The sequence below is a fragment of the Simiduia aestuariiviva genome (assembly GCF_014192475.1).
GTDB classification, from domain to species: Bacteria; Pseudomonadota; Gammaproteobacteria; order Pseudomonadales; family Cellvibrionaceae; genus Simiduia; species Simiduia aestuariiviva.
Window position 1 is genome coordinate 344,033 of record NZ_JACHXZ010000004.1, and the last position, 57,671, is coordinate 401,703.

Consider the following 57,671-nt stretch of genomic DNA (forward strand, 5'->3'; position numbering starts at 1 on the left):
CGTGGTACGACATCTTGGCCATGGACTTCGAGCGCAAGATCGACGAGGCGCAGATTCAATCCTCCAGCGACGCCATCGCCGCGCTGATCGAGCGGGAAATTGCGCGCGGTATTGCCAGCGATAAAATCCTGCTGGCGGGCTTTTCCCAGGGCGGCGCAGTGGCCTACCACTGCGGGCTCAGCTTTGCCAAACCCCTAGCCGGCATTTTGGCGCTATCGACCTATTTCGCCACCTGGAAGAGCCTCACCCCCAGCGCCGCCAACGCCCAGATACCCGTGTTTTTATTTCACGGTGATCGCGATGATGTGGTGCCCGAGGCCATGGGCATAGAAGCGCGCCGCCGCCTGCAAGACATGGGCTTGGCGCCGCACTACCAAACCTACCCCATGGCTCACGAAGTGTGCATGGACGAGGTGCAGGACATTGCGGGTGCAATTAAATCGCTGTTGAAATAGCGCGGCCTTACAGCGGCGTTCGTTACAGCGGCGTTAAGGTATCGCCCATTCGAATCACGCCCGAGTGCAGCACCCGTGCGGTGATGCCGCCGTGGCCACGCAGGGCGTTGTAACCGCCTGCACCCAGTACCTCTTCCATGCGCGAGCAGGGGTGCGCCAAGCCGGTGTAGGCCAAGACTGCCGAGCCCAAACGGAATTGACGATCTTTTAGCGCCGTAAGGTTGATACCGGAGATGGCAATATTGCGGCGCAGCCGCGCGGGGTCGAGGGCGCCCAGGCCCAGTAGACTGGCGACCACGGGCAGATGTTCCCACTGAATTAACGTCACTTGGCGCTTGCCGCCTTTGGAGCCATAGCGATCGCCCGTCAAACCCCGATCGGCCAGCGCTTCGACGGCATCCACCACCGCCATGGGCTCGCGCCGCGCCGGTCGCACCGCCAACCATTGCACGCTGCCAGTTTGGTGGTGGTTGCCCATTAACTGTTCGAGTGTCTGCACCCTGCCCCCAACCCTCAAAAACTCATGCGCTAAGCCGCATTGACTGGCTCAAAGGGCAGCGGCCACAGGCCCGCCGTTTTGTAGGCGTCGATTACGCGCACGTGGATGTCGGTAGCAAAACGCCGCTCCAGTCGCACATCCAACACATAGGCTTTGATGGTGATGGTAAGCATCACCTGACCCATGACATTTTCAGTGCCGAGCAATACCGCTACCGGCTTCTTCAAGAAACAGTAGGGTGAGCAGAGCGTGGCCTCGCGCGCCAATTGCATGGCGCGCTGGTGATCAGAGTGCGCAGGCAACTGCAAAGTGACCGCAATTTGCTCATCCAACGCGCCGCTGTTGGAATTGGATACCGCCGTCTTGAGCGCCTCGGCATTGGGCACCATGACGGTATTGTCATCGAAGGTGCGCAGCCAAGTGACACTCCACTCCAGTTTGATCACCTCGCCGTAGTGGCCCGCCAGATTCACCATATCGCCCACCCGGTAGGGCGGATTGATCATGATAATGAGGCCCGACACCATGTTTTTGATGGGCTCTTGGGTGGCCAAACCCAGTGCCAAACCGGCAGACCCCATGATCGCGAAAAGCACGCTGGCGTGGGGTTGAATAATGCCGACCACGGCGTAGAGCACCACGGCGCTCCAAATGATCACCCGCGTGAGCGGGTAGATGCGGTTGATCAGCAAGCGGTGCCGCGGAAACTGTAAGGCCAGCTGCTGCAACAGGTACAACATGAGGGTCAGCAGCAGCCACGCCGCGGCCACCAACAGCGCTATCGCCATCAACTTGCCGGGCGAAAACAGCGTTAAAAACTTTTCAAGCGCTTCACTGGGCATTTCCATAGGTCAATTCTCTGTCCGTCATTCGCCGCGTTTAATAGAGCCGATTGGCGTTTACCAAGTGCTGTACCGTGGCCTGCGCCATGAGCGGTGCCAACCGGTAATTGGATTGATCGCGCACCAACAGGCCCAACTGGCGCAGCTGCTCTAGGCGCACCAAACTTTGATCGGGCGCTAGCCGAAACAGGGTTTCGTGCTCCACCTTGTGGAGCCCGCCGTGGGCGTAAATCTCAGCGAGGCTAAACAATTCATCATCGGCACAGCTCTTGAGGCCGGCGACATCAAGGCGCGGTATATCTTCCAGGGCCAATAGCTGGCCCTGCTCTTCAACTATCAGCGCCTGCAACAACAAAAAGTAACCCAGCTGGGGATGGCCTTCGGCGTGGTCGTGCAAGAGCGAAAAATATGGCGCGAGCGGGTCGCGCTCCCCCTCCTTCAGCCCTACGCGCACTTGCCATTGGTAACCCAAGCCGTACAAGCGCGCCTCTACCGATTGGGTAAGCTCTGGCTCGGTGAAGTATTCAATCTCCACCACGTGCACAAACAGGCGATGACAACCGTACATAAAACACAGCCGCCGCCACGCTTGTTTGGCGCACGCCAATACCCAGCAGTGGCGCTCCTGGGTCGCCAGCAACACCGCCCCCAAGGTTTGCAAGGCTGCGCCATTGCCCATCTTGCGCGCCAACAGCATGTGGCCGTCGTCTAACAGGATAATGCTAGGCGGTAGATTGTTGATCAACTCGATGGCGGCGCTAGTGCTGGTGGGTGCAGTGTCTAGGCTGAACACCGATTGCAGCAGACGCATGACATCGGCATGGGAGCAGGGCCGGTGCGGCAAACTCAAATAGCTGACCCGCTCTGCCTGTTCGCGCAGTTGATTGAGGGTTGACGTCAACCCACAACCCGGTGGCCCCACCAGCACCGCCAGCCGGCCGTTGCCCTCGCGCCATTGCGCCACTACTTTTTCCAGCGCTGCCAAGGCCAACTCACGCCCGACGAAGCGCGGGTCCTGCCACGCCAAGGGATCGGGCGCAAAGGCCTGCAACACTGACTCGGGCAGCGTCTCCAATTGCTGCAGGCGCAATTGGCCGAGTCGCGTCGGGCTCAACAGCGCGCCGGTATCTTCAATGGGCTTTGGGCTGTGCCATTTGTCATACAACGCTTGCCCGCGGGCGCGCAGTGCTTTGAACATGAACATTCCTTGCTAAACGTGGCTGTAACCAAGTGTACCGAGTGGCGCCCATCATACGATCTCTATCCGGTCGGCGCATGGGGCTGGCGGGTTTTTGCCGGGCGTTTTACAGTGGCCGCACTCTTTTTGTGTGTGACATTAGTATGGACCCCGTAACTCAAGGCGTCTTGGGCGCCACCTTGCCGCAGAGCACCGCCAAAGCCAAAACCCTTGTGGGCGCCACCGTTATCGGCGGTATCGCCGGCATGACCCCGGATTTGGATGTGTTGATCCGCTCCAGCACCGACCCCCTGTTGTTTCTGGAATTCCATCGACAATTCACCCACTCGCTGCTGTTTATTCCCATTGGTGGACTGGTGTGCGGCTGGCTATTGCACTGGCTGCTGGGGCGGCGTCTGCGTTTGAGTCTCAAACAGTCGCTGCTGTTTGCCACGCTTGGCTATGCCACCCACGCGCTACTGGATGCCTGTACCACCTACGGCACCCTGCTGTTATGGCCCCTGTCGGACCAGCGCTTCGCGTGGAACACAGTGTCGATCATCGATCCGCTGTTTACTTTACCGCTGTTGGTGTTGCTGCTGTTTGGACTAGTGCGGCGCAATCCTCGCTGCGCCCAACTGGGTGTGGTGTGGGCACTGTGTTACTTAAGTTTGGGCGCGCTGCAGCGCGAGCGCGCCGAGGCCGCCGGTTGGCAGCTGGCGCAGGCGCGGGGCCACGTGCCGGTGCGTCTAGAAGCCAAACCCACCTTCGCCAACCTGTGGCTGTGGAAGCTGGTGTACGAAACCGATCAGCACTTTTATGTGGACGCCGTGCGCGTGCTGGGCCAGCCCAAAGTGTACCCCGGCGATCGCTTGCGCAAGCTCGAGGTAGTGCGCGATTTTCCGTGGCTGGATCAACACAGCCAACAGGCGCGCGACATCGCACGCTTTCACTGGTTTTCCAACGGCTACGTGGCGGTGGATGATCAACACCGCGTGGTGGATGTGCGCTATTCGCTGGTACCCAACCAGATCAAACCGTTGTGGGGCATTGTGCTAAACCCCCGTGCCGATGCCGATGCGCACGTGGCCTATTTTACGGAGCGCGACAACAGCCCGCAGGCCCGCGCCGCCTTCTGGACGCTGCTCACGGGTCAGGACCAAGCGCCAGTAAAGGGCATGACGGATAAATAAAGTATCGCGGCCACCGCCAGGAGCGCCGCGATGAATCGCAGCGGCTGGCGCGCAAAGCGCTGGGCCAAACTCTCCATCCCGGCTTCGGCCAATTGTGCTTGGGCCTCGGCCCGATGCTGGGCTTGGTAGTCGGCCAAAAGGGCGTCAGCGCGAGCTTTGTCGGCCTCGTGGGTAAGCCAAATGGCCGCCAAAGACAAACCCCAATTGCCGGCATCGGTTTCGTAGAAGCTGATATCGGCGTCGTTGAGCAGCGTGCGCACGGCCTCGGCTTCGGGCGCGGGTACATCGTGCAATTTAAAATACAAACAACCCATGGGGAATTTCCGTCAGTTAAAACACATGGCAATGAGTTCGGGAGTCTTGCGCTGATAGGCCTGCCAGCGGCCTACTAGCGGGTCTGGCATGTCGTTTTTTTGCACCTGCTGGAAGCCCGTATGGGTATAGAGTGGCGCCAATTGGGGCTCACAGAACAGGTAGGTGTAGCGGCGGCTGAAATCGACGCGGGCCTCCTCGAGTAGACGCCGCGCAATGCCTCGGCAACGCCACTCGGGGTCTACCAATACACCGGTCACTAGGTGCTCACCCGATGGCAATGGCCGCAGGCGCAAGGCCGCCACTGTCTGACCCTGCCACTGGGCGGTCCACACACGCTCATCCGCTCGGGCCTTTAAGCGCTTGTCGACGCGCTTATAAAACGCATTCGCCAAGGGCAAATCCAGCCCCTGACGGCGAGTAAATTCCAGTGCTTCAAGGTTCATAACGCTGCCTGACGTCCTCCGGCATAAAGCCTTGCATCCGTTCCACCCACAGCGCCTGCAACTGATTGAGGGCGCTGTAGTCCGCCGACTCCACACAGTTTAGCCCATAGGCAATGGCCTCTAGCGTGGACAAGCCACCCGCCCGTGAGGTTTTGCGCAAGCGGTAATCGCCCTCCGGCGCCGCGTCGAAGTGACAGCGCGGCAACGCCTGCAGCCACGGATTGAGCTGCAGTATTTTATAGGCTTTGCGCCATGTGGCATCAATGAATATCAACAGCTCCGGCGGCGCCACCTGCTCGAGGGTGGCACTGGTGTCGTCCGGGTAGCAGAGCAGCGCGCGACGCGAGCCAATCCATTGTGGCAGGTCGGCAAAATCCTGGGGCGACTCCCCCACCCGCACCTGTATTTCGGGTAGGCATAGACGCGCCAAACGCAGGGTGTTTTTCGGGTGGCGCACTTCGTCGGGGTGTTGCAATACCAAGAGCTCGGTAGCCGCACGCAAAGGCACGGCGCTGGCGCACAAGCAGGCCGTGGCAGAAAGTCGGCAGTGGGGACAGAGGGCGCGCATGGCGAAGGTTCACGATTGGGGTGGGCTAGTTTACCCCCCTGCTGGCGCAGACAACAGGGGCCCAATCTTTCGTTATTTCAGCGGGCCAACCCGCGCTAATTGCGGCGCACGCACCAGCGCACGCGCGGCTGATAGCGTGGCCTCTGGGTCGGGCTCGGGCGGCAGCAACGGCAAATTTGCACATTGGTAGGCAGCCAAGGCCAATTCGACGCCATCGACCTCCGGTGCCAAACGCTCTCGCCAGCCGGGTCTGGCGGTTAACCCGCTCAACAGGTGTGCGCGAGCCAACTGCCGCTGGGAGGCGCTCATCTTCAGGCTGGGTTTAGCCTTGTACAATTCCACTGAGCCCGAGAAATCTTCTAAACAAGCCGACAAGAGTCGCGCGTTGACGCCGGTAGCAGTCTGTTCGAACACCATGACTCGATCGCCCCAGCGAGCGATCAATCCCAAGTGCTCGGCGGCGCCACCGTTCAATCGACGCCAGTGCGCCAACCAACCCCGTGGCCGAAACAACAGCACATCGCCATCCAGCAAGTGCGGCCGCAAGGCCATGTAATTGAGGCAACCGGTAACTGGATCCTTGGCGAAGGGATTGATCTTTTTAACCTGCGCCGCTCGGCGTTGACCGGGCGCACGAGACCGAATGAGGGTGGGGTCTGCGCCCGGTACAACTGCCGCGCGCGCAGGTTCGGCTCGCTGCTCCATGGGAATACTTCACTGTGGTCAAAAGACGGACGATGCTAGCACGGCGCTGGTGGCCTAGGCTGTGACCGGCTCCACTTTTGACTCGGCAATGGCGCTAACTGTGACGGGCACACCATTTACAGCGGCGTTGCCCGACACACTGTCGAGCGCCATATGGTCCGTGAGGTCGTTGGCACTCACGCCGGCATGGCGAGACGCCACCTGCGTGCCAATGCCAGCTCGATGGTGGCCAAACCCATGGGGCAAACTGACCACACCCGGCATCAAATCTTCACAGGCCTGCACCTTGGCCTGGACCTTGCCGATGCGACTGGCAATGGCCACTTGCGCACCGTCCACAATGCCGCGCGCGGCCATATCGACGGGGTGCATGAACAGCTGATCGCGGGGCTTGCCCTTTACCAACCGGTGGTAGTTGTGCATCCACGAGTTATTGGAGCGCATGTGGCGACGGCCGATGAGCTGTAGCGCGGAATCGGGCGTTGCCGGGTTGGGGAGTTCGCGCACCGCTTGCAGAAATGGTTCAGGCGCCAATTCGATGGGTTGCTCGGCGCTAAAAAGCTCCGCCATGCGCGGCGCCAAGGGACCGAGATCCACCCCACTCGGCTGGTCGCGCAATTGCGCGAGCGACAGCCCGTAGGCACCGGCTTGGAGCATGTGATCCAACATCTGCGCCGGCGGCACCACTGGTTTAACGGCTTGCCCCTTGCGCGCGCGCAGCGCATTGCCCAGCTCGGCAAAGATTTCCCAATCGTGACGGGCGGTTTCGGGCTTGGCAAACAATGCCTCTGAGTAGCGGGCGGTATTGCGCACCGCCAGCGCCAGAAAAATAAGGTCGTAGTGATCGCGTTCTAGCGGCGAGGCGGGCGGCAAAATCACGTCGGCGTGGCGGGTGGTCTCGTTGAGGTAAAAATCCACTGCCACCATAAAATCCAATTGCGCGAGCGCCTGATCGAGCTGGCCGCCATTGGGAGTAGAAAGCACGGGGTTGCCCGCGATAGTCACCATTGCGCGCACCTGCCCTGCGCCCGGTGTCAGTATTTCATCGGCCAGGGTGGCGGCGGGAAACTCGCCGGCAAACGCCGGCAGACCGCGCACCCGCGAATGGCGCTTACCCAGCTCTTGCGGATTGCTGCCTGGCGCCGCTGGATCGATGGCTGGGCGCGTCAACAATAAACCGCCCTCCACATCCAAATGCCCGGTGACGATGTTGAGCAGTTGAATGGCCCACTGGCACAGACTGCCGTGGGCTTGGGTGGAGACACCCATGCGTCCATACACAGCTGCCTTCGGCTCGCGTGCCAACTGTTCCGCCAAATTTTCGATGGTGCGAGCAGTGATGCCGGTGTGCTGTTCGGCCAACGCAGGCGTGAAGGGCGCGAGGGCATCGGCGAGTGTGTCTATCCCCGCCACATAGGGTTGTAGATGGCCGAGATTCACCAATTGCCGATCAAACAGGTGGTGCAACATGGCTAGCAAAAAGTAGATATCTTTGCCCGGTGGCATGGGCAAGTATTGGTCGGCGAGTTTTGCAGTTTCCGTGCGGCGCGGGTCCACCACAATGAGTTTGCCACCGCGGGCCTGCAACGCCTTGAGGCGACCCGGCATATTGGGTGCTGTCATCACACTGCCGTTAGACGCCAAAGGGTTGGCGCCCAACATCAGCAACCACTGGCTGCGGTCTAAATCTACGATGGGAATGCGCAGCCAATGGCCATACATTAACCGGCCCACTACATGATGCGGCAATTGATCTACCGAGGTCGCCGAAAAGCGGTTGCGGGTATTGAGCACGCGCGTGGTCATACCGGAATAGAGCCAGGTACCCACCGAGTGAATGGCGGGGTTGCCGGCGTAGACCGCCACGCTGTCGTCGCCGTGTTGCGCCTGCACCCGGGTTAAGCGCTCGGCCACATGGTCGATGGCCTCGGCCCAACTCACGGCCCGCCAGCCCTGCTCGGTTTTTATATGCGGCTCGCGCAGGCGATCCGGATCGGTGTGAATATCTTGCAGAGCCACCGCTTTAGGACAAATGTAGCCGCGACTCAAGGGATCGTCCTTGTCGCCTTTAATGCTAAGAATCTGCTCGCCTTCGGATTCAATCTCGAGCCCGCAAATGGCTTCGCAGAGGTGGCACGCGCGGCGGTGAATGTGTGTCATGTTAGCCAGACCTCCTGTCAGACTCTGCATAGTAACCATTATTGTTTGCACAGCCCAATGGCACGCGGTATAACGCGCCATTCGTACCACTAAGCTATAACTGGTTAGCACTTTCGGCTGATTTATGGCGGCCACTCACCCAAGGATCACCGCGTGAAACCATCGCTACTGTTTACAAGTTGCCTTATCGCCAGCATGTCTCACGCCTGGGCAGACAGCGCACAATTCTCTGGCGAATTCGATCAGCTGGAGGCTCGAAGTCAAGGTTTGCTCCTGTGGGATGGCGAATTGTTTTTCGGCAATGCCAGCAATCGCGCGCTCGTCCTTAAAACCGCAGCCGAATTACCCAATCGCCTGCTGGGTTCACACGAGCTTCAACTCTTGGTACAAACCGCCCTAAATAATCGGTGGCAGGTGCGCGCCGGGGTGCGCATGGATACCTATCCGGATCCCACCCGAAGCTGGGGCGTTGTTTCGTTCACTGGGGAAAACGCGCTGGGCACCGCCCTAGAAATTACCGGCTTTGCCCATGGCGAAAATCAGAGCCTGCTGCTGGGCGCAGAACATGTCTTCCAGCTCAAGCCCCGCCTCGAATTGATTCCAAAGGCGGAGGTGGTTTTCAATAGCCACGATGATGTGGCAACGAGCGTGGGTGCAGGGCTAAGCACATTGGAGTTGGGTGCGCGGCTGCGTTATCACTACACAGCCGCGGTCAAACCCTACGTGGGTATTAACTGGATTACCAGTTACGGCAACTCCCGCGATCTGCTCAATGCCGAAGGTGCGCGCGCACAAAACTTTACCCTGCGCGCAGGATTCAGTTGGGCGTTTTAACGCGCCCCTTAATCCAAGCCCCAGCGCGCCTGAGAACCGCGCACATCCACATGCACAAATGGCCCGTGCGCGCTGTTGCTGTTGTAACGGCCCACTCCGCCCACCAAATCTTTTCTGCCAGTACGACGCACAATTCCGTCGGCGCGCTCATACAGGAGCGTGGCATCTTTTAGATCGACTTTACCGTCGCCATTTAGGTCATCCATCACGCCGTCTTTAGGCGATACATCCACATACACATCTGCCGCGCCGCCGTACAAATGCCGACTGGCTGATACATTGCCGATGGCGCGATTGTAGTGGGGCGTGCGATACCCACTCATGACCACCAAGCCATCGGTGGCGATGCCCTGCGCGTTGATATCTTGCAACAACAGCTCAAGTTTTTGCAGCAATCGCGGGCGCAACACTAGGTATTTTGGATAACCGCTCGCCTGCTTGCAAAGAAACTGGCCCAAGGTAAAGTGGGGTGAAACTTTCAGATCCAACATGTTTGGCTGCACTTCAATGTAACCGATGGGCGCTGCGTAACTTTTTAAACCGTGGCGCGCGGGCGGATAATCGCCAATGCGGTAGCCGTTTAATTTACCCTCAACTATTTCGGAGGCTGGCACCATCACAAATATTTGCAGCGCGATTTGCCGGGCGCTGCCCAGCTGCCGAACAATCAATGGGTAATAACCCGCCTTTGATGGCGCTGCCCAATTGATTTTTCCCTGCACACTTTTTACCTGCGTGGTGCCTAGATCCAACTCATAGGTATGATCATCCGCAAACGATAGGGTAATAACTTGGTTGGGCAGCACGGGTTGAAAGGTAATGGCACTATCGATTTTTCGATCATTGATGGCAGCCGAAAATGGTGCCAACTGCGCATCGAAAGCATGAGCTTTTGCGGCAATTATTAGCAACGCAATGGCTGCACTAACACGCACAAAGGCAGATATGAAAGCATTCACTCGATTCATGTAAAAGACGCTCCTAGTGCGCCGCTGGGGGAGAAAGGGGTTGTATCAGCGATTCGTATAAGACCCGGTCGCGCTGATAGATATCGTTTCGAAAGTAGAGTGTATTGCGACTATCGACCCACGCAGTCCAATACTCGATATGCACAGGTACCGGCGTTTTTAGCGGCACCGTTTTAGTTACGCCGGACGCCACTAGCTGATCAATTTGTTCCCGAGTCCAGCCCTCCTCTTTCAACAACAGCTCGGCGAGCAGCAGTGGATCGGCAACCCGAATGCAACCGGAGCTGAAAGCGCGCTGGTGTTTATCAAAGAGCTCTCGCGCCGGGGTGTCGTGCAAGTAGACGTCATGACTATTGGGAAACATAAACTTTACTTGGCCGAGTGCGTTTAATGGACCCGGCGCCTGCACTAATCGAAAGTTAAAATTTTTCGCGTTTACGGTCGCCCAATCCACAGTGCTGGGGTCGACAATGTCCTGACTGCCGCCGCGATACACCGTAAAGCCGTACTCGGCAAGATAATTTGGATTCGCTTTAATCTCCGGTAATTTGTCTTGAATGGCCAGCTTTGCCGGTACTGTCCAGGTGGGATTGAAAACCAAATATCGAATTTTATCGGAGAACACGGGCGTTTTCCGGTAATCACGACCAACGATCACTGGCTGTTGCAAAATGCGATCGTCATTTTCAATTACCCGTAGATCAAAGCCTGCAATATTGACCAACAGAAATTTCTTACCCAAATCACTATCGAGCCAGCGCCAGCGCTCTAAGTTCACCATTATCTGCACAGCGCGCTCAGCGGGCGTCACATTCAACGCTCTAAAGGTTTCCGGGCCGATATCGCCATCTTGTTGCAGTCCGTGACGACGCTGAAAATTTCGCACCGCTTCAATTAAATCGGCATCTAAACTGCTGCCGGACCACTGGACATCCAAATCGCCCAGCAGTTGCAGACGCCGCGCAATATCGGGCAATCTACTGTCGCGACCCTCGCGCTTTATGGAGGGTCGCAGCGAAAATGCCGGCCAGGGCTCAGTTGCAAGTGCGCGCATTTGAGCGAGCGCATCGATCAAGCGCCGATAGCGGGCTTGCTGAGGCCTCGCGCTATCGAGCACCGTTGCCAGCGCTTGCCCTGCCGCCATTTTTTCTAAAAAAACCAAGCCCTGATCACTTACCAAGGGCGCGCGCCATTGTTCAGCCACTTGATTGGGATCGGTTTTACCGGCGCTGAGATGATTCACCAGCGTTAAAAACCGGTCGCTCAGCAGCAGCTCGGCGTCTAGCAATTCAGTGCTCAGCGCTGCTGGTTCGCGCAGCCACTGAACGAACAGCGCTGCCGAATAATCCTCTGGCAGTAACCCTTCATTGCCGATGCTATCGATTTCATGGATCAACTGTTTTGCTTGCTCTGTCAATCCATTTTCGGCAACCCACAACGTTTTAAAACCACGGGCCTGATAAAAGTGAATTAACGCATGGGAGTGGTACAACGGCTGGCCCAGGGCGACGGCAGGAAACCCGGCCTGCCATGCCTCTACACGCTGATAGAGGTCATTACTGGCCCATGTACCGGAGGCAAGCACGCAGAGCCACAGGCACGCGACTAACATTCGCTTCACTAATTTTTCCTTGTCTTTAAACATCATAGAACGTTATGGCCGAGGCTCGATAACGGTATTTGGCGGCTCAATGTGTTCACACAGCAAACCGTTTTTTCCGCTTCGCTTAACGCGGTACATCAATTCATCGGCATATTTAATGAGCGCGCCAACAGGCAGTTCGGGTTTATGGCAGCTGACCGCACCGATGCTCACTGAGGCTGAGCCAGGAAATTGTTTGAGTCGCTTGTTGAGTGCACTCTGTAAATTGGTTAACGCCTTTAACGCGGCCGCTTTGTCCGTTTGCGGCAAAATGACAGCGAACTCATCCCCGCCAAGTCGCGCAATGGTATCTACCCGGCGCAATGTCTTTTGGCTAGTGACCACAATTTCTTTTAATAGCCTATCACCCAAATTGTGTCCACCCAGTTCGTTGACCGCTTTGAAATCATCAACATCCAAGTAACCTAGGCTTAGGGTTTGATCAAATCGGTGATGGCGCGCCAATTCATCCTCGAGCAGGGCATAGAATTGGCGATTGTTGATTGCCCCAGTCAGTCCGTCCGTGCGGGCCAGTTGCTGTTCTTTGACGAGTGCCTCCAAAATCAGACTTTGCATGTGGTTAAACAGCAGAAAGAAGCACAGCCTCACCAAGCCATTCCACAGTGAAATCCAAGGCTCGATTACCGTATGTGAAAGCAACTCAACGCCGTACCACACAGACGCGCAAAGCAAAGCCACCGCCACGCCAATGCGGTAGCCGAGCCAACGACCCGCCAGCATGACCGGCAACAGATAAAACAGGGAAAACGACAGCGCCACGCCCGTGGCGTAGTCGAGTGCACTAACCACTATCAAGCTGGAAACAACCAACAACCAGACCATAGATGGCTTTAAGTCAGTCCAATCTTTGGGTGGCCACACTGTGCCTACTCCTTGCTAAACCAAACTCTCCCCTGTTGACTGCCGCGTAAGCGCCTCAGCGCACCCAAGGGCGGGCTATACCCGTTTAATCTACGCGCGATTTACACAACCCGCCAGAGGATATAGAAAATAAAAAAGCCGGCGAACCGGCTTTTAGTTTGGCAAATGGAGTCTCCTCAGTAGGGCAGGAAGTCAAAGGAGTAATTGAGCGACGTCTGGGTGACATTGCTCGCCGCAAAGCGAATCAACTTCAGGCGCGACAGAATTTTACTCTCTAGCTCTGGATCATTTAAGTCGCTCGACACTAAGGTCGTGCCACTCACAGACCCATTGGGCTCAATGACCATTTTGACCACCACCTTGCCCTGTAGCGTGGGGTTTTTGCGCAGTGCGCGGTTGTATATGGCAAAGATAGCGGCTTTGTTTTTGTCCATGACGCGGCGAATTTCCTCTTCGCTACGGCCCGACACATCGCGATTGTTTTTACTCGCTTTAACTGCCGTGCCGCCCGCGGCCAATTTGGAATCCACCTTGGTGGTTTCCCGACCACTCAGTGCCACACCGCCCGTATCCCGACTGACGGCGGCATTGTTGATGCCACCAGATGTGGACTTGGCGCCACTGGTGATCATCGAGCGATCTAACTGCTCCGCCTGGGCTGCGCCACGGGTGATATTAGCGCTGGCCACGTCCGATGCATCCAAGGCTTCGCGCATGTCCATCAGGTCGTCCTGAAATTGCAGCAAGCCTGAACTGGCGGCTTTTTCGCGCGCTTTTGCAACGTCGGGTTTTGGAGGCTCAACCTCTTTAGGCTTTTCCTTGGGTTTGGGTTCCTCTTTTGGCTTTTCCTTGGGCTCTTCCTTAGGCTTCTCGGGCTCCTTCGGTTTGGGTGCCGGCGCTGGTGCCTTTTTCTCAAGGATGATTTTCGCCAACTGGGGCGGTAGCTCTGCCGCCTTTTCACGCGTGATTTCCGGCACGCTAATGAACGGGATCACAACACCAAAGAGTAAAAAAGCCACGCATAGCACGAGCAATATTTTCTTGTAGCGCTCGTTGTCATGCTCCAGTGAAGACCAGGGCAAGAGCAAACTGGGTGGGATAATGACCTGTCGTTTTGCTAGCATAATCCCCGCCTTAAGTTTCCGTTTCCGCATCTTCACTGGCTGCTTTAGACACAGCCAATGCGATATTGCGGTATTCGTTTTCGGCGCAGGTTGCCATGACTTTTTTCAGCAAGGTGTAGGGTATGTCCTTGTCGCCCATAATCGTTACGGCGCGCCCTTGCAATTGTTCTTCGGGAGTCAATGGCCGCGCATTAGCGCTCAAAAATTTGAGCTCTTGCGCCAGCGCTGGAATATTGTTTCCCGCTTCCGCCATCACCGCGTCAACTTTGGCGATGGGCCGCCCGCCCACCAAGACATCAGTAGCATTCACACGCACCACAACAGTCGTATCGGGCATGGTCTCTGCGGTGGATGTCGGTAGCGTAATGGTTTTATCGGTCTGCAAAACTTCAACGTCAGAGGAATTTACCAACAGAAAGAACACCAAGATGGTGAAAATATCCATCAGCGACACCAAATTCAGTTTGGATTGGTTCTTCGTGCGCTTGTGGTGTTTTGCCATGCGCTTCGCGCGGAGTGATTGCTTCATGGCGCCGTCCCTCCCTCGACAACTGGGGTCGCATCAAAACCGATATTGCTCGGCGCGTCGCCCAGGGAAACATCGGGGAATAATTCAGCATCCACTTCACTGGCGGCCAAGACCGCTTTAAATGAACGCACGGTATCCATCACCGATACCAGTGTTTGATAATCCGTGTCTTTTCGCGATAGCACCACAATGTCTCGCTTTTCCTGCCCCAATTCAGCTAAGCGTGCCTTTACCGCTTGTAGAATTTCCGACAGGGTTTGGTAGTCCTGTTCTCCCGTCGTTAGCGCGGGAATGCTGCGCAACTTGCGGCCAGCCGGCTGATTGACCACAAAGCCCTCCGGGTAGATCACCACCTCCAGTGTGTACTGGTCTGGTGTGTCCGGCGTAGAGGCTGGGTCTGAAGCTAGGTCGGGCAGCTTTAGATCGAGAACGGTAATGTGCGAGAACACCATAGAGAGCAGCAAAACGGGCACCAACACAATCATGAGGTTCATGAACGACGTAATGTCGAGTTCGGCCTCCGGCTTGTGTCTGTGTTTGTGTCTCAACATGAGTAAACCTTTTTGTCAGTGTTCAGTGTGTGCGCGTGGCCGTGCCTGCGCTGATTACTGAGAAGCATCCTGGGTGCGCGTCTTGGTCGCCACAGCCCGAGCACTGGCCATCAGGTTCAAACATTTCACACCGGCCATCTCCAGGCTATCGACGATTTCCGTCGTTTTCGTTTGCAGCATGGCGTGCAGCAGCAGGAGTGGAATTGCGGCAATCAACCCAAAGGCGGTGGTGTTCATCGCCACTGAAATGGATTGCGACAGCAAGGTCGCTTTTTCAGTGGGGTCGGCATTTGCGACTGCGGTAAAGGCGGCAATCAAACCAATAATGGTGCCCAACAAGCCCAATAATGTGGCGATGTTTGCCAGCGTAGCGAGGTAGGGTGTGCGCTTTTCCAAGCGCGGTACCGCTTCCATGACGCCCTCTTCCATCGCAAGCTCAATGTCATCGCGACGCTGGGACTCGGCCATACGTGCGACGCCGGATGCAACCATGCGGGCTACCGGCGCATCTTCACTATTGCCCATGGCAACCACCTTTTTGTACTCCCCCTTAGACAGCATTGGCAGGATGCGATCAAAGGCGCGTCGATTACTGATTTTGGCGTGGGTTAAAAATAACCATCGCTCCAAAGCAATGGCCAAACCCACCACCAGCACGAAGGAAATGGGGTACATAAAAGGTCCACCTTCTTGAAAGAAGCGGACGATGGTGTTGATGAAATCCATGTGATATTCCTCGGTTCTAAAACTCAGTGTTCAACAATGGTTGGACTTTTGGTATTGGGTAATAAGGTTTCTATGGCATCTATTTCGCGCTGCAGCTCGGTGCGATCAACCAACTTGAAGACATCCGATAGGGCTGAATCCATATTACCCTGTAGGGTGTCACTGCGCTGTGCATTCTGCCAAGGAATGATATACAGCACCTTGGGTTGCTCCTGATTGCCGGTCACGGTAGTGCCCAAGGTTACGTCTTGGGCAAATGCGAAATCAGAGCCACAAATGGCCAGTAAAAGAATCGGTAGCCAAGGGTTCATGGGGCCTCCACAGGCGTTGTTTCCAGCTCTGACGACGGCGCTGGCAGTCGGCGTTCCAAATCCACAATCCAGGCCGTAACCAAGCGATCTGGCTGCTCTTGCAACGCCTGATACGCCTGATAACTCGCCAGCGCCTCGTGTAGTCGACCCATGTAGAGATCGTACAGAATGCCTAAATTTCTATGGCTGTCAGCGTGATCGGGCCATATATTCAGCGCTTGTTTATAGAGCGTTTCCGCGCCGCTAAAGTCGCCCTGTTCACGCTTGAGTACCGCCAGCGCATTGTAGGCGTAGATATTTTTGTCGTTGACGGCAATGGCGTTTTGAAATCGCAACATCGCTTCGGCAGGCCGATTGAGCTGATGATAAACGCGCCCTAGATTGTAGTAGATGCCCGAGTATTCCGGCGCCTGCGCAATGGCTTGCAATAATAAGGGTTCCGCCTTACCCCACGCCTGTTCCGCCATGGCTTCATTGGCCTTCAACAGCAGCGCTCGCGCAGCCGGGTCATCGGGCTCGGGCTGCGCCGCATAGGGGTTGGGTGTCACTGGGCGCGGGGCTGCGGGCGTGGCGCTGTCGGGCGTGGCGCTGTCGGGCGCTTCCGTGGGCGCGGCGGTGTCCACCGTTTCGGGCTGCGGCTTTGGCGTCGCACAGGCTGTTAATAGCAGCAACAGGCCGATACCGAGATACTTAGTGCAGGGCATCGCTGTACTCCATCAGGGCTTCCGGTTTGCGGTAGCGCGCGGGCAGTAATCGCTCCAGCTCGCTAAAGCTGTGTTTGACCCATTCATCGTATGTACCGCTCCAGGCGCGCTGCGCGTTGGCCTCGAAAATTTCGATGGCCTGCTCTTCAAATGGAAAGGCCTGTTCTTCCAGCAGAATTTCATACTGCTCTAATTCCAACTCATCCAATCCCCGGGGCCGTTGGGAATCCATGAGGTCGCGGCTGAGTTGCGAATAAATGGCGCCGATGCGGTGACTTGCTTGCGTGGTGTATTCGGCAACGCCGTACTTGAGCAAGGATTGATATAAATTGAGCGTGTCCTGTAGCGCTTTTTTCTTTTTCGCTAAGGATTGCTTTAGTGGCAGTTTTAGCGGAATTTTTTCAAAGGTCCGATAAAAATCGTCTGCCCGCACACTGGTTGCCATGGCCGCCAAATAAATGGATCTGTCGGTGCGATTGTCGCCCGCGGTGCGATCGGTCTCGATGATCTTTCGCAACCAGTAATCTCGATTCTGTTTGTTGCCGTCGACGCGATAGAGTTCACTGAGCTTGTACTGCGCCTCTAGGTTCTGGCTAAACGGTTGCGGGTAATTGTGTGCATATTCGCGATAATAATTTATAGCGTTTTTCGTATTGCCATCGCGCTCGTAGTATTCCGCCGCCACATACAGAGATTGTTGTTGCAACGCCGGGTCTTGACTGTTGCGCGCTTGCTTTAACAGTTCGTCGGCAGCCGCCGACCAATTTTCACTGCGCTCATAAATCAACACCATTTTTGGTGTGATATTTGGCGTCAGTGCGTGATTTGGGTAGCGTCGGCGAAATGCCAACAACAGCTCCTCTGCCTCTTGCCAGCGCTCTAAGTCCATCAAGTAGCTCGCGGCATCGTACTGCGCGCTGATGGCAATATCGCTGTCCGGCGCCAATGCCTGCACGCGTATTAACTGTTCTACAGCAAGTGCGATACTGCCAGCGGCAATCAATTGTTCGGCGCGTTTAAACACGCTGGCGGCGATGCGAGTTTTTATGTCCTCGCGCTGGGGGTCCCGTGCAGGTAGCAAATCCAGCACTTGATTGTAGGCGTATTCCGCCGACTCAAACTGGGTGGTGTCGTAATAACTTTGTGCCAATACCAACCACGCGGTTTTGCGCAGTGCCGCGTCCGGCTGCGGCTGCCACTGAGTCACCTGAATGGCGGCGGCAATGGCGTCATTGGGTTTACCTTGCGCCAACAATTCATTGGCTGCTTGGGTCAATACCGCCGCCGCCCGCGCATCCTTTGGATAAGTCTGGGCAAAACGCAGTGAACTCGATATTTTTAAATCTTGCCACGCTTGCTGATCTGCTACGTCCACAGTAGCGCGCCCAGTCATTTCGGTGGCGGCCAGAATCGCGCTGTAGCCAGCTTCGGCGCCCCGGATGGCATCTTTATATTGATAAGCGACTTGTTCAAATGCCGTAAATGCGGCTTCGAGCTGATCCGCTTCAAACAGCGCCTCGCCCATCAGAAATGCCATTTCAGGCGTTTTTTTATCGTCCGGAAAGGTGCTAATGAATTCCGAATACCAGAGTGCCGCTTGCGCATAATGCTGCGAGCGTTTGGCCTGAAGCGCTGGCGCCAATTTGGCGCGCTCCGACGATTTCAGCTTATCGATATCAATCTGGGCCTGTTGTGCACTGGCGTGTTCGTAACTTGCCAGCTCATCTAGATAACTGTGCAAATGGGTGCGCAGCGGCTGCCGTTCGGCATCCGTCAGCGTGCTCCAGTAGGCACTGGTATACCCATAAATGCGCACATAATCTTCTTTGGCCGGCAATATCAACGAGGGGAAATTGCCCTGGCCATAAACTTCAATCTGGCGCACGGAAAACGCGGGCGAATATTGGTCTAGCGCATTATTCGACACATAGTGTCCATAGGTATCCGCACTATCGCGGTACCGCTCTTTTTCTAAATAGAGTTCACCGAGGGCGCTGTACAGCAAGTGGTGGTAGTGGCGCTTGCCCTTGCTGGCGTAGGTGTTTTCAATTGTGTCAGCGCCGTCTAAATAGGAAAAAGTCACCGCCATAATGCGCAGTGAATCGGTGAGCAAATTGCGATTGCTAGCGGTCAAGCTGGCGGCATCAGCGCCCGGCGGCAGCAAACGATCCAACACCGTGGTAAACGAATCCAACGACTGGGCATACCAGCCACGCTTAAACATACTCCAACCGTGCATGTAGGTCGCGTTAATGTAATAGGGTGTGTGCGGGCCCGCATCCATTACCGCCTGATAGCGATCTGCGGCAGTGACATAGTTACCGGCACTGAAGGCCGCCTCGGCGCGACGAAACTGCGCTTCGGCCACAAAGCTGCCCTCGGGATGATGCTCTGTGAGCTGACCCAATACCGCATTCGAGGCCTCGACATTACCCACTAATGCATGGGCTTTGGCCAGCTGGTATATGGCCTCTTGTCGTTTATTTGGATCGTAGAGTTCGTCCATGGTGATGGCGAGTAACGCCTCGTACTGCACAATCACATCGTTGAAATAGGGCGTAGGGTCCTCGGTTCCGTCTAACAGCTTTTGCTCGGCACGCAACATACTTAATTCGGCTAACCGCTCGTAGATGTCACGCTTGATGCGTTCATCTTCCGCCACCTCTAGCGCCATCTGATAGCGCTGCTGAACCACCGCCAACTCTGTATCTGCCACCAAGGGCTTAACTTCCGGCAAACGCGCTGGCTGCAACGCAGATAACTTTGGGCTGTCATCTATTAGCGCATCTTCGTCGAACATACTGCACGCCGAAACCGTGAGTAGTCCCGCTAAAGACAGCGCCAATGCCAAAGGTCGTTTAATACACGGGATGCGCGCCATTACTGCTTTAACCGCTCGTCATATAGGCGCGCAACACTCAGTCGCGTTCGAGCCAAATAGTTTTTAATACGCACTTGTTGTGCATCCAGTGCGGCGATTACCTGTCCGTGCAAGGCCTGCTCTTCCACTAACATTTGTCGATCAATGGCAACCGTCGCGGCTGCCAAACGCTGGTCTAGCGCCAGCATGCGCTGCTGGTAAGGTAGAATTTCTGGCGCTTCATCAATGGCTTTGCGCAGGGACGTACCTGCGCGATTCAGGTTATCCAATTCGCTATTGAGGCTTGCCACAGCGCGTTTTTGGGCCCATAGATTCGCGCTAAATTGTTCCTGTGCCTGCCACAGTAAAACACCGCGATAAAAATCTAATTGCTGTTGCTCCCACTCAACAGACTCACCCGCTTGCTGCATTTGCGCTAAGGCATTCTGGGCACCCTGAATACGATCTAATTGATCGAGCATGTCCTCATCGGTGACCAAGGCGATATAATCTTGATTCTTCTCTATCTGCATTAACCAGCCATGTATTTCTCGCGCCTGCTCGCGCAATGGCAGTTCTTGATCCATCTTTCCCGACGCTTGCATGGCAGCCACTTTTTCACTGCGAAGTAGCCCGCGCTGTACCAACAAATCCGCGTAAATTTCTTGCTTGCGCTGCCACTGCGCAAGGGTTTCTTGCATAAACAGTAAATCGCGCACTGCTTGCACTCGGGATTGAAAGTCGTTACTTGCAAAAATCTCAGACAAATACGCCAGTTCAGGTTTAAGTGAAACTTCTGTGTCGAGCGCAAACCAGCTTTGGTTTTCCTGGCCGCCATGGGAGCGAATGATTTCCAGCAAGTAGTCGCCGGCCAACTGGTCTCGCAATGCTTGGATTTTTTCTAGCTCGCGAACAAATATTTGTTCAGCGCCTTCATAGGCATCCAGTGCCGCAACGTCGGCGCCAAGTTGCTCGTAGGCGTAGGGCACAGCCAACATGGATTCCAGTACGCTGACCTGCTGCAGAGAGCCTTCATTCAGTTTTTGCCAAGGTGCCAAAGCTAGTTCGAAATTTTCGAGCGCCGCCTGCGCCCAGCCCAAGCCCAGCAGCGCACGATCGGAATAGGGGCCGCTCAACCGCACTTGATTAAACGCGGCGATGGCCTTTTGGTATTGTCCTTGCTGAATATGAACATAACCCATGGCGGTAAAAGCGCGGTCGCGCAGCGCGCGCTGTAATTTTTGCTCGATGGGATTTTCACGCAATGGGGTCGAGGTTGCCGCGCGCAAATAGGTCAATGCATTTATGCTTTCACCTTGCCGACCCAACGCCACGCCCAGGTTGTAGTTGACCAATTCATGCCAATTGCCCATGTCAGGTAATTGGTTGTAGAGAATTTGCGCCGCCTGATAGTCTTCATTGCGAAGATAGATTTGAAGGCGCATGGCGGAAAGTTCGCGCGCCAGGCTGCGGTCTATCTCCGCAGAAATATTGTCAAAACTATCGCGTGCGCCCTGCCAATCGCCTTGCTGATATTGCAGTTTGCCGAGATAAAACCAGGCCGTATCGCGCACATTTAAGGGTTTATTTTCGGTGAGCAGTTCGCTGAAAGCCGTGCCCGCACGCTGCTCCATACCAAAGGCCAAACCGATGGCACCGGCGATGATTTGAGGGTTGTCTTTATGGCCCTGAATACCGCCGCGCGCCTCGGCCACCATCAGCTCACTGAGTGCGGCGAAATAGTTTTGCTGGTAGTACTCAAATAACGTGACACCGTAGCGCAGATCGGCCACAGAAGACGGCAGAGGTTCAGCCTTGTCGGCGGCGGTAACCGTGGCGCAACTGATTATCGCCCACCCCGTTAACGACCGAGCGAGAGATCTAGCCCAACAGATCCTCACAATCAGTTATCCCATTCCTTTATATCGAAGTCCGGTTGCATACGCGCGGTGGAATCGTTGATGCGAATTTCTAACACTTTCGGATCTTCGTCCTTGTCGATGGTGAGCCGCGCTCCACGCTTGTAGTCCCGGCCATCGGGCCCCTGACCAACAAACACGGCACTCACCTCGTGTTCGCCGGCTTTTAGATTGCCCATATATAAGCGCTGAACGCCGCCCCGAAACAGTGCATCAAGCTGCTGCTCCGTGTACAAATGGCTGGCTACGAGCTCGTCATCAATGAGCAATTTGACGGCGTCTAAACGGAAAAATTTGCCCACATCCATGGACAAAAATACGCTTACCTGACTATTGGCGGGATACAGCAATTCCTCTTCCAGAATCAATAGATCGCGGTTGAGTTCCAGTACCCGCTGCTTGAGCGCTTCTACTTCGCTGGCATCTTGAGCAAACACCGAGGCACTTGTGGCCGACATCACCAAGCACAGTGCCGTTGCCAGCCAACCCATCCGATTGAGCATTGGAAAATTCCTTTCAATTTTTGGCGCGTAAATCATTTTGTACAGGTTTTGAGCAAGGCGCTTGAGCACCCTTTTGATCTCGCAAAATGCAGAGACAAAAACAAACCACAGTCTAGGGACTCGCGAGTATAATTTCTTTGCCGCAGGCCACAAAAGCCCGATTCTACGCACCCAACTTCGGGAAAAGAAGCGCGTATCGTCAATTGGAGTCAGGCGCTTGCAAACCGCTGCTGAAATGCACCTGCCCCTTTGCGTCGATAATAATGGCATCAAAATTTGGCAGCCGCTCGATCAACGCCAAACCTTTAGTCACCCCCAACACAAACACCGTCGTGGATAGCGGGTCTGTATCAAAGCCCGAAGGGCCCAAAACTGTCACACTCATGACCCCAGCGGTGGATTGGCCGGTGCGCGGATTGAGAATGTGGTGTACCCGTTGGCCGTGTTCGTCGATGAAAAATCGCTCGTAGTCCCCTGAGGTGGACATGGCCGTGTCGCTCAATGGCAATTTAAGCGCCAACGCATCGGCGTCGCGCGGATTCTTTACCCCGACGATCCACGGCCGGCCACGCTTGTCACCCAGCATTCGACTGTCGCCACCGGCACTCACTGAGGCGTGTGTTACGCCGTGTTCACGCAACCGCGCGACCGCGCGATCCACCGCGTAACCCTTGGCAATGCCGCCCAAGTCGATACGTAAATCTGGGTGGTCAAAGAAAACCGTGCGCGCCTGATGGTCGAGTTTAATTCGCCGATAATTAATGGCGGGCAACAGTCGTTCACGCGCCTCGGCCGCCGGCTGTGTACCCGCCCGATAGTCGTAGTAGAAACCTACGGAGGCGAAGGTAATGTCGAAGGCGCCTCCGCTCAATTCACCGTAGTAGAGCGATTTATCCAACAATTGCAGTAATTCCGGGGACACCGGTACCGGCGACATGGCGGCCTGTGCATTGAGCCGATATAACTCCGAGGTTTCGATCCAGGGGCTCAACCATTGATCGACGCGGCGCATTTCGTCCATGACCGCCGCTGCCGCGCGGGCGGCTTGGGTGGCATCTTCGTGCCAGAGATAGACGCTGATCTCGGTGCCCATGATGGCCGCGCGCTCATAGTGCCACTCGGCATGGGCGGAGACCGACACGCACAGGGCCAACAGCCAACCCACAAAGGCTTTCACGGCAACTGCAGTTCCATGAGGTATTCGTCGCCGCGCGCTTCAAAGCCGAGCAGCGCCAAGCCATTGCCCCACTGCAAGCGGTAGGATTCAGACAAACGCAACCGCGACGATAAGCGGGTCTCTAGCCCCGCCAAACCGAATGCCAGCTGATCGCTTTGGGCCTGCCACTGAATAGCTTGATCATCACTGATTAACGATGCGGTATAAGGCCCGCCAACCGGTCCCGCCAGCAATAGATCCAAATTGCCCAAATGCAACCAATCGCGCTCAACTTGGAGCGCCAACTGCTCGATGCGCCCGCTGCCGGAAATAGTGTCGATGCGATTGCCCGACAGGGTGACCTCATCGAGCGCCAACATGACCTGGCCCGCCGCTTCAATGGGCGCCATCAGGCGCAGAAAACTCGCGGGCATCTGTAAGCGCAGGCCGCTCAGTACTGTAGTGCCCGCTAGACTGTGACACACGCGCCCTTTAAATTGCTGCGCCTTAAGCAGTGCCTGAACCTGTGCACAGGCCTGCAAACTCAGCAGCGATGCGGGCTCCAGTTGCCAGTCCAACTCCCCTAAATCAAAAACCAGCTGCCGACCTTGGTGCGGCGCTAATTGCAGTCGCGCCGATTCCGCGGAGCCCGCCCAAAAACTGCCGCTCAACCCCTGCAATTGCAGACCACCGCCAGCGGCGGCACTGGCGAGCAGGCTGGCCGGCGCCAACCACAATAGCCAACCGAGCAACACACACACGCCGGCCAAGCTCCAGCGCCAATAGCTCACGTTCAATTTCACTGCCGTTGCCATGGGTTAGCGTGCCTGCTCAAGCCGTGCGGTTAACAAAACCCAACCTTCTTTTTCGGTGGGATTGATGGTCAATTCATTGATGGTCACGCCTGCTACCGCCTCCATTTCATAGAGCCAACGCCACACGGCTTGGGTCGGTGATGCCTCTAGGCGCACGAACATTTCGCCTTGCTGCCCCGGCTGAATGCCCCGAATAGATAACCCCTGCGCGCGCAAGCTACTATCGATCAACTCAGTCATGCTGCCACCGCGCGCGCTGCGCTGTTGCGTAGCGTTGCCGCGACTCGCCTCAAGGCGCGCAGCCAATTGATCCACCTCAGCATAGGTGAGTTGGGTGCGCGCCAACGTTTGCCTGGCGTTATCGCGCAACCCATTGATCGGCTGCACTACCACAAGCCACACCAACATGACTGCTATCGCCACTGCGCCGCCCGCCAATAGGGCCTGTTCGCGGCGCGGGCGACCATAGAGGAGTTTCCCAAGAATTTTATCGAGGCTCATTTGCGTGTCACCTTCATGCGCGCCTGATGGACGCCATTGTTTACATTCACTGACAAGACCTCAGCGCCAAAACCCTGAGCCTTAAATTGGCTACTTAGTGCTTCGATGTCCGCCAGCGCCGGCGCTTGGATCGTGAGCCTCAGTTCTTGTGCATCATTGGAGAACTGTAAATTTTTAACTTCGACCCCCGACCTTGCCGTTAACACCGGCACCGCCCGCGAGAGCACGCTCAACGCATTGCTGCCCTGTGCACCCGAGCCAAGGCGATTCACCTGATTGCGCAGCTGTTTGAGCGGGTCGCTGATGGCGCCGCTCGGCACTGCCGCCCGATAGCGTTCCGTGATGGCGGCTTTTAGTGCCTGGGTATGATTGGTTGCAATCTGCCATTCGGTCAGTGCCACTGTGAGGTGCACGCACAAGCCCGCCAAAAGTAACACTGCAGGGAGCTTGATTAAGCCCAACCAACGGCTCAATGGAATGCGCGGGGAAAATTGCTCCACCGCTAGATTTGGGGCACTCGCTGACGCGGCGAGAGGCTCTGTGACCAAGCGCTTGAACAGACTGGCCTGGGCGAGTGACGGGGGCAGTGCGTCTGCAAGTTGAGTCAACAGCGCGTCGCCCGTCGCCAGCAGTTGAATGCGAGCGGGCTTGTGGTCATTGGCTAAACTTGCCAAAAACATTGGCACCAGTGCTGGCTGCACAGCGCCAAACCGGGTCGTGGATAGGCGATAGTAACAGCGCTGATCATCGAGCATTAACACCCATTCATCACCCGCGCTGTCGGGCAACAACGACGCCGCACTGATCACATACGAGACCGGTAGTTCGCGCTCGAAGAAGGGCGCCAACCATTGGTTCAAAAGGTCTGTTCGGCAATAGGCCAAATCCACCCCCTCGTCTCCCAAGGGCCCGTACACAAAATGCAGGTCGGTGACATCATCGATGATGTCTTCTTCCAACTGAAAGGGCGCGAGCTTTTTAAAATAGCGTCGCTCTCCCGGCGCTACCAGCAACGATCGAGTCACTACAGCTTCCGCCGGCACCACCATGATCGCCTGTGCAGGCCACTGAGGCAGGGCGTCGCACAAGGCATTCACATCACCGGTTTGCATTTCGGTCCACTGGCCCGCGCTCAATCGGCGCCAGCGATAGCGTGGCTCGGCGGGCGTGTCAGGTGTGGCCTCGCCCAGCGGCTGAGGATAGAGATAGAGCCCCTCCAACGCCGAGCTGGTAGCGCTCAATTCACTGTCATTTATTGCCGGTTGGGGCAGCGCGTCTGTGGTCATAGCGTTATCGCTTATCATCTGAATTATTGTCGCCTCGACCGTCGCCGCGGTCTCCTCCGCGATCGCCGTCTACACGGCCACCGCCATCGCGCTCGTCGTCCTCGCCATTGGCATCGGCATCGGCATCGCCCTGCAACAGCACTTGCATGGCCGTTTGTTGGCCGGAGGCAAAGCGGGCTAGAACCTTAATATCACCGCCCTTGCGCTGCAATAACATGCGTCGATTGATGACCTTTTCCGCCAGTTGTACATCGACCGTCAGCCAAAAATACTCTGTACTCACACTCAAGCCTGCAACGTCCAGATTGGCGCCGTTGAGCAACGCTTGAAAATCAGGCTGACTGGCGAGGTCCGAGCTGGCGGTAAAGCCTGTCTCGCCTCGCCAACTGCCAAAGGCACCCAGATCCTCGGCCTTAAGCGGCACCAGCTGATCGGCGGCGTTCAGAGTTTGCAATAGTTTAACCTCAGCCACCGTGTTGATGTTAAGGCTAGTGTTAGCTTCAGGCAGAACCGTTATATAAGGCCGAATGGCTTGATAGATTTCCGGCGTAATGTGCTGGACGAGTTTCAATTCCTCAATGGACTCCATGGCCGCATTGGGCGGCACCCAGGTTACGCCCATTTGCTGGTATTGCAGTGATTCCGCCCCGCCGTAACCGGTGGGCTCGTCATCGGCATCGAGCCAATCGGCAATGGCCTCGGTTATCATTATTGCTTGGTTAACATCGATAACCAACGGCGGAGGTGCATTGGGATCAGCCTCTGCTCGGCCGTCTCGATCGGCGCCCGCCTTGCCACCTGCGCCTTGATTGCCATCAAAGGTCTGTAACAACCGAATGAACCGCCGCTGTGCTTCAGAAAATCGCGTGGGGTCTTGAGGGTTCGGTTTGTCGGCGATCGGGCTTTGCAAATTGTTGATATTAAACACTGCTTGCGCGTCGGCTAGCGCGCCGGAAATGGCACCGCCCTCTACGCTGTAGCTGGCGCCACCGGGAAAGGCCCAATCTTCTTGCAAGTGGTCTAATTCACCATTTTCCGCGTCGGTTTTCAGCAGCCGCGCCGCCATGTCGATCATCGAATCGGCATAGACTTCTTGCTGCGCGCCGTACAAGCGATTTTCCGCCCGCGCCTGTACCAGCATCATTTGACTGGCATAATTGACCGCCAAAGTGGCCACCAACGCCACGATGAGTAGCGCCAGTATCAACACGGCCCCCCGCTGACGCGCCTTCAATTTTCAATGCCCAATAACATAACGCGCCGCACTTCGCCCACATTTTGCAATTCAATGACGACTTCCACTGCCTGTGGCAGCGGATTCGCGTTGCTGCCACCGGAACGACTGGCGGCGGGCGGCCAGGTCTCTGACCAACTGCTGTCGTTGGCCGACGCGCTGCCCGCTGCAAGATACCGCATCTGCAAATTATCCACTTGTGTCACCAGCCGCCGCGCGAGCGAAACATCTTCGTAAAACACGGCATCGGACGGCGGATTATCGCCAAAAACTTCGTTATCGATGGGCCGAAAAAAACGCCAGATCGCGCCCTTGTGCCACGCGTAAGTCACATGCTGTAAGTCACTGCGCGGGCGCACACCAAAATTTACCCAATCGCCGCGCACCAGTTGCAGAAAGCGGTGATCAGTATCTATATCCGCCAAAAGATTTTTGCGCTGCTGCTTGATGTCCTGCGTTTCAAAGGCCTCGCCATAGCCTAAAAACGTATCATCGGCAGTGGCGGTCGCGCCGGACAAACTTTGACTCACCGCCTCTGACTGAAAATTAAAGTCGCGCCCTATGCGCACGGTGCGCAAGTCCTGCTCAAGCACGAGAAAAAAACGATCCAGTTCCGCCAATTGATCACTCAGGTTTTTGCCGCGCTCCATCGCCGTGGTCGCCGAGCTGAGTGATTGCACCGCCAATGTCGCAATAATGGCGGCGATAAAAATCGCGATGAGTACTTCAACCAAGGTGAAGCCGCGCACTCGCCTACTCATTGAACACCGCCACAACTGAGCTCAAGGTTTCATCGGGCGACAAACCTACCAACACTTCAATTTGCTGTGCTTGAATATCGGGGAAGCGCGTTGTGGTAGCGCGCCAATACCAGCGCGCGCCCCCCATCTCCACATCACCAGATTCCGAATCGCCGATACTCGCGTTGGGTTCGCGCTTGCGCAGTCGGTATTCAACGATTTTGTTTTGTGCCACGTAGAGCGCCAAGGTTTTGTTGCGCAACAGTGCCTGGCTATCCGTCTGGGCCTGCATTTGCCCCATCAACGCCGGTAGCGCCAAGCCCACTACCATGAGCGCCACCAACACTTCGACCAGACTAAAACCGCGCTCACGGTTCATAGCTGTCTGCCTGCACCAAATCACCGGTCACATCCACGGCAATTAATCCAATGGGCCGATCTTGATGTGCGAATCGCAGCTCAAAATTAGATATTTCTCCACTGCCACTGAACACCACTTGCGGCGTCTGCGCCCTCTTGGCCAGCTGAACGGGTTGATCGTCAATGCGCAGCTCAAGCTGGAGACTACTGGGCAGCTCGCCGTCCACAAAGGGCTCCTCCGCTGGCACCCATGCGCCAGCGCGCAGGCGTCGCCACGTCAAGCCGATATCACCTTCAATGGTGGTTTCCATCTGCAAGCCCAGTAAATCACCTTGCAACGCTGCGCTTTCGTCCGCAAAACGCAATAGTCGATAGGTTTGGTCAACATACTGGCGCGCCTTGCGCTCCTCATTGCCACCGAGATTCAAATCCACCATGCCGATGGCGAGGCCGATTAACATCAGCACCACCATCAATTCGATGAGTGTGAATCCACGCTGATGGCGCACGCTATTAAGACTCGAAATCGCTCATGGATTGCCAGTTGCCGATGTCGGCGTTCTGGCCTTCACCGCCAGCCACGCCATCGGCACCCAGAGTATAGATATCCACCGTGCCGTGCTCGCCGGGGCTAATATACAAATAGGCATTGCCCCACGGATCTTTTGGCAGCGAATCCAAATAGCCATTTGCAGGGTAGCGCTTGGGAATCGGGTCCAGCGATGGCTTGCTTACCAACGCATCCAATCCCTGTTCACTGGTGGGATAGGAAAAATTATCCAATCGATAGGATTTCAGCGATGTCTCTATGGCTTTGAAATCCGCAAACACTTTTTGAACACGCGCGCTATCGGCCCGATCCAGTACGTTGGGCGCAACGATACTGATGAGCAGGCCCAGTATTACCAGCACCACCATAATTTCAATTAAACTGAAACCGCGTTGCGCAGCATTAATCCTATTCATATTGTGTCCCTCGTTTACACCATTGTGTTCATTTCAAATATCGGCAGTAAAATTGCCATGACGATACCGGTGACCAGCACGCCCATTACGACCACCACCAGCGGCTCCATAATGCCGAGCGCGGAAGCCAGTCGCCATTCCAATTCGCGATCCATGTTGCGCGCCGCGTGCTCCAGCTGTTTATCGAGATCGCCACTGGATTCACCGCTGGCTGTCATTTGTACGAGCAACGGTGGAAACAATTTTGTTTTTTCCATGGCGCGCGAAAGTGATGAGCCCTCCTGCACGTCTACCGCTAGCTTTTCGCTGGCGCGCGCCATGACCGCATTGGTCATGACTTGGGTAGATATTTTTATTGCATCGAGCAGTGGTACACCACTGCCGGTCAACAGACTTAAGGTTGATGCAAAGCGCGCGGAGTTAATTTGCGCACTGATCTCGCCGAAGACCGGCATCGACAAAATCATGTTGTGCCAAGCGAGCGTACGCGAAGGTTTTTGCAGCCACTTTTGCACGCCCATTATGGCGAGCAACAGGGCCAACATGGTCCACAATCCCCAGCGACTCAAATAATTGCTCACGCTAATCAATACTTTTGTGAGTGTTGGCAATTCTCTGGAGCTGTGGGCAAACACCTGCGTCAATTCTGGTACCACGAAGGTCATCAGCATACCGATAACACCCACGCTCACCACCAACAACACCACCGGATAAATCATTGCCATTTTGACCCGCTGACGGGTTTCAAAGGTGGACTCTGTATACGCGGCTAATCGCTCCAGTACCGGCCCCAAATAACCTGCACTTTCGCCTGCGCGCACCAATGCCCGGTACATACTGTCGAAGGCATAGGGTGCCTCTGCCAGCGCTTGGGCAAAGCTGTGGCCCTCCAAAACGCGCGAGCGCACCTGCAAAATCATTTCTTTCAACGGTTGCTTGCGCTGTTGATTAGCGGTGCTTTGCAACGCTTCCACCAGCGGCATGCCAGAGTTGAGTAACGAACTCAATTGGCGCGTCAACACCGTTAAATCAGAGTCTTTTATGCGCCGGTGAAACTTGGGCAGCTGAAAACTAAACCCGGTGCTGGCACTGCCTTCGGCGGCATTGCGACCCGCGGGCTTGACGCTGATGGGCTTGAGGTTGCGCGCGCGCAAATCGGCGCGCACGGCGCGTTCGGAATCGCCCTCTATCACGCCTTTTTGTTGGCGCCCCTGTGCGTCTATGGCTTGGTAGGAAAAGGCTGGCATAGGTTAACTTAGCGTCGTCACGCGCAAGACTTCTTCCACGCTGGTTTCGCCGGCGATGATGCGCGCCTTGCCCGCATCGAGAATGGAAGGGCTAAACTGACGGGCGTAGGCAAGCATCGTTTGTTCGCCGGCACCCTCGTGAATCAACTGGCGCATTTGCTCGTCAATCACGATATGTTCGTAGATGCCCAGCCGCCCTCTATAGCCAGTATTGCCACACAAATCGCAGCCCTTGGCAGAAAATATTTCCACCTCGGGCTCAAAACCCAACTGCTCGCACTCCGCCGGCGAGGGCTTGTGGGGTTGCTTGCATTCGCACAGTCGGCGCACCAACCGTTGAGCCATGATCAAATCTAAACTGGACGACAATAAAAAGGCTTCGACGCCCATGTCGAGCAGTCGGGTCACTGCGCCAATTGCGGTATTGGTGTGCAAGGTCGACAGCACCAAGTGGCCGGTTAGCGACGATTGCACAGCGATGCTGGCGGTTTCTCCGTCGCGAATTTCGCCGATCATTACCACGTCTGGATCTTGTCGCAGAATGGCGCGCAATCCGCGCACAAATGTCATGGTGGCCTTGGCATTGACCTGTGTTTGCGCGATACCCGGCAGCAAGTATTCCACCGGGTCTTCAATGGTCATGATGTTGCGCGACCGGTCATTAATTTCTGTCAAGCCGGCATACAGGCTGGTGGTTTTACCAGAGCCGGTGGGACCCGTAACTAAAATGATACCGTGCGGTTTTTTCAGTGCGCCGGCAAAGGCGTTATGGGTTTTTGTGGGCATCTGCAGTTGGTGCAATTTCAACGCGCCTGCGGCTTGATCTAAAATACGCAGTACCGCGCGCTCACCGTAGGCCGACGGCAAGGTGCTCACGCGAATATCGATGGTATGCCCTGCCAAGGTCACCGACATGCGACCATCTTGCGGCAAGCGTTTTTCGGCAATGTCCAATCGCGCCATGACTTTGATGCGCGAGTTAATCAACGGCGCCAACTGGGCTTTGGCCTGCAGCACTTCATTGAGCACGCCGTCAACGCGAAAGCGCACGGCGACGCGGTCTTCACAGGGTTCCAAGTGAATATCGGACGCCTTGGCTTTCAGTGCTTGCGCGAGAATTGCGTTAATGAGACGAATGACCGGCGCATCGTTATTGCCCGCCAACAGGTCACCCTCTTCGGGAATGTCGTCGACCAGTTGCGACAAATCCATATCGGCCACGGCTTGTTGCGCGGCATCGGAATCGTCGTGATAAACGTCCTTCAAACGTTGCTTAAAATCCGCCTCGGGAATTTCCACCAACGTCAGTGGCTCGCCACCAAAATGGCGTTGCAATTCGGCGATCACTTGGTAATTGATTCCGGGCTTGTGCAACAGCTCGCCATCGGTACTCAACACCCCGTGGGTTTGTGCGTAGCTAAAAGGCAATAACTCGCTCATGACTGTTACTGGCCCTGCTCAACTTCTTGCTTATCTGCGCCAGGCATAATAAATAGACTTTGATCGCGATCGTCCCACGTCTGCATTTTTGTTTGCTTGGGCGCGCGGAAAAACAGCTCGCTGTCGCTGGCAGATTTCTGCTGCAAATCGTAGATGTATTTATATTTTTCAGCGGTGGCGCCACGCAAGCTGTCGTCATCGCGAATGATGGTAGCGCGAATGAAAACCATCAAATTGCTTTTAACCACTTTAGTGGAATTAGAGCGAAACAAGCGGCCCAATAAAGGTATGTCACCCATAATTGGCACTTTTTGTTCGCCCGTTTGTAGGTCGTCTTTCATCAGTCCGCCCAACACAACCACTTCACCGTCAGCGGCGAGAATACGGGTTTCAATGGTGCGCTTGTTGGTAATCAAATCGGAGGCCGACACCGAGGTATTGCCTGCGATGCTGGAGACTTCCTGTTTGATCTCCATCACCACCGAATTGCCTTCGTTAATGTGCGGCGTCACCTCCAGCATAATGCCTACGTTTTCACGCTGAATCGTTTGGAAGGGGTTGGCACCACCGCTGCCCCCGCCCGTGCCCGGATTGGAAAATGAACCCGTCACAAAGGGAACATTTTGACCCACGTTAATGGTGGCGGTGTGGTTGTCTGAGGTGAGCAAACTCGGTGTCGATAAAATATTGGCATCGGTTTGTTTTTGCAGGGCGTTGATCAACACTAAAAAGTCATTGTTACCACCTGTGCTCAATTGGCCCAAGGTCTGACCTTCCACAGCGTTTGCCAAGCCCGCCAAGGTACCGATAATGCCCGCTTCATTTTCTTTGCCAGGGTCTAATTCGCCGGCGCCGGCCAGGGAACCGTTCCTCAGCGACGAGGTGCTAAAGGCGCCGTTGTTGTTGCCAAATAACCATTGAATTCCCAGCTCTTTCGAGTTGTCGTCCAACATTTCCACGATGATGGCCTCTACCAACACCTGCGCGCGCCGGATGTCCAAGCGTGCGATAACGGCCTTTAGCGACTCGAGTGTGGCGGGGTCGGCGGTGATCAGTAGCGAATTGGTGTCTTCGTCGGCCTCAACGCTGGTTTCAGTGTTCGTCGCGCCTTCGGTTTTGTCCAACTTGGACATGTTTTTCACCACATTGGTGAGCACGGTGGCGACCTGTTTTGCCTCGGCGTATTCGAGGTAGATCACCTGCACATTGCCGCTTTGCTGTTGCGGCATATCGAGGCGGGCAATCAGTTGCTTCATTTTTGTGCGCGACAGGTCGTCACCGGAGATTAATATGCCGTTCGAGCGCTTGTCGGCCACGAACATTGGCGCATTGTCGTTGCCCGCCTTGCCTGCCTCCTGGCGCTGGAGTTGCGTCAAAATGCGCACTAAATCTTCCGCGCCGGCGTGTTTCAGGTGCACCAGCTCAGTGGTGAATACCGCGGCGCGGTCAATGCGATCAATCACATCCTGCAGGCGCGCGATGTTGGCTTCGGTATCGGTAATAATAATGGCGTTGCTGGGGTCATAGGCCGCCATGTGGGCGTGCTGTGGCACCATTGGACGCAGCACGGGCAAGGCCTTGGACGCCGCCACATTTTTCAACTGTATGACCTGGGTGATCATGCCGTCGTTGCCACGCTTGGCTGAATCTTTTACTTCCAGCGGCAGGCTGCGCGCTTCTTTTGAACTGACTATGCGAGTCACATTGCCAGATTCAATGGCGGCAAAACCGTGTACATCCAACACGGCTAAAAATAAATTATAGAGTTCCTCTGCGTCCATTTGCTTGGAGGAAATGACTTTTATCCGGCCTTTTACCGCGGGGTCGACAATGAATGTTTTACCCGTGGTATCGGCCACATACTTGACCACTTCCTGAATGTCAGCATCTTTGAAGTTGACGGTATAGACAGGACCGGCGGCTTCGACGGGCAGGGTCAGTAAGCTGGCCACCAACAGTGCGCTGGCAAAAAATTGGGAGGTCTTATGCACGGCTTTATTCACAATGATCTTCTTATTACCGGTTTTTTTCATTGGTGTATCTCTAGGACATTTCATTCTAGAGAAATATTAATTTCTGTTTCTTCGCCACCGCGCAATACGGTAAGCCTTGCCGAGCGCGCGCTGCGCAGGGACTTGGCCACTTGAATGGCGGTGGCTTGATCGGCCATGGGCGTGCCATTAACCGCGGTGACAATGTCGCCAGCTTGTAAGCCCATGGCATCAAAGACGTCCCGATCGCGCCCGGGCCGCACTTCAAAACCCATGACCTCGGCACCCTCACGCTTGAGGCTAATCTTCACAACATCGGCCAGAGACTTAGCGGTGAGATCTCGGGTGTCGGCATAGCGCTGGGCGACGTCGCGCGAGATTTTAGCACTGGCGCGCAATTGCTTTGGAGGTGCCGCAGCGGGCGTGGGCTTGGCGCGCTCTGACTTATCGTACAGCCACAACAATTCATACCGCCCATTGTTCTCTATCACAACGCGGTCGGAGAGGACTTTACTCAGCTTTACATTGGCGCCACCCGGCAGCGCATCGCCAATGGCATAGAGGTCTTGCGCCGAGCCATTGGCGATTATGGCTTTGTCGAGTTTGGCATCACCGGTAGCGATGACCCCCTGTAGCTGCAACTGCAGCCGAGTTTCCTGCGCCTCATCCTCGATGGAGGGCGCGAAGGATTCCTCAACCGGCTCTTCAGCGGCTTTGCCAAAGGGGTTGAGTTGGGCAAAAGCGTCGATATCCAGTGCTTGTGCTGCGGGCTCTGCGGTTAACAGCGGCAAATTTACCGACTGGCCTTCGGCCACAAACGCAGAGGGTTGAGCGGCGAGCAACCAGACCAACTTGGCCAGGCTGTAGGTAAACCAAAGTACGAGTAATAACAGGCCGACGCGCTGCCACCAAATGGCGGGCACTGCGAGCAGTCGGGCGAGCCATTGGCTCAAGCCCGGCGGCAGTTTCGGCGACGTTCCGGAAAAGGCGTTAATGATACAACCCTCGATGATTTTATTGTGGATTATCTAGCATTCAAGGCGGGCACATCATAACAGGATGTTGCTGTATGCAGTTACCTTGTCGTAGACCCGACAAGGCACCACAGATTAGCAGGGGCCAGCGCGCTAGCCCCTGAATATGACAGAAGGGTTATAGAAGAATCAAACGGGATTGGTATAGACACCGTCGCAGATTGGCTCGAAGGCCGTGAGCGCATCCAAATTACTGCCCAGACCGTTCTGCTGAAACTTGTCTGGGTCGGCAAATTGGCCCTGCTCATTGTGCAGGGCCATGTAATTTAGCACGACCGTTTCAACCAGCAGGTTGACGTTATTGGCGGCTACACTCGACGCCGTCTCCACGTCTCCGCTGGACCGCATCCAGCCTAGCTGACGGTGAGTTTCCTGCGCCTGGGCGGTTGCACCCAATAGCTGAGGGCGCCCGGTAGGGTTATAAACCAGAAAGAAGGCCGCCGCGGTCTGCTGGTTATCGCCGGTCCAGACGCCCTTTCCGGCGCCATCAGCGGAGTTATCGAGCATGCCATTGCTGAACACTGAGCCGTCAGAACAGATATAGATCATGACCGGCACGCCGCGTTTGGCCGCGTACTCCAACACCGCGCCAATGCAGCGGCCGGCGCGCAGGTCGCGCAGCTCACCGGTGGCGCGGTCGCCCGTATGGTAGTCGTAGCCACCCATGGTGATGGTGCCCGCGCCCGCATAACCATTGATCACCATCTTGGCCACCGATGCGGTTTTACGGAATTCGCCGTCGGCAGCGAATTCCGCGGCGCTAAACACGCCATTCGGCCCCACCAAATCCAAGTCTTTTGAGGGATCGAGATCCGCGGGGTTGCCAAATTCATTGGCCAGGTGAGCTGACTTTACGTATTGGCAGCGTAGCGTCTCTTCTATTGCCGTTTGCTCTGCGGCGCTCAAGCCCGTATCGATGCGGGCGATTTTCTTGTCGCTCACCCGATACATGGTCTCCATGACTTTCACAATCTCATCTTTACTGAGCAAATCGGTCAAACTGCCCACGTCGACGAGGCCCGTGACATCCGATGGGCGATCCACCTTGGTGGGCCGAACAGAGGGATCGATCATTGCCGCCGGCGCCATGGAGTTGCCACCGGAGTCCGATGAGCGCGACCCCACCAAGGCCACCAGATTGCCAAAGGCACCGGCGCGATTGATCCCGTACATGGGGTTGTGGGGGTTATTGCCCGTGTCGTTTTCAGAGCGCGCGGGAATCACACAGCCATTGGTGCGCGCCGCCGCCGAGATCGCCTTTTCTAAGATACCGCGCAGCATGGCGGAGTCTGAGTGAAAGCGCAGCCCCAAGCTTTCATCAATAAAGTTGGCCGTGCTACTTGAAGGCAGCATGTCGCCGGGCAGGCCCTGCTTGTTGTAGCCCGCCGTGGAGAGAAAATCGAGCTGGCCACCGCGCCCGCCAATCAACACATTGGAGCCCGCAAAATTGGCGCCACCGGCCAGGTCGAAACAAATGAAGGGGATCTTGCCGGCGCCCGACTTTGGAATAGCGCATTCTGTTAGCTTGGTCTCGACGTCTGCCGACAGCGCACCATTGGCTTGCGCACTCAGCAAGCTCAATGCCGAGCCGCCTACCACCGCACCTGCGCCCAGTCGAAAGCCCTGGGCGATCATGTCCCTGCGCGACACCGGTTTATGCATGACGGGAGTCACAAGCGCATCATCGGGTTGAAAGCTGGTTTTAAATTTCTTACTCATGGTTTTTTCTCCGGCCGGCACTATTGCAACAGCATGACGGCACTGCCAGTGGCGGCGGCGCAGACGGATTTAACAGTGTTTAGGGTGCGCTCGTTGGCGGTCTTACACCCACTGGTGCACGGCGCACTCATATCGGCAATGAGCGCTTCGAGTTCTGCTTTTACTTCACCAGCGGCGGGCTGATCATCCATTACCGCATTGCCGGTGTTTGGTACCGTGACGAAGCTATGGGCGAGCAGGCGTTTAATAAGTGGATCAGTTATTTGGTCCATTTTGGTTTGCGTGTTAAACGCGGTGCTAATGCCCGCGCCAAAATCAAAGCCCGTAAAATAGCTGGCGCGCTTGCTGGTGCTATCTACCAGCTCGTTGCAATACTGCACGGCCAACTGGGTAATGCCCATTTGGTGCGCAGCCAAAAAGCCGGTGGGGTCTTCGCTGGTGGGCATCTGTTGTTGGACCTGCTCGTACAGTGCTTGCACCGCGGAATTTGTGCTGGGAATGTCGGTCAAGGCGGCAAGGCTTGCGTTGATTTCCGCAAAGTGCCGCAAACCAATTAAGGATTGCCCCGTGATATCCGCAGGCGTGCCGGGTGCCGTGGGCTCCGCTTCCACGCGCGCATAGAGAGCATCACCTAAGCGGTCGAAGGTGAGGAAAAACTCATCGCTGGTGGGCCCTTTATCCAGTGGTACAACGGTGCCCAAGGGAGACAATTGCAACCCACTGCTTTGATAGTTAGCGCTCGTGATACTGGTGTTTAATTGTGCATAGGCCTGTCCGACGGTCGCCTCCTGCCCATTGACGCCTATGCGCATCCCCTGCAGTACAATGGCTGAAGTAGGCCTTGCACTGTCATCGAGGCTAATAAAAAACGGGGCGTTAAACAGGTAGCTGTAATTATCAAACTGTTGCACCTCAAACACCACATAGGCCTCGGGCATGCTGATCAGGTGTGACACACTAAACAAGAGAAAAAATTTCTCGCCTACACCGGCGTCGTAATTAGTTTGAATATCGGTCGCACTGAGCGCGCGATTGTGAATTGCCAAAAATCGAACGGCACCCAACCATGGATCAGTACCACCCACTTCGGAACCCAGCGCCAAGGCAAAGCTGCTATCCCAATTAGACAGAGTCCCGCCCGCCACGGGATCCGTTTGACTGGCCAGCTCGCCGTTCACGTAAATTCGGCGGCCATTGATGGGGTCGTAATTGAGCACCACATGTTGCAGCGTTGCCTGCAGCAACTCATCGGCATCGGGCGTGGACAACAACGGCATACCGTTGGCGTCATTACTAACCGAGTGACGCAGCGCAAAATCGTAGTTGTAAAGCGTTTGGCCGAGCATCAGATTTCGACTGGTGGCGCCGCCGGAATACGTCAGGATACGCGCGGGGCCATCTTGCGTAACATTTTCTGGAATGACCCACGCCTCGATAGAAAATTCTCCCGTAGCGCCAAGTAAGTCATACAACTTGCGACTGCCGGTAGTGGTGGCCTGCGCCTTGCCACCGTTGAATTTCACACCCCAGGCGCCCAACCATTCATAGGCACCTGACAAATTCATATCCATGGCAGGCTGAATGCCCGAGGTATCAAAGGCGGTATTGCCCGACCCAGTTTTGAATTGGTACAGCGCGATCAAGTTGCTTTCAATGCGCCCACCGGAGGACGCCACAATACCGTCAGACGCCAAATTCAAGGCCTTGGAAATCACCAGCGCGGGATCCACTGCCACGGGATCAATGCTATCGGCAAAAGTGCGGATTGCATCTTCCATCTCGTTAGCCGCAGCGGTGCAATTGCCGCCCCAACAGTTGTGGGACTCATCGCGCAACCGCACCACTAAGCGGGAATTTTGTGGACTGTCTAAATTGATGCGCGAACGCGCCGCGTCATAAGAAATTTGCATATCCGCTTCGCCGATGAAAGGCTGTTGCTGATTGGCGGATTCGCTGCTGTGACAATTGCTGCAGTAGGTGGTTAACAAGGTGTGTACTGGATCGAAACCGACGGGGGTAGAGGGGAAACTTTTGCTGGCGCCCACGTCTTTAATGGCTGGCGCCGTTAAAATGACCGTATTCGACACTGAGCCAGACGCTTGTGCCCAACGGGTAATTAACACCGTCAGCTCATCGGCGCAGGCACTGGCTTCACTCTTCCAACAGTTGTGGCCACCCCCAACTTTGGTCACCAACCGCGAGGCGGCGGGGTTTGACAGATCCACCAAGCCATTGGCAATGGCATAGGCGGCATTGACGTCATCGCGACGAACAAACTGCGGCGACTGACCATTTTCAATGTGGCAGGCACCGCAGCGGTCATCGCCCACGAGGTTGTCCCACACATTGATTTTAAAGCTTTGCACATCTTCGGTTTGTGGCGCTGGGCCCGTATAGACGAAACCCGAAGCACCCCCACCGGCGTTCGGATTATTATTTGCCGTGGTCTCAGCGCCCGAGCCACCACCGCAGGCAGTGAGCGTTAACAGGGCAATGGGCAGCAGGGCGCGACTGATATTTACGAGAGAATACATAGTAGTTAGCGCCTCTTAATCGACCAGACAGTATTCGGCAGTTTCCGCGAATACTTGCTTGAGCTGATAGTTGTTGGCCTTAAAGTTCGTCACCATGGTGGAGACTGCGGCGCGGTCATCAGTGTCGCCCGGCTCGCGCAGACACACCGTTTGGAAAACTTTTTTCACTTGGCACTGAGCAAAGGCATCGGAATAGGCCAATTCCATACCCATGCTTTTAGCGCCGCTGCCGGAACCGCTGCCCATGGGTGTGGAATTCCAACCCAACAATTTATTTTGACCGCTGCGCCAATAGTTATCCCAACGATCATTGGGCGTCACAAAGCCATAGGGAAAGGTGGCACTGTTGATGTGATATTTGGCCTGTACCCGAGTACCGGTTTCAGGATCAATTTCACCTGCACTGTTGTACACCAACTGGCCATTTTCACCGGTTAGGTCGTTGTCGGCGTCGTATTCATAATTGTAATAGGCAAAGGCTTGGGCCATGGGATCCATGCCACTGTGGCAGCCAATGCAGTTGTTATTAAAAACGCGGCTATCGCCACCGGGGCTGCGGCTGACGTCTTGGCGAATGCGATCGGGAGCGCGCGTGATATCGTGCACCTGCTCAAGGTCCAAACACAAATGGTTTAACAGAGTAAATCGAAACATTGCGCGGTTGGTGCCGGCGATAAAAAATGCTTTTGCCGCGGCGCGCGTGGTCATTAAACCAGCGGTGGCATCGGCCTCTAAGCCGGTCACCGATGTTTGGGTTCGACGCTCTAACCCGGTAATCAAATTGGTACCTTGCGCCGCCATTTGCCGATAGTGCTCGTTGTTGTTGTTGGCATAGGCCGGCAAGCCGAGTGAGCTCTTGCCTACGTAGATAACGTTGTCGTACAAGGCTTTACGGAAGTCTTCATCGTCGCGCACCAAACCGATAACCGTCGCCACATAATCGTTCAAATCGCGGAACACATCGCCGTCGCGATTGGTGGCAGGGGTGAACATGTTCTTTAGCGTAACGCTATAGAAGGTGTTTTTATTCATGGCTTTCATGGCGGCAGACTGCGCATTGCCGGCGTCAATATCGCTGGCCAGATCGAGTACTTCGGCCTCAGTGGCCGGCACGCCGGCGAGCCTGTCGTGAATCCGCTTGGCCTCTTCCCTTGGGCCGGCCTGAACCATCGACGCCGTAGATAGCGCGATGGTCAGGAGCGCCGTGCTTAATTTGTGCAATTTCATGATGGGTAACTTCCTGGCTCGCCTAGCTTGCTGATTTCATTCTATGCTGGATCGCGCCGCTACAATCTACAGTTGGTGGTCGGCAAACTACCGCCGGTCATCGCTCTCTGCCAAGTTGTGACAGGGTTCAAATATTTGAGCCTGAAGGCTTTGTAAATTTTGGGCAATTGCAACACTGTACCAAGTCGCGCAGCCCATTTTCCGACCATCTGCACGAATTGTGTGCGACTTCACACGGAAGACTGACACGAAATTTTTCAGCAAGGCCGCGAAGGTGGATACAATGCCACCTCTCCATTACGCACTTAGGTGCCGCGCCCAAGACTTTTTAGAGAATGACACCGTTTATGTTGCATCGCTCGCTATTTTCACTGCCCCTATTGGCCACTGTCACAATCTTGTTGGCCGGCGGGTGCAGCAGCAAGACCAATACCGGCGAGATCGACGATATTGAACCGGATCCGGTGGTGATCGACATTCCTCTAGCCTACGTGGAGCGCCCCATACCCGTAGACGAAGACGGCAACCGGCTCGAAGATGATCTGCTCATGCCTCAGGCCTTCAATCCGGGCGCCATACTGTACCTTAAGGATCGCGCCGCCAGCTCGGCGCGGAGACTTGATATCTCCTCACCGGCCTGGGAAGAGGGTGCGCTGTACGACGTCAAAGACCTCAGTGCCTCCTACGATGGGGAGCGCCTGCTGTTTGCCATGCGCGCACCTGAAATCGAGAATGCCGACGACGACGAACAGCCCAAGTGGGATATCTGGGAATACGACATCCCCTCCGCCACGCTGCGCCGCGTCATCGCTGATGACATTCAGGCGGATATCGGTCACGACGTGGCGCCGCGCTACCTGCCGGGCGTTGAGCGGCGTATCGTGTTCGCCTCCACACGCCAAACCCGCGCGCGCGCGATTTTGTTGGACGACGGCAAACCACAATTCTCGGCCTTGGACGACGGCCGCCGCAATGAGGCCTTCGTGCTGCACGTCATGGACAACGACGGCACCAATATTGAGCAGCTCACCTATAACCAATCGCACGATTTCCAGCCGACCATGCTGCCCGATGGTCGCGTGCTCTACAGCCGCTGGGATCGATTGCCCGGCAATGATCAACTGAGCTTTTATGCGGTAGACCCCTACGGTATGCGGCAATCCATTCTCTACGGATATCACAGTCAAAATACCGGAACCAACGACACCGAGGCATTCTTTCTGCGCCCCACGCAACTGCCTGACGGGCGCATATTTGCCATTCATCGCGCTAGAACAAGTCGCGAATACGGCGGCAATTTGGTGGCTATCGACGTCGAGAATTATATCGCCGCCGATCAGCCCGTGGCGGGAGGCTCGGGCAGCGAAGGCCAAACTGCAGTCTATCCGTTAACGGTAAGCACCGATGACAGCCTATCTATTAACGGCATTTTTCACTCGGCGAGCCCGTTATTTGACGACACTGGCCGGTTTATCGTGAGCTGGAGCCGCTGCCGTATTATCAATCCCGACAATGATTTGCCCGCCGCATGCGACGAAGACACAGACGATACTGCCCTGTTAGCCGATCCGCTCTACGGCATCTACCTGTTTAATCCCACCGCTAACACCCAGCAACCCATCTTGCTGCCGGTGGAGGGGCGCATGCTCACTGAGCCCACACTGCTGCTTCCACGCACGGCAGACAACCTCATCCCACCGCCTGTAGCCGATATCGATTACAGCGCTACGCTGGCCGAGCAAGATCTGGGCAGCCTGCATATCCAGAGTGTCTACGATTTCGATGGCACCGATGTGGCGGGCATCGCCAACCTGCGCAACCCCGCCAATTGGGGCAGCCTAGAGCGTCCCGCACGGTTTCTGCGGCTGGTTAAGGCGGTCTCCATTCCCGACAATAACGTGCTCAACTTTCCCGGCTCGGCCTTTGGTCGCTCAGCCGCGAATGGCATGCGTGAAATATTGGGGTATGTGCCCATCGAACCCGATGGTTCAGTGATGGTGAAGGTGCCCGCTGATGTGGCATTTACCTTTGATGTGCTCGACGCCCAAGGCCGCCGCGCGTTTCCGCGCCACAACAACTGGCTGCAGTTGCGGCCCGGTGAACAAGCCAACTGCGGTGGCTGCCATACTCGCCAAAGTGAACTGCCCCACGGGCGGCCCGATGCAGAGGCGGACTCTGCCAACCCTGGCGCCCCCACCACCGGCCTGCCGTTTCCCAACACCGATCCAGCGTTATTCGCTGACATGGGCGAAACCATGGCCCAAACCTATGCCCGCATCAACGGCTTGCGCACACCCAGTGTAGATATCAACTATGTGGATGAATGGACCGATCCGGCCCTGCTAACCCCAGAAACCGGCTTTAACTGGACCTACGCTGACTTGAGTACAAGCCAGCCCGCCGGTGGCGCCTGTGATAGCGGTGGCAACAATTGGTCGGCCCAATGCCGCGTAACCATCCACTACCCAGACCATATCCAGCCGCTGTGGACCACAACCCGTACCAACCCCGCCGATGCCTTAGAGGATTGGACCTGTACCAGCTGTCATACTGACCGCGACGACATGAATGCGGCTCAAATACCTGCGGGCCAACTGGATCTGCGCGCCGAGCCCTCACCTGACCAGCAGGCCCACTTTATCGGCTATCGCGAACTGCTGTTTAACGATGCCGAACAAGAGCTGGTGGATGGTGCGCTGGTGGATCGCCTAATCCAAGCCACAGATGGCAATGGCAACCCACTGTTCGAAACCGATGAAGACGGCAATTTGATCCTCGACGGCAACGGCGACCCGATTCCTGTCATGGTGACAATCAATGTCCCAGCTGCGATGAGCAGTAACGGCGCGGCCAATAGCGCCCGCTTTTTCAACCGATTTGAACAACCACCCGGCGTTGACGACACGGTCGATCATCGCGGCTATCTCACTGAAGCCGAGCTAAAGCTGATTTCTGAATGGCTCGATCTAGGCGCTCAGTACTATAACAATCCGTTTGCGGTGCCTGTAAACTAACCGGCCCGCAGGGCGGCTCGGCCGCTCCCAAATAACACTACAGCTGGCGAATGTGTGGATGTGTTTTAGCGTAACTCAATGCCGACTCTGGGCCTCGCTGGCCCTGTTGATCGTGGCCAGCCCCCTTGCCGTTGGCGAAACAACAACCGGATGGCTTGACTGGTTAGCGGAACCCGCGCCGCTAGAAGTCACCGTCGACGATGCATATTTAGAAATGCGCACTGGCCCTGGCCGTGGCTACCCGGTCTACCACATTGTCGAAAAAGGCGAGCTCGTTACCCTGTTAAAAAAACGCACCGATTGGGTCAAAATTCAAGCGAAGCGCGGACAGCAGGGTTGGGTATACCGCAAATCACTCGCGCTGACATTGGGCCCAGACCAACAGCCGGTCACGCTCAATGCCGACGGTCGCGATCAATATGAACAACGCGACTGGGAGCTCGGTGTGGCCATGGGCGATTTTGGCGGCGCCGACTCACTGACCTTCTACAGCGGTTATCGTTTTGCCACCAACCTCACCGCTGGCTTTAGCGTGCAACAGGCCACCAGTCGTGTGGCGGATTCCAAGTTGGCCTATATCCGCGTGCAGCACCAGCCCTGGCCGCACTGGCGAGTGTCGCCCTTTTTTGAATTGGGGGCCGGCGTCATTCAGTCGAAAAAGCGCTCTGCTCTAGATCAACCTCTGGACACCACCAGCAACAGCCTGCTAATCGCCACTGGCATCAATTTTTATCTGGGCCGCCGCTTCAATGGCCGACTCGAATACAACAATCACAAAATTCTCACGAGCCGTGATGAAAACGAGGAAGTGAACGAATGGAAATTAGGTTTCAACGTCTTTTTCTAAGTGCCCTTTGCGCGCTTGGGTGCACCGTGGCCCAGGCCCAAGACGACACTCAGCGCGTACTTGATAAAATTGTCACGCCTGACATGGAGCGTCGCCACATTGAAGAAGATCAATTAGACACCGAAGATTTCGAAATTGGTGCCTATTACGGTTTCATGAGCATCGAAGATTTTAGCGGGAGTTGGGGTTGGGGTTTACGCGGCGCCTACCACATCAACGAAGACTTTTTTCTCGAAGTGAATTATGGCCAACACACAGCCGGCATCAGCACGCTAGAAATTGGCGGTGGCTTGCCCGCGCTCACAGACGCGGAGCGGGAGCTGAGTTATTACGACCTCAATTTGGGTTACAACCTATTCCCGGGTGAAGTCTTTATCAGTGACAACCTAGCCTTTAATTCCACCTTTTATCTGGTGGGCGGCGCTGGCAATACCACTTTTGCCGATACGCAGTTTTTTACCTATACCTTAGGCGCTGGCTATAAAATTTACCTGACTGACTATTTTGATCTGAGTGTGGATGTGCGCGATCACGTCTATGAGCGCGAGCTCTTGGGATTTAATAAAAAATGGGTCAACAACCTGTCGACCAATATCGGTGTGAATGTATTTTTTTGAGTGTACCCAAAAATTTTTGAGGTGATGTATGAAATACTTGCTCTTGTCTTTTGCCCTGTTCATAGGTGGTTTGAGCCACGCCACTGAGCCCTTATCTGGCCCGGCGCCCGACTTTACGTTGAAAAGTCGGGATGGAAAAAACATTCGACTCTCGGATTTGCGCGGCCAAGTTATCATGCTCAACTTCTGGGCCTCTTGGTGCGGCCCCTGCCGCCAGGAGATGCCGCTGTTAGATGAGTTGTCCAAGCGCTATTCCCGCGCGGGCTTTACGCTGCTGGGTGTCAATGTGGAACAGGACACTGCCGCAGGTGAAAAATATCTGCAGGATACACCCGTTAGCTTTCCTATTCTGTGGGACCCCACGTCAACGGTCAGCAAGCTGTACAACATCGACGCCATGCCAAGCACGGTGATGATCGATCGCGACGGCAACATGCGCTATCTACACCGCGGCTATAAACCCGGTTACGAAAAAGATTACAAAAAGCAAATTAAAGAGCTGATTCGCGAATGAAACTCGCCCTTTTACTGATAGTGGCGCCGCTGTTTGTGGCCTGCTCCAGCATCGAGCCTTGGGTCAAACCCTATGAACGCCAACACTTGGCCGACCCGATAATGGTAATGGACCGCGATCCAGTGGCCACTCAGTACTTAAATCACGTGTACGAAGCGCGCGAAGCTGCGCGGGGCGCTGAAGGTGGTTCGGGAGGTGGCTGTGGCTGTAATTAGCGCGCGTCTTATTTTTGTTAGCTCGCTGCTCTGTCTTAGCACTGCCTTGAGTGCAGCGGTATTACCTGAAGACCGCATCGACCTGCTCTATCACGGCTACGATGGCGGTGGTGCGGAAATTATTGGGCCCTCTATCTTGGTGCGCAAAAAGTTTGCCGATACGGTATCCGTGTACGGTAATTACTATGTCGACATGGTGTCGAGCGCGTCCATTGATGTTGAAACCACGGCGAGTAAATACACCGAAGAGCGCACGCAGACGTCCGTTGGCGTTGATTATTTAACGGGCAAAACCACTATTAGCGCGGGGGCAACGCAATCCAAAGAAAACGACTACGATGCCACCACCTATGGTTTCGGTATTAGCCAAGATTTTTTTGGCGACCTCAGCACACTGGGTCTCGCGGTCTCCTTCGGTGACGATATTGTGCGCCGCAATGGCGATGACGAATTCGAAGACGAAGCCAAGCGCACACGCTATAGCGTGAGTTTTACGCAAGTCATCACTAAGGACATGATCGCCGGCCTCAACATGGAGTCGGTAATCGACGAGGGGTTTCTCAACAATCCGTACCGCAGCGTGCGCTTTTGTATCCAGGGCGACGCGAACAATTGCGCCTCGGCCAGCAACGAAAGTGAGCTTTACCCGCGCACGCGCAACAGCGATGCACTTGCATTGCGCACTAAATATTATTTGCCGTATCGCGCTGCGCTTAAGTTTGAAGCCCGCGCATACCAAGACAGCTGGGGAATTGAAGCGCACAACTGGGAGTTGAAATACGTGCACCCCATCGGCGACCAGTGGTTGATAGAGGCCAAGTACCGTCAATACAACCAAACCAAAGGCGCCGATTTTTACGCAGACTTATTTGATTTCAAAGAGGCAACCAATTTTAGAGCCCGCGACAAAGAGCTGAGTCAGTACACCAACACCAACTTCGGGTTAGGCGTCACCTACGACGTGCGCGCCGGTTGGCTGTCGTGGTTCGATCGCACAACCGCCAACCTCTATTGGGACTACATGCAACTGGACTACGACAATTTCCGCGATGCGCGCCAGTCAGACACCCGGTTCACCGATGACCCGGTGGCGCCGGGCCAAGAAGGTACCTACGCCCTCGATGCACACGTCATCCGCCTATTCGTATCCTTTTGGTATTAATAGTTAGCGCGGAATTTATCAGCTAGATCATCGGCAAGCGGAGCCATTTTTAGCTCCGCTTGCCGAACCCTAGATCAACATTTAGGGTGCAGTATCACAGAGCAATGCGCTCGAATCCCGTTTGGATTAACTTGCGATGTTCATCCGACTGCAACGCTAAAGACTCAAGTTCATCGACTAATTGTGCTTTAAACGCTGTTGATTGCGCCAACTCCAAACACTCAAAGCGCAACAGCCATTCGCTGGGGTATGCTGCCAATTGGGCATGAAAGTTTTGCAGCCAAGCGTCATCCACGGCGCCCTCACTGCGTCCCTCGCGCAGTGACTGATAGAGCGAAAACAGCGCGCGCTCCTGCTCTGAATAGGTGGGTCTCAAGGTTTCACTGGCGGGCGGTTGTTGATACAAACGATAGCGATCCTTATCCGCCGTGCCGCCGTAGACACTGGCAATCCCGTCGCCCACAGCCATGTCGTATTGGCCCCAACTCGGATCAAACAACACATCGCCTAGGTCGCCATTGATTTTCATGGGCCCAGTGACGCGACAATTGCTAAACGACATTAAAATATTTTTATGATTGCGACGCTCCACATGGTCGAGCACGCCCTCCACATGTACACCGGACACGAAATCTAACACCACCGGCTCGCCCACACAGATGCCCGCGCTTTTTAGTTCGTCCATGGTGTAGTCAGATAAACAGCGAGGTAAATCTTTTATATTGCCCACGGGCGAACCGAAACCGGCGGCGTGGTAGTCAGTGCCGTGGCCATGCAATTCGCGGTTGCCCCAGGCGAGCTGGGTGGGACCTTCGGTACCGATATAGATCAAATTATCCATGGCATCGGTTAATCCGCGCACCCACTTACCACTCACTTGCAAACCACTACTGTATACGGCTGTACTCACCGTTTTACAGGCAATGGCCTTGCGCAACGAAACAGCACCGCCCTGCCTAAACGCCATGCCATCGGCAAATGCTTCAAGTACTTGCGTGAGATGCTTACAGCTCTTAGTAACAAACAACTGCGGTTGCTCACGAGTAATGTCGTAGGGCGTGTTGATTGCGTCCACGGTTAACGGCAGCTTGCGCACCTTGCTATCGTCTAAGCAATTGACGCCTTCGCCGAGTGATGACAACAGCCCGGCCCCATAGATTTTGTAGTTGTCGAGCTCGCCCACGAGGCCGTACTCCACTGTCCACCAGTGCAAACGCGATAGCAAACTGGCCTCTGACGGCGCTTCACCGGCGTTGCTTTCCAGCGCGGCGGTCAACGCCGCCTCGGCATCGGCGATATCTTGTTCGGTAGAGCGGGTACTTTCTTTGACAATACTCAGATGACGAATCGCTTCGTAGACGGCGTAGTCACTCGCCGTGGACAAGGCTTTCATCCCAATTTCGCCAAAGCGCTGCAAAAACTCCGCGTAATCTACATCCACGATAAAGGGCGCGTGGCCCGCCGACTCGTGCACAATATCCGGCGCGGGCGTGTACAGCATGTGATCCACTGCGCGCATATCGAGTGCAATGACCAAAATTTTTCGCGCTTGAAACTCCATAAAAATCGCCGGCGGAATAAACCCATCGACGACGACCGCCTGCCAACCGATTTTTTCCAAGCACTGATTCATGTCATCAATAGACGGAATGTGGTCCAAGCTGATGCCTGTTTTTCGCAACCCCTCTAGATACACCGGATGGGCGTGTTGTGTTAGATGCTCGGCCAAAGACAACAACAAAAAGCGCCACACCGCGTGATCGCGCGGGGTATAGAGGTTGTAGTCCTGTACTTTGACAAAGGTACGCAGGTGGGAGGGCAGGCTGGCGATTATTTCCTGCTGGGTCATGGCTACTCCTGAGGGGGCAAACGGGCGTGGACAAAACGATTCATGCAGCGCCAAGTATAGGGCCTAGACGCAAGTATTTTGTGCCTTTCCCTGCCCCTAAACAGCGCTTATGCGCAAGAATTTACCTACAACTTCGCAGCCAAGAGAAGAAAACTCCGTATTTAACTCAGCGCGTCATCGGCATCAAGTTGCTTAAACAAATCTTTGAACAGCGAGCCGGGGCGGGGCTTTGTGGATTCGCTGAACGCCAGCGGCCGGCACAGCGCCATCGCCGTCACCCCAATGCGATAGGTGTATAACCCGGCGGAAAAACCTTGGGCTACCCGCCCAGACAGGCGCGCTAGCAAGGCGTGCGACAAGGTCTCACTGGCCAATTCCGTCCCCAATTCAATAGCCCCCAGCGCGGCAATCTGGCGATAGACTTGCACGAGTAAACGCGCAGCAAGAAATGGGCTGGATGGCAGACCATAGGCACCCGCAATACGGGCCACTAAGTTGAGATTACCGGCGATGACCACAAACACATCCAAGGCCAAAAATGGGCTGGCGGCCACGGCAATGGCGCTGCGCCGAGTCGCCATAACGAGCGCCCGGTGCGCCTGCTGGTCGCATTCCAATTGCAGTTGCCGATCCAGGTCCTGCAGTCGCTCAACATCATTCGCATAGGCACCCAACCTACCGGATTGGCCGTCGAAGATCGGCGCCAATCGCGGCGCCAGATTTGACGTTGCGCGGGCGTACTCCTCATAGCCCGCGCCACCGGCTGCCAATACGTCTGCCTGCAGTCGCAACTTCTCCATTTCGTCGATACGCCGGCTATTGCGTCTGGCGCGCCAGAGCGCGCGCATCAGCCAAGCGCCCGGCACCGCCACTATCAATCCCGCAAGCACTCCCAGCGACCAGTGCAACGTCCAAGCGCCGGCAACCATCATCGCCGCCTGCAGGCCGACAAAAGCCAACACGAAAATTCCGGCAGCCTTGGCAATACCCGTATAGGCTAATACCCCTTTGGTCGGGTCTGCTTCCTCCCACGATGGCTCGGGATCGGCGGATTCCTCCACCAACTGCAGGCCCTTCTTTTCCTCTTCTGAAAGCGGCACCAACCAAGGGTCGCGCGCCGCCAACTTGGTATCTGTTTGAGTGGGTTTCACGCGTGTAATTCCTTAAGTAAATGCTGACACAGCTGCGCCATATGGATATTGGGCCAGGGTGAATGCAAAGGTGCTCCGAGTGCAGGCAGCTGAAGCTGCGGCGCTTGCCAGTCCGCGAGCGCCGCCCAATCCCGATCGTTGGGCCAGCCCCTAGGCAATGTAGGGTGCTGCAGCCACATGGGTTCGCCTTGCTGGTCAACCAGCAAGGCGGGCTCACCATTGCGCTGTCCCACTCGGGTACACGCAATGGCGGCTAGCTCCATGTGATCCACATGGGTGGATTCAAAGCGTGCGGCCTGTACTGACTCAGCCACCAGTGCGCGCATTAGATCCGCCATATGCGGTCGCTGTGATGGCAAGACACTATCAAGCTTTGTGGCTACAAATGTCAGTTGTTCAATTTTTGGCGCGACCAATTTATCCAACCAGCCATTTTGACCGTAATTGAACAATTGCAGTACTCGCGCAAGGGATCGGCGCAGCTCTTCCAAACTTTGACGGCCTTGACTCAAACTGCCTAGCAAATCAACCAGCACCAACTGATGGTCCACTTGCAAAAATACCTGCTCGAGAAATGGCCGAACAAATCCCGATACATAGTGATCATATCGACGCGTCATTTCCGCCCACCAAGAATCGGAACTGGCGTCTACTGGCGATTTACCATAAGCCGCAAGCAACGGAATAAATGCAGGAATCTCGGAGGGATCAGCCCCGTCAAGGACGAACCTGCCCGGGTTAACGATATGCAACCCCGCCGTCTTGCAACGTTTCAAAAAATCGCGATAACGGGCAAATAGGCCATCAAACTCGAGCGGATCAAAAGGGCTAGCCGGGTCTAAGTCCAACAACTGCTGATAGAGCTCTGGCGCCAAACTGTTGCGAGGCTCGTTATTAAAATTGACGAAGCTGTCGGCTACCCACTGGCCATAGCGCATTTTCGCGAGGGGTAGATCCATTAACCACTCGCCAGGGTAGTCCCATATTTCCAGTTCGTGACTGACGTAGCCACGCCCCCTCACATCCTGGAGCCGGTGGCGCGGCGCCAAGCGAACCTCCACCAAACAGCGGGACAGGCCCTGCGTAGATGCAGGCCAAACACCCTGCTGTAGACGGCCCATTTGATCCGCGAATGGATAGCTCGTGTGGCCCGCGACACTGTCTAATCGTGCCGACAACCAGCGATCCTGTACATCGGGCCAAAGGCCATTGGCCTGTTGTATTTCTAAATGCAGTAATTGATTGATAAATGACGACAAAAGAGTCGATTTACCCGCGCCACTAAATCCCGTCAGTGCAATACAACTGCGGTGACCTAGCGCTCGACGCAGACCCCGATCAGAGCGCTCGGCGAGCTGCCTTAAGGTTTCACGCGATCGTCGCGCTCCCGCATTCAAACGGCTTTTCCACTGGTTGAGGGCCATAATCCCTTCGCCAACTCCTAAACTATGGTGAATGGCACAGCCTACCTCAACAACGAAATCGCTCCAATCACTATGGGGTGAATACTCAGTAGATCGCGCTAGATAGACTCGCCGCGCCCAAATGGGAAAATTAAATTCCGTTTTGGTGTAGAAGGCGGCTGCCAGCTTGCCAACCAACTTTCAAATTCGGCTTTTGGCCTGGGAGGCAAAAAGAAATAGCCCTGTAAAAGGTAACAGTTTATGCCTTGCAAATAGTCCGCCTGCTCGCTGCTCTCTACGCCCTCCGCCACTACGTCTAGCTGTAAGCTAGCGGCAAGGTTCATGATACCTTCGGTAAGCCGTTGATCTTGCGGGCTGGTTAAAATGCCGCTAATAAATGATTTGTCCAGCTTTACGACATCAAACGGGAGGGTGCGTAGATAATTTAACGAAGAGTAACCCACACCAAAGTCATCCAATGAGATTTTTATTCCCAAATCTTTAATTTCACCCACCACTTGAATTGCCAATTCAGAGTCCGAAATTAACACCGCCTCGGTCAACTCAACGCCCAAATAATTTGGCGGCAAGCCAGTGATGTCCAGCGCACGCCGCAAGGCGTCCACAACCTTTCGGTCGCGAAAATGCAAACCCGAAAGATTCACTGAGACCACTAAATCAAGCCCTTCATCAAGCCACTCTTTCGCTTGTCGACACGCGCCCTCAATGACGTAATAGTCAATTAACGGCACCAGGCCTGACTCCTCTGCGTGTGGTATGAACAAATCAGGGGCTAACAATCCATGTTTTGGATGACGCCAGCGCACCAGCACTTCGCAGCCGTAGACCTCGTGACTTCGCACATTGACCTGCGGCTGATAGTACAACTGAATCTCCCCCTGTTTAATGGCAGAGCGCAGATCATTTTGTACCATGAGCCGGTGTTTTGACGTGGCCTCCATATCAGTGTGGAATATCTTATACTGATTTTTGCCAGATTCTTTAGCCGCATACATAGCAATGTCGGCCGCGCGCTTTAAGGCCGTTAAGTTGTCTCCGTGCATTGGAAAGACTGCACAACCTATGCTCATTTTTACATCTAGTCGCTTGCCGTTAACAATCATCGATTCACTTAACGACGTTAACAGTTTCTCGCTTACGCGGTGGGCTGAATCTGGTTCATTAAAGCTTTCCGCTATGATTAAGAACTCGTCGCCGCCTAGCCTGCACACCAAATCTTCATCTCGAAGGCATGACAACAGGCGCGACGCTGTGGTTTTAAGCACCTCATCGCCGAGTTCATGTCCAAGCGTGTCATTAATATTTTTAAAATTATCTAAATCTAATAGAAATAGCCCGAAAGGTTCCTGAGTTCGCTTTGAGTGTGACACTACACTATGAAATCTTTCGGACAGTAGTGCACGATTTGGAAGCCCCGTTAATACATCATGGAAAGCGCGGTGTCTAAATTCATCGGCCAACTTTTCCAGCTCTGCGGTTCTTTGCTGAACTGTTTTTTCCAACATCAAATCACGCTGCTCAATCTGCTCCAACATTCTGTTGAAATCGTCGGCCAGCATTCCTATTTCATCGGAACCAAGATCAGGTGCACGCAGGGAGTAATCACCATCTTCAGTGACTTTTTTTGACAAGCCAATAAGCTCAGCGATTGGGGATGTAATGATTGCCTGAAGTTTAAAGCTCAACAAATAAATCAATGCCGCTATAAAGATAAATATAAAGAGCGACGTCGTAATTGTGAATGATATTTGTTGGTCCAGAGAAGAGTCGTCGGCATAGGCTTTTAGTATGCCTATCTGCTCACCGTCCACGCTGATGGGGTAGATAAAAAGTTCATATCTATTTGATAAATTTCCAGACTCGCTGACGTTATCATGCAAACTCTCTCTAACATCGAAGTCCTTACCTGGCGTATCAATTTCAACGAAAAAGATATCCCGATCCGCCACCATTCCTCGCAACAGTTCACGCGCTGCGGTCTCGTCTTGAAACATGACACTGGCTGCGATATTGGTAGCGAGGATGCCCAACTCTGTACTGATCTGGTGATTTCTTTTTTTCTCAAGCAATGAAACTGTATGAATCACAAAAACTAATGTGAGAAATAGCATACCTAGCAGTGCACCAGCCATAATCATGGCGAGCAATTTGTGTTTGATTTTATTGAATAAGCGTTCTTTCATCTATTCTTGAACCTCTCTTGCAAGGCCCAAAAGTTTTGCACTTATTTCTATGTTTTTGCTTTTAGCATTTGTTCGGTTGATAACAAATGCCAGCTTATTGTTGACAACAACTAGTTTAACCGCAGCCTCGGGATGCTGAATATCTTCATCAACCACAAGTAGCGTACCTTGATTTACCTGCTGTCCTTTCGCTAGATTATTTGAAATAAATACTATATCGCACTTCGATGTATCTAAATCTGGTGTTTGTTCTAAAAATTCGACTTCGATATTTCCAGCTGACTTCTGCGCCACTTTATCGAGAGCGTCGCTAATATCCTGGGAAGAACCAAGTGCGCAAACCCTACGCGTGGACGATTCCGTTGGCCAATATACAAACTTGGTAAAGTAGTAGATATAGGCGGCTTTAAGCGATGACTTCCGGTCTTGGGCAACAGCGTCATGGGGCAGAATAGTTGTCATCAATAGCGCCAAAAACGCTATTGAACTCGCATTAAAAAGAATCGCCCTTGTGGTAATCTTATTTAGTATCAATCTATTTGCCATTGCAATTTTAGTAGTACTGATGGCTTCACAACGTATGATCCCACACTGAAGATTTCCCGCGTGTACTCAACGGTTTCGTCGATAAATAAGTTTCGTGCTGACAGAGAAATTGAAGCTTTAGGTGTTAGACGATAATTAACGTTAACATCCATTGCCGTGTAGGCATCGGCACGCTTGCTGTCTGGCTCACTGGCAAATCGCAAACCGACATCAACCTCAAATGCGCTGGATGCATTCCAGAAAACGCGCATATTGTGTTGATGCTTCGGCACGGCAACCACGTCCTCAAGCAATGTTTCAAGCACGCTTGGACCCTGATGCACTTCCGTTTGAAAATAAGAGCCACCGTATTGGACCAGCCATTGCTCATTAATCTGGTATCGGGCAGAGATTTCTATCCCCTCCGATGTTTGACTGGCAGATGTATTTAATTGCACCGGCAGCGCTAAATACGGCAAATTGTTTTCAAACCGGAGTTCAGGAATGGCTAAACTACCGCCAGCCAAAATGTTGTCGTAATTGTGCTGAAATGCTGTCAGGTCGATGGACAATGCCTGCGAGGGAATATATCGGTAACCTATTTCGTAAGCGGTAAGCTCTACATCCTCAACGCCCGCGCCAGTAGACTCAAGAATAATCAGTGCAGGCAGCGGATTAGTAATATCGGGGGCTATCGTGTCAATTGAGAGATAACTCTCATTATTCAGTACCCGGCTGGGCGTGCTAACAGCGCGACTGCTGCCCGCCCACACACTGTGATGGTCTGCAACCCGCCAAAGACTGCGGACACTGGGTTGCCAGGCGTCACTGGAGTCGGAATTATCGTCATAACGCACACCGGCATTGATGTTCCAACTTGGCAGCAGCTGCCAGGTATCCTGCGCGTAAAAACTCCTGATTGTAGTGCGCTGAAATTCCGGAATCAGCGTCGCATCCATTCCGGTTGTTGGGGTCTGGAAATCACTTTCGCTAATGCGCAGCGCCACGCCAAATGTGGTCTGATGGTTGCTGGCCAGCTCGCCCGCCCATTGGATTTCTGCGTCGCCATTTTTTGTATTCCATTGATAGGCGTCGCCGTCTCTATCCATTGAATCCACACTAAGCCGGGCCGACCACAGGCCTGTATTGGTCGGTCTTTGCCATTTACCCACAGCAAAGTATCCGGTTTTTTGGTCGTCGCCATAGGTAGCTGCTTCCGCCAGCCCGTGCACCTGCTGTTTCGACCAGGCAACATTACTCTGTATGTTGGAGTAACCCACATTAAGTTGCCATTCACTGCTGCCCTGTTGGTGTTGCCAACCGATATCCAATCGCCCGTTCTGCCAAGGGTTGTCGGTAAAGGGACTGGTACCTTGATCCATGGCCTCATAGCGTTCAAGGTGCCCGCTCATCGTAAGATGGCCGTACTCACCGGCCAATTTGGTACCCACGTAAGCGGATCCGGTTGTCTCGCCTGAACCAGCGCTCAACCTTGCGCTCGTGCCAGATACCGCATCGGGTGTGCGCGTAATGATATTGACCATGCCATTGACCGCATTCGCACCCCAGATAGTGCCGCCGGGGCCTCGAATGACTTCGATACGCTCAATATTTTCCAAACTGAGATTAATCTCATCCCAATTGACCCCACTAAACAGCGAGGTATATATGGATCGTCCGTCGATGAGCACTAACAGATAGCGTGAAAAACGACCCCCCAATCCTCGGGCGGACACCGCCCATTCAGAGCTAGAGATTTTGCCCACCTGAATGCCTGGCACCATGCGCAGTGCATCGGGGACATTGGTCACCGCAGAGCGTCGAATATCTTCGCGCGTCACTACAAATATGGCGGCGGGGATGTCTCTCAATGATTCATCACGCTTGGATACACTGGAAACGGTGGCTTCCATTTGCATCAGCTCTTCTAGCGGTAGATCAATAAGGTCGTCGGCACTTAGCTGGGCCATGACGGAACTCGCATCAAACAGAAGCAATGACGCGGTCGTAAGGGAAATGAGGCGGTACATAAAGCTCTCCGGTATCAGCTACTTTAGTTATAGCTGCTACCGGCGGTATTCGCGTGGTAAAACTGTGCCTTTTTTGGCAATTCCGTTATAAGAAACTTCCGTCAGTCAAACTGAAAGCTATTTCGGATGGAGCTGTAAGTCAGCGTCAGCTTATTGGGCTCCAGTGGTGGCTTGAAGAATGCGTGATAGTCCCCTTTGGGGTTGACCAATCCCACAATTGCACTGTGATCTACTGTGTAATCCTCACCCTGCATCACCTTCGTGAAAGCCACATTGAGTTGATTGGCGAAACGCTTTATGGATAAGAAATCACCGGTAACCCCTAAAAAATCCGGGTGAAAATACGGAACATATTGGGCGAGCACGTCCACCGAATCCCGCGCTGGATCTACTGTAACAAGCACCACTTGAGTATTTTTTTGGAGATCAGTGGGCAGTTTGGTGTACCACTGCGAAAGCGTTGCCATGGTGGTAGGGCAAATATCGGGACAATGGGTAAACCCGAAGAATACCAGCGTCCACTGCCCCACCAATCGATCGCGATCGAAGGGCACATTTTGGTGATCGACCAGTGTGAAGTCTTTAAAGCGCCTAGGTTGCTCAAATTGAACCGCCCCATTTACTTGCAGTTCAATGGCGCTTAAGTGCCGCGGTGTTAAAATTTTGTTCAAAAATAAAAGCATGACCACCAGAATAAAAACCACGATTGCGATTATCGTCAATTTTATTCCGCGTTGTTGCTGATTAGAGAGTTCTTGATTCATCGGCTACACCACTAACGCTGGCGTCACTAAGTAGTGATCGAGCAACATGATTACAAAAAGCGCCATTAAATAAACAATGGAATATTTAAAGGTGTCCATGCCTGCGGTTTCGCGCTCCGTCAATAACATAACCAAAGCCCAATACAAAAAGCCCGCGCCCAAAACAGCGGCACCTAGCAGGTATAGCCAGCCCATCATGCCCGTTAAGTAGGGCAATAACGTCACCAAACACAGGACGATGGTATACAACAAAATATGCACTTTGGTGTATCGCTCGCCGTGAGTCACCGGCAACATTGGGATATCAGCGTTGGCGTATTCATCCTTTCGATGCACTGCAAGGGCCCAAAAGTGGGGCGGCGTCCACGCAAAGATAATCAGCACTAGCAGCAGCCCGTGCGGGTCAATTGAGCCGGTAACGGCAGTCCATCCAAGCAGAGGCGGTGCGGCGCCAGCTAAACCACCAATGACGATATTCTGCGGTGTCGCGCGTTTTAAAAATAGCGTGTACACCACGGCGTAACCCAACAGAGAAGCCAAGGTAAGCCAAGCGGTGATTTGATTAATAAAAAACAAGAGTATCGCGAGGCCAAGTAATCCCGTAATCGCAGCGAAGATCAATGCTTTTTGCGGCTCGACGCGGCCTTGGGCAACTGGGCGATTAAAGGTGCGCGCCATCTTTTGATCAATGTGGCGATCTACAAGATGATTCACGGTAGCGGCAGAGCCTGCGCAAAGTGCGATACCAATATTACCTAGAATTAAAATATCCAAGGGCACCATGCCGGGCACTGCCAACAGCATTCCGATGACAGACGTCAAAATCATGAGCATAACCACTCGAGGCTTGCACAACTCGTAATAGTCGCGCCAGCTCAGCGTCTCTTTTGCCTCTACTGTGGTCTGCATAATTCTTACCTCTGCTTGCTTACAAATGCGTTATTGTTTTTTATTGTTTGGGTAGCTGGCGCTTGTGCTTCAATGTTCACGGGTAAATTTCAACATTCGTTTTAAATCTTTGAGTAAATCATTGCCGCTATGAACTGAAGTTTGATAAGACATCATCACGAAACCGGATCTATCCATCATGAAGTAATCGCCATCTTTAGAATTTGTATTAGACAATAGCGTCTGCCACTGATCTGGAAGCGCGCTAACTAAAACAGCGCCAGGGTATTCCGTCGCAACCCTTGTAATGAACTTTTCATCATCTATG

Annotated in this window: 54 protein-coding genes (2 of these 54 running past the window's edge); 9 read left to right on the forward strand and 45 right to left on the reverse strand. The window is 54.7% G+C overall.

All coding sequences use genetic code 11. The features are described from left to right. Positions 1-455: the 3' portion of an alpha/beta hydrolase gene (locus FHS30_RS14495; protein WP_183911229.1), read on the forward strand. It extends 202 nt beyond the left edge of the window; the window shows 455 of its 657 coding nt (coding positions 203-657); the start codon falls outside the window, past its left edge; its stop codon occupies positions 453-455. A gap of 22 nt (positions 456-477) precedes the next feature. Here FHS30_RS14495 and FHS30_RS14500 read toward each other — a convergent pair whose 3' ends face one another. From FHS30_RS14500 to FHS30_RS14510, 3 genes are read right to left on the reverse strand one after another with little or no spacing between them, the layout of a single operon-like run. Then, the gene (locus tag FHS30_RS14500) at positions 478-954 is read right to left on the reverse strand and encodes an MOSC domain-containing protein (RefSeq protein ID WP_343049186.1); all 477 of its coding nucleotides are present in this window, start codon (positions 952-954) and stop codon (positions 478-480) included. A gap of 29 nt (positions 955-983) precedes the next feature. Next, entirely contained in the window at positions 984-1,802 is an 819-nt protein-coding gene (locus FHS30_RS14505) for a mechanosensitive ion channel family protein (RefSeq protein ID WP_183911230.1), read from the reverse strand. A 31-nt stretch (positions 1,803-1,833) separates the two neighbouring features. Continuing rightward, a complete protein-coding gene (locus FHS30_RS14510; RefSeq protein WP_183911231.1) occupies positions 1,834-2,994 on the reverse strand; it encodes an ATP-binding protein in 1,161 nt (386 codons plus the stop codon). A 143-nt stretch (positions 2,995-3,137) separates the two neighbouring features. Between FHS30_RS14510 and FHS30_RS14515 the strand changes: the two genes are divergently transcribed. Then, positions 3,138-4,166 (forward strand): metal-dependent hydrolase, encoded by a 1,029-nt coding sequence (locus FHS30_RS14515; protein ID WP_183911232.1) that lies wholly within the window; start codon positions 3,138-3,140, stop codon positions 4,164-4,166. Here FHS30_RS14515 and FHS30_RS14520 read toward each other — a convergent pair. The 5 genes from FHS30_RS14520 to FHS30_RS14540 form a co-directional block, all read right to left on the reverse strand. Further along, positions 4,127-4,480 carry a DUF6164 family protein gene (locus FHS30_RS14520; RefSeq protein ID WP_183911233.1) on the reverse strand — a complete coding sequence of 118 codons (354 nt, stop codon included), beginning with the start codon at positions 4,478-4,480 and terminating at the stop codon, positions 4,127-4,129. The two genes, FHS30_RS14515 and FHS30_RS14520, sit on opposite strands and share 40 nt — an antisense overlap. 12 nt (positions 4,481-4,492) lie before the next feature. After that, a complete protein-coding gene (locus FHS30_RS14525) occupies positions 4,493-4,924 on the reverse strand; it encodes a GNAT family N-acetyltransferase (protein WP_183911234.1) in 432 nt (143 codons plus the stop codon). Then, on the reverse strand, positions 4,914-5,492 hold the full coding sequence (locus tag FHS30_RS14530) for a tRNA-uridine aminocarboxypropyltransferase (protein ID WP_183911235.1): 579 nt from the start codon (positions 5,490-5,492) through the stop codon (positions 4,914-4,916). Before FHS30_RS14530 ends, FHS30_RS14525 begins: the two co-directional genes overlap by 11 nt. A gap of 72 nt (positions 5,493-5,564) precedes the next feature. Next, positions 5,565-6,197, reverse strand: a complete 633-nt coding sequence (locus FHS30_RS14535; RefSeq protein ID WP_183911236.1) for a hypothetical protein — start codon at positions 6,195-6,197, stop codon at positions 5,565-5,567. A gap of 54 nt (positions 6,198-6,251) precedes the next feature. Further along, positions 6,252-8,357, reverse strand: coding sequence for a molybdopterin-dependent oxidoreductase (locus tag FHS30_RS14540; RefSeq protein ID WP_183911237.1), 2,106 nt, complete (start codon positions 8,355-8,357; stop codon positions 6,252-6,254). Between the two features lie 153 nt (positions 8,358-8,510). Between FHS30_RS14540 and FHS30_RS14545 the strand changes: the two genes are divergently transcribed. Further along, on the forward strand, positions 8,511-9,191 hold the full coding sequence (locus tag FHS30_RS14545) for a copper resistance protein B (protein WP_183911238.1): 681 nt from the start codon (positions 8,511-8,513) through the stop codon (positions 9,189-9,191). A gap of 8 nt (positions 9,192-9,199) precedes the next feature. Here FHS30_RS14545 and FHS30_RS14550 read toward each other — a convergent pair whose 3' ends face one another. From FHS30_RS14550 to FHS30_RS14685, 28 genes are all read right to left on the reverse strand, one after another. After that, positions 9,200-10,159: a D-Ala-D-Ala carboxypeptidase family metallohydrolase gene (locus FHS30_RS14550; protein WP_183911239.1), complete on the reverse strand. Its 960-nt coding sequence runs from the start codon at positions 10,157-10,159 to the stop codon at positions 9,200-9,202. A gap of 13 nt (positions 10,160-10,172) precedes the next feature. Further along, a complete protein-coding gene (locus FHS30_RS14555) occupies positions 10,173-11,771 on the reverse strand; it encodes a L,D-transpeptidase family protein (RefSeq protein ID WP_246341380.1) in 1,599 nt (532 codons plus the stop codon). 42 nt (positions 11,772-11,813) lie between these two features. Then, on the reverse strand, positions 11,814-12,683 hold the full coding sequence (locus tag FHS30_RS17400) for a diguanylate cyclase (protein ID WP_183911241.1): 870 nt from the start codon (positions 12,681-12,683) through the stop codon (positions 11,814-11,816). A gap of 176 nt (positions 12,684-12,859) precedes the next feature. Then, positions 12,860-13,807: an AgmX/PglI C-terminal domain-containing protein gene (locus tag FHS30_RS14565; RefSeq protein ID WP_183911242.1), complete on the reverse strand. Its 948-nt coding sequence runs from the start codon at positions 13,805-13,807 to the stop codon at positions 12,860-12,862. Positions 13,808-13,817: 10 nt separating this feature from the next. After that, positions 13,818-14,336, reverse strand: coding sequence for an ExbD/TolR family protein (locus FHS30_RS14570; protein ID WP_183911243.1), 519 nt, complete (start codon positions 14,334-14,336; stop codon positions 13,818-13,820). After that, entirely contained in the window at positions 14,333-14,884 is a 552-nt protein-coding gene (locus FHS30_RS14575; RefSeq protein ID WP_425502401.1) for an ExbD/TolR family protein, read from the reverse strand. The genes FHS30_RS14570 and FHS30_RS14575 overlap by 4 nt, the downstream gene beginning before the upstream one ends. A gap of 57 nt (positions 14,885-14,941) precedes the next feature. Further along, positions 14,942-15,613: a MotA/TolQ/ExbB proton channel family protein gene (locus tag FHS30_RS14580; protein WP_183911245.1), complete on the reverse strand. Its 672-nt coding sequence runs from the start codon at positions 15,611-15,613 to the stop codon at positions 14,942-14,944. 23 nt (positions 15,614-15,636) lie between these two features. Continuing rightward, complete coding sequence (locus tag FHS30_RS14585) at positions 15,637-15,924, reverse strand: hypothetical protein (protein WP_183911246.1); 288 nt, start codon at positions 15,922-15,924, stop codon at positions 15,637-15,639. Beyond that, a complete protein-coding gene (locus tag FHS30_RS14590; protein ID WP_183911247.1) occupies positions 15,921-16,628 on the reverse strand; it encodes a tetratricopeptide repeat protein in 708 nt (235 codons plus the stop codon). The genes FHS30_RS14585 and FHS30_RS14590 overlap by 4 nt, the downstream gene beginning before the upstream one ends. Beyond that, positions 16,615-19,428: a tetratricopeptide repeat protein gene (locus tag FHS30_RS14595; RefSeq protein WP_183911248.1), complete on the reverse strand. Its 2,814-nt coding sequence runs from the start codon at positions 19,426-19,428 to the stop codon at positions 16,615-16,617. Before FHS30_RS14595 ends, FHS30_RS14590 begins: the two co-directional genes overlap by 14 nt. Before the next feature lie 80 nt (positions 19,429-19,508). Next, positions 19,509-21,389 carry a tetratricopeptide repeat protein gene (locus tag FHS30_RS17405; protein ID WP_183911249.1) on the reverse strand — a complete coding sequence of 627 codons (1,881 nt, stop codon included), beginning with the start codon at positions 21,387-21,389 and terminating at the stop codon, positions 19,509-19,511. A gap of 2 nt (positions 21,390-21,391) precedes the next feature. Then, positions 21,392-21,865, reverse strand: a complete 474-nt coding sequence (locus FHS30_RS14605; protein WP_246341383.1) for an AraC family transcriptional regulator — start codon at positions 21,863-21,865, stop codon at positions 21,392-21,394. A 244-nt stretch (positions 21,866-22,109) separates the two neighbouring features. Next, positions 22,110-23,087, reverse strand: a complete 978-nt coding sequence (locus FHS30_RS14610) for an FAD:protein FMN transferase (protein ID WP_425502384.1) — start codon at positions 23,085-23,087, stop codon at positions 22,110-22,112. After that, on the reverse strand, positions 23,084-23,881 hold the full coding sequence (gspN, locus tag FHS30_RS14615) for a type II secretion system protein N (protein WP_183911251.1): 798 nt from the start codon (positions 23,879-23,881) through the stop codon (positions 23,084-23,086). The genes FHS30_RS14610 and gspN overlap by 4 nt, the downstream gene beginning before the upstream one ends. Positions 23,882-23,884: 3 nt before the next feature. Continuing rightward, the gene (locus FHS30_RS14620; RefSeq protein WP_183911252.1) at positions 23,885-24,382 is read right to left on the reverse strand and encodes a type II secretion system protein M; all 498 of its coding nucleotides are present in this window, start codon (positions 24,380-24,382) and stop codon (positions 23,885-23,887) included. Continuing rightward, entirely contained in the window at positions 24,379-25,668 is a 1,290-nt protein-coding gene (gspL, locus tag FHS30_RS14625) for a type II secretion system protein GspL (protein WP_221197322.1), read from the reverse strand. The genes FHS30_RS14620 and gspL overlap by 4 nt, the downstream gene beginning before the upstream one ends. 4 nt (positions 25,669-25,672) lie before the next feature. Then, positions 25,673-26,878, reverse strand: a complete 1,206-nt coding sequence (locus FHS30_RS14630) for a general secretion pathway protein GspK (protein WP_183911254.1) — start codon at positions 26,876-26,878, stop codon at positions 25,673-25,675. A gap of 20 nt (positions 26,879-26,898) precedes the next feature. After that, positions 26,899-27,663 (reverse strand): type II secretion system protein GspJ, encoded by a 765-nt coding sequence (locus FHS30_RS14635; protein WP_183911513.1) that lies wholly within the window; start codon positions 27,661-27,663, stop codon positions 26,899-26,901. Continuing rightward, complete coding sequence (gene gspI, locus FHS30_RS14640; RefSeq protein WP_183911255.1) at positions 27,656-28,021, reverse strand: type II secretion system minor pseudopilin GspI; 366 nt, start codon at positions 28,019-28,021, stop codon at positions 27,656-27,658. The genes FHS30_RS14635 and gspI overlap by 8 nt, the downstream gene beginning before the upstream one ends. Then, a complete protein-coding gene (gene gspH / locus FHS30_RS14645; RefSeq protein ID WP_183911256.1) occupies positions 28,011-28,511 on the reverse strand; it encodes a type II secretion system minor pseudopilin GspH in 501 nt (166 codons plus the stop codon). The genes gspI and gspH overlap by 11 nt, the downstream gene beginning before the upstream one ends. A gap of 4 nt (positions 28,512-28,515) precedes the next feature. Beyond that, positions 28,516-28,968, reverse strand: coding sequence for a type II secretion system major pseudopilin GspG (gene gspG, locus FHS30_RS14650; protein WP_183911257.1), 453 nt, complete (start codon positions 28,966-28,968; stop codon positions 28,516-28,518). Between the two features lie 14 nt (positions 28,969-28,982). After that, positions 28,983-30,215, reverse strand: coding sequence for a type II secretion system inner membrane protein GspF (gene gspF, locus FHS30_RS14655; protein ID WP_183911258.1), 1,233 nt, complete (start codon positions 30,213-30,215; stop codon positions 28,983-28,985). Positions 30,216-30,218: 3 nt separating this feature from the next. Beyond that, positions 30,219-31,655, reverse strand: coding sequence for a GspE/PulE family protein (locus tag FHS30_RS14660; protein WP_183911259.1), 1,437 nt, complete (start codon positions 31,653-31,655; stop codon positions 30,219-30,221). Positions 31,656-31,660: 5 nt separating this feature from the next. After that, on the reverse strand, positions 31,661-33,688 hold the full coding sequence (gene gspD, locus FHS30_RS14665; RefSeq protein WP_183911260.1) for a type II secretion system secretin GspD: 2,028 nt from the start codon (positions 33,686-33,688) through the stop codon (positions 31,661-31,663). 20 nt (positions 33,689-33,708) lie between these two features. Further along, on the reverse strand, positions 33,709-34,599 hold the full coding sequence (gene gspC / locus FHS30_RS14670) for a type II secretion system protein GspC (protein WP_183911261.1): 891 nt from the start codon (positions 34,597-34,599) through the stop codon (positions 33,709-33,711). 210 nt (positions 34,600-34,809) lie between these two features. After that, a complete protein-coding gene (locus FHS30_RS14675) occupies positions 34,810-36,399 on the reverse strand; it encodes a general secretion pathway protein GspF (RefSeq protein WP_183911262.1) in 1,590 nt (529 codons plus the stop codon). Between the two features lie 20 nt (positions 36,400-36,419). Next, on the reverse strand, positions 36,420-38,933 hold the full coding sequence (locus FHS30_RS14680; RefSeq protein WP_183911263.1) for a LamG domain-containing protein: 2,514 nt from the start codon (positions 38,931-38,933) through the stop codon (positions 36,420-36,422). 15 nt (positions 38,934-38,948) lie between these two features. Next, positions 38,949-40,160, reverse strand: coding sequence for a hypothetical protein (locus tag FHS30_RS14685; RefSeq protein ID WP_183911264.1), 1,212 nt, complete (start codon positions 40,158-40,160; stop codon positions 38,949-38,951). A 335-nt stretch (positions 40,161-40,495) separates the two neighbouring features. Here FHS30_RS14685 and FHS30_RS14690 point away from each other — a divergent pair, with 335 nt between their 5' ends. From FHS30_RS14690 to FHS30_RS14715, 6 genes are read left to right on the forward strand one after another with little or no spacing between them, the layout of a single operon-like run. Beyond that, positions 40,496-43,174 carry an HzsA-related protein gene (locus FHS30_RS14690; RefSeq protein WP_221197323.1) on the forward strand — a complete coding sequence of 893 codons (2,679 nt, stop codon included), beginning with the start codon at positions 40,496-40,498 and terminating at the stop codon, positions 43,172-43,174. A 58-nt stretch (positions 43,175-43,232) separates the two neighbouring features. Next, entirely contained in the window at positions 43,233-44,021 is a 789-nt protein-coding gene (locus tag FHS30_RS14695; RefSeq protein ID WP_183911265.1) for an SH3 domain-containing protein, read from the forward strand. After that, complete coding sequence (locus FHS30_RS14700; RefSeq protein WP_246341352.1) at positions 43,991-44,638, forward strand: outer membrane beta-barrel domain-containing protein; 648 nt, start codon at positions 43,991-43,993, stop codon at positions 44,636-44,638. The genes FHS30_RS14695 and FHS30_RS14700 overlap by 31 nt, the downstream gene beginning before the upstream one ends. A 28-nt stretch (positions 44,639-44,666) precedes the next feature. Further along, positions 44,667-45,152, forward strand: coding sequence for a TlpA family protein disulfide reductase (locus FHS30_RS14705; RefSeq protein ID WP_183911267.1), 486 nt, complete (start codon positions 44,667-44,669; stop codon positions 45,150-45,152). Continuing rightward, on the forward strand, positions 45,149-45,367 hold the full coding sequence (locus FHS30_RS14710; RefSeq protein ID WP_183911268.1) for a DUF4266 domain-containing protein: 219 nt from the start codon (positions 45,149-45,151) through the stop codon (positions 45,365-45,367). Before FHS30_RS14705 ends, FHS30_RS14710 begins: the two co-directional genes overlap by 4 nt. After that, entirely contained in the window at positions 45,363-46,529 is a 1,167-nt protein-coding gene (locus FHS30_RS14715) for a DUF3570 domain-containing protein (RefSeq protein ID WP_425502402.1), read from the forward strand. Before FHS30_RS14710 ends, FHS30_RS14715 begins: the two co-directional genes overlap by 5 nt. A gap of 94 nt (positions 46,530-46,623) precedes the next feature. Here the strand turns inward: FHS30_RS14715 and FHS30_RS14720 are convergent, their stop codons facing one another. The 9 genes from FHS30_RS14720 to FHS30_RS14760 form a co-directional block, all read right to left on the reverse strand. Next, a complete protein-coding gene (locus FHS30_RS14720) occupies positions 46,624-48,378 on the reverse strand; it encodes an aromatic amino acid hydroxylase (protein ID WP_183911270.1) in 1,755 nt (584 codons plus the stop codon). A 161-nt stretch (positions 48,379-48,539) separates the two neighbouring features. Further along, complete coding sequence (locus tag FHS30_RS17410) at positions 48,540-49,529, reverse strand: DUF697 domain-containing protein (RefSeq protein WP_183911271.1); 990 nt, start codon at positions 49,527-49,529, stop codon at positions 48,540-48,542. Beyond that, entirely contained in the window at positions 49,526-50,953 is a 1,428-nt protein-coding gene (locus FHS30_RS14730) for a YcjX family protein (RefSeq protein WP_183911272.1), read from the reverse strand. Before FHS30_RS14730 ends, FHS30_RS17410 begins: the two co-directional genes overlap by 4 nt. A gap of 98 nt (positions 50,954-51,051) precedes the next feature. Beyond that, on the reverse strand, positions 51,052-53,136 hold the full coding sequence (locus FHS30_RS14735; RefSeq protein ID WP_183911273.1) for a putative bifunctional diguanylate cyclase/phosphodiesterase: 2,085 nt from the start codon (positions 53,134-53,136) through the stop codon (positions 51,052-51,054). After that, positions 53,137-53,598 (reverse strand): YfiR family protein, encoded by a 462-nt coding sequence (locus FHS30_RS14740; RefSeq protein WP_183911274.1) that lies wholly within the window; start codon positions 53,596-53,598, stop codon positions 53,137-53,139. A gap of 68 nt (positions 53,599-53,666) precedes the next feature. Beyond that, positions 53,667-55,691: a TonB-dependent receptor plug domain-containing protein gene (locus tag FHS30_RS14745; protein WP_183911275.1), complete on the reverse strand. Its 2,025-nt coding sequence runs from the start codon at positions 55,689-55,691 to the stop codon at positions 53,667-53,669. Between the two features lie 101 nt (positions 55,692-55,792). Next, on the reverse strand, positions 55,793-56,455 hold the full coding sequence (locus FHS30_RS14750; protein ID WP_183911276.1) for an SCO family protein: 663 nt from the start codon (positions 56,453-56,455) through the stop codon (positions 55,793-55,795). Positions 56,456-56,458: 3 nt separating this feature from the next. Further along, on the reverse strand, positions 56,459-57,364 hold the full coding sequence (cyoE, locus tag FHS30_RS14755) for a heme o synthase (protein WP_183911277.1): 906 nt from the start codon (positions 57,362-57,364) through the stop codon (positions 56,459-56,461). 69 nt (positions 57,365-57,433) lie between these two features. Further along, positions 57,434-57,671, reverse strand: partial view of a hypothetical protein gene (locus FHS30_RS14760; RefSeq protein WP_183911278.1) — the 3' end only. Its footprint extends 371 nt past the window's final position; the window shows 238 of its 609 coding nt (coding positions 372-609); its start codon lies off the right edge, out of view; it ends in the stop codon at positions 57,434-57,436.

Excerpts from the sequence above, each read along its gene's own strand:
- FHS30_RS14620 (WP_183911252.1), bottom strand. The coding sequence starts at position 24,382 with ATGAGCCTCGATAAAATTCTTGGGAAACTCCTCTATGGTCGCCCGCGC.
- FHS30_RS14540 (WP_183911237.1), bottom strand. The coding sequence starts at position 8,357 with ATGACACACATTCACCGCCGCGCGTGCCACCTCTGCGAAGCCATTTGC.
- FHS30_RS14730 (WP_183911272.1), bottom strand. The coding sequence starts at position 50,953 with ATGGCCCTCAACCAGTGGAAAAGCCGTTTGAATGCGGGAGCGCGACGA.
- FHS30_RS14740 (WP_183911274.1), bottom strand. The coding sequence starts at position 53,598 with ATGACAACTATTCTGCCCCATGACGCTGTTGCCCAAGACCGGAAGTCA.
- FHS30_RS14695 (WP_183911265.1), top strand. The coding sequence starts at position 43,233 with ATGTGTTTTAGCGTAACTCAATGCCGACTCTGGGCCTCGCTGGCCCTG.
- FHS30_RS14710 (WP_183911268.1), top strand. The coding sequence starts at position 45,149 with ATGAAACTCGCCCTTTTACTGATAGTGGCGCCGCTGTTTGTGGCCTGC.
- FHS30_RS14705 (WP_183911267.1), top strand. The coding sequence starts at position 44,667 with ATGAAATACTTGCTCTTGTCTTTTGCCCTGTTCATAGGTGGTTTGAGC.
- FHS30_RS14570 (WP_183911243.1), bottom strand. The coding sequence starts at position 14,336 with ATGAAGCAATCACTCCGCGCGAAGCGCATGGCAAAACACCACAAGCGC.
- FHS30_RS14745 (WP_183911275.1), bottom strand. The coding sequence starts at position 55,691 with ATGTACCGCCTCATTTCCCTTACGACCGCGTCATTGCTTCTGTTTGAT.
- FHS30_RS14680 (WP_183911263.1), bottom strand. The coding sequence starts at position 38,933 with ATGTATTCTCTCGTAAATATCAGTCGCGCCCTGCTGCCCATTGCCCTG.
- cyoE (WP_183911277.1), bottom strand. The coding sequence starts at position 57,364 with ATGCAGACCACAGTAGAGGCAAAAGAGACGCTGAGCTGGCGCGACTAT.
- FHS30_RS14675 (WP_183911262.1), bottom strand. The coding sequence starts at position 36,399 with ATGAGTAAGAAATTTAAAACCAGCTTTCAACCCGATGATGCGCTTGTG.
- FHS30_RS14505 (WP_183911230.1), bottom strand. The coding sequence starts at position 1,802 with ATGGAAATGCCCAGTGAAGCGCTTGAAAAGTTTTTAACGCTGTTTTCG.
- FHS30_RS14720 (WP_183911270.1), bottom strand. The coding sequence starts at position 48,378 with ATGACCCAGCAGGAAATAATCGCCAGCCTGCCCTCCCACCTGCGTACC.
- FHS30_RS14660 (WP_183911259.1), bottom strand. The coding sequence starts at position 31,655 with ATGAGCGAGTTATTGCCTTTTAGCTACGCACAAACCCACGGGGTGTTG.
- FHS30_RS14700 (WP_246341352.1), top strand. The coding sequence starts at position 43,991 with ATGGAAATTAGGTTTCAACGTCTTTTTCTAAGTGCCCTTTGCGCGCTT.
- FHS30_RS14690 (WP_221197323.1), top strand. The coding sequence starts at position 40,496 with ATGACACCGTTTATGTTGCATCGCTCGCTATTTTCACTGCCCCTATTG.
- gspI (WP_183911255.1), bottom strand. The coding sequence starts at position 28,021 with ATGAACCGTGAGCGCGGTTTTAGTCTGGTCGAAGTGTTGGTGGCGCTC.
- FHS30_RS14605 (WP_246341383.1), bottom strand. The coding sequence starts at position 21,865 with ATGTCGGCCACAAGTGCCTCGGTGTTTGCTCAAGATGCCAGCGAAGTA.
- FHS30_RS14555 (WP_246341380.1), bottom strand. The coding sequence starts at position 11,771 with ATGTTAGTCGCGTGCCTGTGGCTCTGCGTGCTTGCCTCCGGTACATGG.
- FHS30_RS14635 (WP_183911513.1), bottom strand. The coding sequence starts at position 27,663 with ATGAGTAGGCGAGTGCGCGGCTTCACCTTGGTTGAAGTACTCATCGCG.
- gspD (WP_183911260.1), bottom strand. The coding sequence starts at position 33,688 with ATGAAAAAAACCGGTAATAAGAAGATCATTGTGAATAAAGCCGTGCAT.
- FHS30_RS14535 (WP_183911236.1), bottom strand. The coding sequence starts at position 6,197 with ATGGAGCAGCGAGCCGAACCTGCGCGCGCGGCAGTTGTACCGGGCGCA.
- FHS30_RS14685 (WP_183911264.1), bottom strand. The coding sequence starts at position 40,160 with ATGAAATTGCACAAATTAAGCACGGCGCTCCTGACCATCGCGCTATCT.
- FHS30_RS14585 (WP_183911246.1), bottom strand. The coding sequence starts at position 15,924 with ATGAACCCTTGGCTACCGATTCTTTTACTGGCCATTTGTGGCTCTGAT.
- FHS30_RS14735 (WP_183911273.1), bottom strand. The coding sequence starts at position 53,136 with ATGAAAGAACGCTTATTCAATAAAATCAAACACAAATTGCTCGCCATG.
- FHS30_RS14530 (WP_183911235.1), bottom strand. The coding sequence starts at position 5,492 with ATGCGCGCCCTCTGTCCCCACTGCCGACTTTCTGCCACGGCCTGCTTG.
- FHS30_RS14590 (WP_183911247.1), bottom strand. The coding sequence starts at position 16,628 with ATGCCCTGCACTAAGTATCTCGGTATCGGCCTGTTGCTGCTATTAACA.
- FHS30_RS14525 (WP_183911234.1), bottom strand. The coding sequence starts at position 4,924 with ATGAACCTTGAAGCACTGGAATTTACTCGCCGTCAGGGGCTGGATTTG.
- FHS30_RS14595 (WP_183911248.1), bottom strand. The coding sequence starts at position 19,428 with ATGTTCGACGAAGATGCGCTAATAGATGACAGCCCAAAGTTATCTGCG.
- FHS30_RS14520 (WP_183911233.1), bottom strand. The coding sequence starts at position 4,480 with ATGGGTTGTTTGTATTTTAAATTGCACGATGTACCCGCGCCCGAAGCC.
- FHS30_RS14565 (WP_183911242.1), bottom strand. The coding sequence starts at position 13,807 with ATGCTAGCAAAACGACAGGTCATTATCCCACCCAGTTTGCTCTTGCCC.
- FHS30_RS14510 (WP_183911231.1), bottom strand. The coding sequence starts at position 2,994 with ATGTTCAAAGCACTGCGCGCCCGCGGGCAAGCGTTGTATGACAAATGG.
- FHS30_RS14515 (WP_183911232.1), top strand. The coding sequence starts at position 3,138 with ATGGACCCCGTAACTCAAGGCGTCTTGGGCGCCACCTTGCCGCAGAGC.
- gspG (WP_183911257.1), bottom strand. The coding sequence starts at position 28,968 with ATGAATAGGATTAATGCTGCGCAACGCGGTTTCAGTTTAATTGAAATT.
- FHS30_RS14750 (WP_183911276.1), bottom strand. The coding sequence starts at position 56,455 with ATGAATCAAGAACTCTCTAATCAGCAACAACGCGGAATAAAATTGACG.
- FHS30_RS14580 (WP_183911245.1), bottom strand. The coding sequence starts at position 15,613 with ATGGATTTCATCAACACCATCGTCCGCTTCTTTCAAGAAGGTGGACCT.
- gspF (WP_183911258.1), bottom strand. The coding sequence starts at position 30,215 with ATGCCAGCCTTTTCCTACCAAGCCATAGACGCACAGGGGCGCCAACAA.
- gspN (WP_183911251.1), bottom strand. The coding sequence starts at position 23,881 with ATGGCAACGGCAGTGAAATTGAACGTGAGCTATTGGCGCTGGAGCTTG.
- gspL (WP_221197322.1), bottom strand. The coding sequence starts at position 25,668 with ATGACCACAGACGCGCTGCCCCAACCGGCAATAAATGACAGTGAATTG.
- FHS30_RS14550 (WP_183911239.1), bottom strand. The coding sequence starts at position 10,159 with ATGAATCGAGTGAATGCTTTCATATCTGCCTTTGTGCGTGTTAGTGCA.